The sequence below is a fragment of the Janibacter massiliensis genome, from assembly GCF_900289115.1.
GTDB lineage: Bacteria > Actinomycetota > Actinomycetes > Actinomycetales > Dermatophilaceae > Janibacter_A > Janibacter_A massiliensis.
In genome coordinates, this window is sequence record NZ_LT985196.1 from 698,273 (window position 1) to 755,943 (window position 57,671).

The 57,671-nt window shown below is 72.6% G+C and carries 48 protein-coding genes (1 of these 48 cut by a window edge); 34 read left to right on the forward strand and 14 right to left on the reverse strand.

Going from position 1 to position 57,671, the window contains the following annotated elements:
- Nucleotides 1–16: 16 nt before the first annotated feature.
- The 4 genes from DAA34_RS03485 to DAA34_RS03500 all read right to left on the reverse strand — a co-directional run bounded on the left by DAA34_RS03485 (nucleotide 17) and on the right by DAA34_RS03500 (nucleotide 5,596).
- A complete protein-coding gene (locus DAA34_RS03485) occupies nucleotides 17–1,057 on the reverse strand; it encodes a protein kinase family protein (protein ID WP_106817631.1) in 1,041 nt (346 codons plus the stop codon).
- Nucleotides 1,058–1,128: 71 nt separating this feature from the next.
- Nucleotides 1,129–2,934 carry a murein biosynthesis integral membrane protein MurJ gene (murJ, locus tag DAA34_RS03490; RefSeq protein WP_106817632.1) on the reverse strand — a complete coding sequence of 602 codons (1,806 nt, stop codon included), beginning with the start codon at nucleotides 2,932–2,934 and terminating at the stop codon, nucleotides 1,129–1,131.
- Nucleotides 2,931–5,078: a DUF6049 family protein gene (locus tag DAA34_RS03495; protein ID WP_158707583.1), complete on the reverse strand. Its 2,148-nt coding sequence runs from the start codon at nucleotides 5,076–5,078 to the stop codon at nucleotides 2,931–2,933. Before DAA34_RS03495 ends, murJ begins: the two co-directional genes overlap by 4 nt.
- A gap of 38 nt (nucleotides 5,079–5,116) precedes the next feature.
- On the reverse strand, nucleotides 5,117–5,596 hold the full coding sequence (locus DAA34_RS03500) for an NUDIX hydrolase (RefSeq protein ID WP_106817634.1): 480 nt from the start codon (nucleotides 5,594–5,596) through the stop codon (nucleotides 5,117–5,119).
- A 114-nt stretch (nucleotides 5,597–5,710) separates the two neighbouring features.
- Here DAA34_RS03500 and DAA34_RS03505 point away from each other — a divergent pair, with 114 nt between their 5' ends.
- Nucleotides 5,711–6,004: a hypothetical protein gene (locus DAA34_RS03505; protein ID WP_106817635.1), complete on the forward strand. Its 294-nt coding sequence runs from the start codon at nucleotides 5,711–5,713 to the stop codon at nucleotides 6,002–6,004.
- A gap of 113 nt (nucleotides 6,005–6,117) precedes the next feature.
- On the opposite strand, the gene DAA34_RS03510 is transcribed toward DAA34_RS03505, so the two are convergent.
- From DAA34_RS03510 to DAA34_RS03520, 3 genes are all read right to left on the reverse strand, one after another.
- Nucleotides 6,118–8,235 carry an ABC transporter permease family protein gene (locus tag DAA34_RS03510; protein WP_158707584.1) on the reverse strand — a complete coding sequence of 706 codons (2,118 nt, stop codon included), beginning with the start codon at nucleotides 8,233–8,235 and terminating at the stop codon, nucleotides 6,118–6,120.
- 338 nt (nucleotides 8,236–8,573) lie between these two features.
- Nucleotides 8,574–9,254 (reverse strand): ABC transporter ATP-binding protein, encoded by a 681-nt coding sequence (locus DAA34_RS03515; protein WP_234354091.1) that lies wholly within the window; start codon nucleotides 9,252–9,254, stop codon nucleotides 8,574–8,576.
- Between the two features lie 63 nt (nucleotides 9,255–9,317).
- Nucleotides 9,318–9,506 (reverse strand): hypothetical protein, encoded by a 189-nt coding sequence (locus DAA34_RS03520; protein WP_106817637.1) that lies wholly within the window; start codon nucleotides 9,504–9,506, stop codon nucleotides 9,318–9,320.
- Nucleotides 9,507–9,849: 343 nt separating this feature from the next.
- Between DAA34_RS03520 and DAA34_RS03525 the strand changes: the two genes are divergently transcribed.
- Nucleotides 9,850–11,334, forward strand: a complete 1,485-nt coding sequence (locus tag DAA34_RS03525; protein ID WP_106819761.1) for a CCA tRNA nucleotidyltransferase — start codon at nucleotides 9,850–9,852, stop codon at nucleotides 11,332–11,334.
- A 27-nt stretch (nucleotides 11,335–11,361) separates the two neighbouring features.
- The gene (locus tag DAA34_RS12250; RefSeq protein ID WP_234354092.1) at nucleotides 11,362–12,951 is read left to right on the forward strand and encodes a serine/threonine-protein kinase; all 1,590 of its coding nucleotides are present in this window, start codon (nucleotides 11,362–11,364) and stop codon (nucleotides 12,949–12,951) included.
- 16 nt (nucleotides 12,952–12,967) lie between these two features.
- Here the strand turns inward: DAA34_RS12250 and DAA34_RS03535 are convergent, their stop codons facing one another.
- On the reverse strand, nucleotides 12,968–13,777 hold the full coding sequence (locus DAA34_RS03535) for an alpha/beta fold hydrolase (RefSeq protein ID WP_106817638.1): 810 nt from the start codon (nucleotides 13,775–13,777) through the stop codon (nucleotides 12,968–12,970).
- A gap of 173 nt (nucleotides 13,778–13,950) precedes the next feature.
- On the opposite strand from DAA34_RS03535, the gene DAA34_RS03540 reads away from it, so the two are divergent.
- The 13 genes from DAA34_RS03540 to DAA34_RS03605 all read left to right on the forward strand — a co-directional run bounded on the left by DAA34_RS03540 (nucleotide 13,951) and on the right by DAA34_RS03605 (nucleotide 32,142).
- Nucleotides 13,951–15,120 carry a WXG100 family type VII secretion target gene (locus tag DAA34_RS03540; RefSeq protein WP_158707585.1) on the forward strand — a complete coding sequence of 390 codons (1,170 nt, stop codon included), beginning with the start codon at nucleotides 13,951–13,953 and terminating at the stop codon, nucleotides 15,118–15,120.
- Nucleotides 15,121–15,276: 156 nt separating this feature from the next.
- Nucleotides 15,277–15,765 (forward strand): hypothetical protein, encoded by a 489-nt coding sequence (locus tag DAA34_RS03545; RefSeq protein WP_106817640.1) that lies wholly within the window; start codon nucleotides 15,277–15,279, stop codon nucleotides 15,763–15,765.
- The gene (locus DAA34_RS03550; protein ID WP_106817641.1) at nucleotides 15,762–16,235 is read left to right on the forward strand and encodes a hypothetical protein; all 474 of its coding nucleotides are present in this window, start codon (nucleotides 15,762–15,764) and stop codon (nucleotides 16,233–16,235) included. Before DAA34_RS03545 ends, DAA34_RS03550 begins: the two co-directional genes overlap by 4 nt.
- Before the next feature lie 32 nt (nucleotides 16,236–16,267).
- A complete protein-coding gene (locus DAA34_RS03555; RefSeq protein WP_106817642.1) occupies nucleotides 16,268–17,101 on the forward strand; it encodes a PP2C family protein-serine/threonine phosphatase in 834 nt (277 codons plus the stop codon).
- A 1,580-nt stretch (nucleotides 17,102–18,681) separates the two neighbouring features.
- Entirely contained in the window at nucleotides 18,682–19,386 is a 705-nt protein-coding gene (locus DAA34_RS03565) for an FHA domain-containing protein (RefSeq protein ID WP_106817644.1), read from the forward strand.
- Nucleotides 19,383–20,714: a hypothetical protein gene (locus tag DAA34_RS03570; protein ID WP_106817645.1), complete on the forward strand. Its 1,332-nt coding sequence runs from the start codon at nucleotides 19,383–19,385 to the stop codon at nucleotides 20,712–20,714. The genes DAA34_RS03565 and DAA34_RS03570 overlap by 4 nt, the downstream gene beginning before the upstream one ends.
- Nucleotides 20,711–21,676, forward strand: coding sequence for an AAA family ATPase (locus DAA34_RS03575; protein WP_106817646.1), 966 nt, complete (start codon nucleotides 20,711–20,713; stop codon nucleotides 21,674–21,676). Before DAA34_RS03570 ends, DAA34_RS03575 begins: the two co-directional genes overlap by 4 nt.
- Before the next feature lie 2 nt (nucleotides 21,677–21,678).
- Nucleotides 21,679–23,121 (forward strand): DUF58 domain-containing protein, encoded by a 1,443-nt coding sequence (locus DAA34_RS03580; protein WP_106817647.1) that lies wholly within the window; start codon nucleotides 21,679–21,681, stop codon nucleotides 23,119–23,121.
- Entirely contained in the window at nucleotides 23,118–25,625 is a 2,508-nt protein-coding gene (locus DAA34_RS03585) for a transglutaminase domain-containing protein (RefSeq protein WP_106817648.1), read from the forward strand. The genes DAA34_RS03580 and DAA34_RS03585 overlap by 4 nt, the downstream gene beginning before the upstream one ends.
- Nucleotides 25,622–30,022: an FtsK/SpoIIIE domain-containing protein gene (locus DAA34_RS03590; protein WP_106817649.1), complete on the forward strand. Its 4,401-nt coding sequence runs from the start codon at nucleotides 25,622–25,624 to the stop codon at nucleotides 30,020–30,022. The genes DAA34_RS03585 and DAA34_RS03590 overlap by 4 nt, the downstream gene beginning before the upstream one ends.
- A 190-nt stretch (nucleotides 30,023–30,212) precedes the next feature.
- Nucleotides 30,213–30,491: a WXG100 family type VII secretion target gene (locus tag DAA34_RS03595; RefSeq protein ID WP_106817650.1), complete on the forward strand. Its 279-nt coding sequence runs from the start codon at nucleotides 30,213–30,215 to the stop codon at nucleotides 30,489–30,491.
- Nucleotides 30,492–30,556: 65 nt separating this feature from the next.
- The gene (locus DAA34_RS03600; protein ID WP_158707586.1) at nucleotides 30,557–30,835 is read left to right on the forward strand and encodes a WXG100 family type VII secretion target; all 279 of its coding nucleotides are present in this window, start codon (nucleotides 30,557–30,559) and stop codon (nucleotides 30,833–30,835) included.
- A gap of 143 nt (nucleotides 30,836–30,978) precedes the next feature.
- Entirely contained in the window at nucleotides 30,979–32,142 is a 1,164-nt protein-coding gene (locus tag DAA34_RS03605) for a substrate-binding domain-containing protein (protein ID WP_158707587.1), read from the forward strand.
- A 13-nt stretch (nucleotides 32,143–32,155) separates the two neighbouring features.
- Here the strand turns inward: DAA34_RS03605 and DAA34_RS03610 are convergent, their stop codons facing one another.
- Nucleotides 32,156–33,247 carry an inositol-3-phosphate synthase gene (locus tag DAA34_RS03610; RefSeq protein ID WP_106817653.1) on the reverse strand — a complete coding sequence of 364 codons (1,092 nt, stop codon included), beginning with the start codon at nucleotides 33,245–33,247 and terminating at the stop codon, nucleotides 32,156–32,158.
- A gap of 200 nt (nucleotides 33,248–33,447) precedes the next feature.
- Here DAA34_RS03610 and DAA34_RS03615 point away from each other — a divergent pair, with 200 nt between their 5' ends.
- On the forward strand, nucleotides 33,448–34,008 hold the full coding sequence (locus tag DAA34_RS03615) for a SigE family RNA polymerase sigma factor (protein WP_158707588.1): 561 nt from the start codon (nucleotides 33,448–33,450) through the stop codon (nucleotides 34,006–34,008).
- Nucleotides 34,009–34,180: 172 nt separating this feature from the next.
- On the opposite strand, the gene DAA34_RS03620 is transcribed toward DAA34_RS03615, so the two are convergent.
- The gene (locus tag DAA34_RS03620) at nucleotides 34,181–34,786 is read right to left on the reverse strand and encodes a hypothetical protein (RefSeq protein WP_158707589.1); all 606 of its coding nucleotides are present in this window, start codon (nucleotides 34,784–34,786) and stop codon (nucleotides 34,181–34,183) included.
- On the opposite strand from DAA34_RS03620, the gene DAA34_RS03625 reads away from it, so the two are divergent.
- From DAA34_RS03625 to DAA34_RS03660, 8 genes are all read left to right on the forward strand, one after another.
- Nucleotides 34,770–35,066 carry a hypothetical protein gene (locus DAA34_RS03625; protein WP_158707590.1) on the forward strand — a complete coding sequence of 99 codons (297 nt, stop codon included), beginning with the start codon at nucleotides 34,770–34,772 and terminating at the stop codon, nucleotides 35,064–35,066. The genes DAA34_RS03620 and DAA34_RS03625 overlap by 17 nt on opposite strands.
- Nucleotides 35,067–35,166: 100 nt before the next feature.
- Nucleotides 35,167–37,557: a transglycosylase domain-containing protein gene (locus tag DAA34_RS03630; protein WP_106817657.1), complete on the forward strand. Its 2,391-nt coding sequence runs from the start codon at nucleotides 35,167–35,169 to the stop codon at nucleotides 37,555–37,557.
- Between the two features lies 1 nt (nucleotide 37,558).
- Nucleotides 37,559–38,980 (forward strand): hypothetical protein, encoded by a 1,422-nt coding sequence (locus DAA34_RS03635; RefSeq protein ID WP_106817658.1) that lies wholly within the window; start codon nucleotides 37,559–37,561, stop codon nucleotides 38,978–38,980.
- Nucleotides 38,981–39,011: 31 nt separating this feature from the next.
- Nucleotides 39,012–39,299 carry a 30S ribosomal protein S6 gene (rpsF, locus tag DAA34_RS03640; protein WP_106817659.1) on the forward strand — a complete coding sequence of 96 codons (288 nt, stop codon included), beginning with the start codon at nucleotides 39,012–39,014 and terminating at the stop codon, nucleotides 39,297–39,299.
- 11 nt (nucleotides 39,300–39,310) lie between these two features.
- Nucleotides 39,311–39,907, forward strand: a complete 597-nt coding sequence (locus DAA34_RS03645) for a single-stranded DNA-binding protein (protein ID WP_106817660.1) — start codon at nucleotides 39,311–39,313, stop codon at nucleotides 39,905–39,907.
- 159 nt (nucleotides 39,908–40,066) lie between these two features.
- The gene (gene rpsR / locus DAA34_RS03650) at nucleotides 40,067–40,303 is read left to right on the forward strand and encodes a 30S ribosomal protein S18 (RefSeq protein ID WP_106817661.1); all 237 of its coding nucleotides are present in this window, start codon (nucleotides 40,067–40,069) and stop codon (nucleotides 40,301–40,303) included.
- Between the two features lie 30 nt (nucleotides 40,304–40,333).
- Nucleotides 40,334–40,780, forward strand: coding sequence for a 50S ribosomal protein L9 (rplI, locus tag DAA34_RS03655; protein WP_106817662.1), 447 nt, complete (start codon nucleotides 40,334–40,336; stop codon nucleotides 40,778–40,780).
- A gap of 174 nt (nucleotides 40,781–40,954) precedes the next feature.
- On the forward strand, nucleotides 40,955–42,505 hold the full coding sequence (locus DAA34_RS03660) for a gamma-glutamyltransferase (RefSeq protein WP_106817663.1): 1,551 nt from the start codon (nucleotides 40,955–40,957) through the stop codon (nucleotides 42,503–42,505).
- A 9-nt stretch (nucleotides 42,506–42,514) separates the two neighbouring features.
- Here DAA34_RS03660 and DAA34_RS03665 read toward each other — a convergent pair whose 3' ends face one another.
- From DAA34_RS03665 to DAA34_RS03680, 4 genes are all read right to left on the reverse strand, one after another.
- Nucleotides 42,515–45,598 (reverse strand): DUF3427 domain-containing protein, encoded by a 3,084-nt coding sequence (locus tag DAA34_RS03665; RefSeq protein ID WP_158707591.1) that lies wholly within the window; start codon nucleotides 45,596–45,598, stop codon nucleotides 42,515–42,517.
- A complete protein-coding gene (locus tag DAA34_RS03670) occupies nucleotides 45,591–46,019 on the reverse strand; it encodes a (deoxy)nucleoside triphosphate pyrophosphohydrolase (protein WP_106817665.1) in 429 nt (142 codons plus the stop codon). The genes DAA34_RS03665 and DAA34_RS03670 overlap by 8 nt, the downstream gene beginning before the upstream one ends.
- Before the next feature lie 125 nt (nucleotides 46,020–46,144).
- Nucleotides 46,145–47,524 (reverse strand): MATE family efflux transporter, encoded by a 1,380-nt coding sequence (locus DAA34_RS03675; RefSeq protein ID WP_234354093.1) that lies wholly within the window; start codon nucleotides 47,522–47,524, stop codon nucleotides 46,145–46,147.
- The gene (locus DAA34_RS03680) at nucleotides 47,521–48,411 is read right to left on the reverse strand and encodes a PucR family transcriptional regulator (RefSeq protein ID WP_106817666.1); all 891 of its coding nucleotides are present in this window, start codon (nucleotides 48,409–48,411) and stop codon (nucleotides 47,521–47,523) included. Before DAA34_RS03680 ends, DAA34_RS03675 begins: the two co-directional genes overlap by 4 nt.
- Before the next feature lie 143 nt (nucleotides 48,412–48,554).
- Here DAA34_RS03680 and DAA34_RS03685 point away from each other — a divergent pair, with 143 nt between their 5' ends.
- From DAA34_RS03685 to DAA34_RS03725, 9 genes are all read left to right on the forward strand, one after another.
- The gene (locus DAA34_RS03685; protein ID WP_106817667.1) at nucleotides 48,555–49,613 is read left to right on the forward strand and encodes an AAA family ATPase; all 1,059 of its coding nucleotides are present in this window, start codon (nucleotides 48,555–48,557) and stop codon (nucleotides 49,611–49,613) included.
- A 12-nt stretch (nucleotides 49,614–49,625) separates the two neighbouring features.
- On the forward strand, nucleotides 49,626–50,495 hold the full coding sequence (locus DAA34_RS03690; RefSeq protein ID WP_106817668.1) for a DUF58 domain-containing protein: 870 nt from the start codon (nucleotides 49,626–49,628) through the stop codon (nucleotides 50,493–50,495).
- A complete protein-coding gene (locus DAA34_RS12080; RefSeq protein ID WP_158707592.1) occupies nucleotides 50,488–51,033 on the forward strand; it encodes a hypothetical protein in 546 nt (181 codons plus the stop codon). Before DAA34_RS03690 ends, DAA34_RS12080 begins: the two co-directional genes overlap by 8 nt.
- Complete coding sequence (locus DAA34_RS03695; RefSeq protein ID WP_158707593.1) at nucleotides 51,030–52,004, forward strand: VWA domain-containing protein; 975 nt, start codon at nucleotides 51,030–51,032, stop codon at nucleotides 52,002–52,004. The genes DAA34_RS12080 and DAA34_RS03695 overlap by 4 nt, the downstream gene beginning before the upstream one ends.
- Nucleotides 52,001–53,008: a VWA domain-containing protein gene (locus DAA34_RS03700; protein ID WP_158707594.1), complete on the forward strand. Its 1,008-nt coding sequence runs from the start codon at nucleotides 52,001–52,003 to the stop codon at nucleotides 53,006–53,008. The genes DAA34_RS03695 and DAA34_RS03700 overlap by 4 nt, the downstream gene beginning before the upstream one ends.
- Nucleotides 53,008–53,754 carry a hypothetical protein gene (locus DAA34_RS03705; protein WP_106817671.1) on the forward strand — a complete coding sequence of 249 codons (747 nt, stop codon included), beginning with the start codon at nucleotides 53,008–53,010 and terminating at the stop codon, nucleotides 53,752–53,754. Before DAA34_RS03700 ends, DAA34_RS03705 begins: the two co-directional genes overlap by 1 nt.
- A gap of 380 nt (nucleotides 53,755–54,134) precedes the next feature.
- Nucleotides 54,135–55,499 (forward strand): replicative DNA helicase, encoded by a 1,365-nt coding sequence (gene dnaB, locus DAA34_RS03715; protein WP_407657034.1) that lies wholly within the window; start codon nucleotides 54,135–54,137, stop codon nucleotides 55,497–55,499.
- Between the two features lie 728 nt (nucleotides 55,500–56,227).
- Nucleotides 56,228–56,716: a type I restriction-modification system subunit M N-terminal domain-containing protein gene (locus DAA34_RS03720; protein ID WP_158707595.1), complete on the forward strand. Its 489-nt coding sequence runs from the start codon at nucleotides 56,228–56,230 to the stop codon at nucleotides 56,714–56,716.
- A 168-nt stretch (nucleotides 56,717–56,884) separates the two neighbouring features.
- On the forward strand, nucleotides 56,885–57,671 hold the 5' portion of the coding sequence (locus DAA34_RS03725; protein WP_106819765.1) for an AAA family ATPase. Its footprint extends 197 nt past the window's final position; the window shows 787 of its 984 coding nt (coding positions 1–787); it begins with the start codon at nucleotides 56,885–56,887; its stop codon lies beyond the right edge, outside the window.

Genomic DNA, 57,671 nt, shown 5'->3' on the forward strand with positions numbered 1-57,671 from the left:
CATTGTTTATTGTACGTTATTTTGTTTTATGAGTTCTAGTACCTACTATAGCATCACCTGATTTTTTTCCGGACACTATGGAATTCATAGAGGCGGGGGGGGGGGGTTGGTCTTGGTCGCTCGGCCCGGGGGAGAGGCGCCCGGCCGCCGTCGTGCCCGGAGCCGCCTCCGGGGCCGTCGACCCGCCGGTGGCGGGCGCGGCGGCGGTCGAGAGCCTCGAGCTGGTCCGCTGCACGGGGATGGGCGACCACGGAGCGATCTGGGCGGCGTAGTCCCCGGGGGAGACGGGACCGGCGTCCTCGCTCAGCGTCAGGCGGCACAGCGCGTCGAGGTCCCCCGGCACTCCGCCGACGACCTCCGACGGGCGCGCGAGGTCCCCGGCGAGCGTCATCGCCCGCGGCAGGCCCGCGGTGTCGCCGGAGAGGGGCCAGGCACCCGTGAGACCCGCGTACGCGAGGGCGACGACCCCGACGGCGTCGCGGCGCTCCCCGTCGTCGCCGTCGTCCGCCCCGGCGAGCGCGGCGTCCGTGCCCAGGCCGGAGACCTTCACGGCCCCCTGGGGGGAGAGCAGGACGCAGGCGGGGGTGAGCCGGCGGTGGTGCAACCCCCGACCGGTCCCCGCGTCGAGCCCCGCGGCCACCTCACCGGTGATCCGGCGGACCTCCTCGGCCGGCAGCGGACCCTCGGAGAGCACGTCGGCGAGGGTGCGGGCGCCGGAGCTGTCCTCCTCGACGACCCAGGCCCACCGCTCGTCCTGGCCGATGTCGTAGATGCGCACGAGGCGCGGGTTGTCGACGACCGCGCAGCGGCGAGCGGCGTCGAGCACGTCGGCGGCGCGGGCGGCGTCGTCCCGAGGGACGAGCAAGAGCGTGACGTCGCGGTCGAAGGTCGTGTCGTGGCCGACCCAGCGGGTGCCGCTCTCGCGCGTGGAGAGGGGTCGACGCAGCTCGTAGCGTCCGGCGATGAGGGTGCCCGGGCCAACCCCGTCCACGTGCAGCTCCTGGGTGTCGACGACATGCGGTCGGCACCGGCCGGTCTGGCCGGTCGGCGCTCGCAAGCGGCCATCCTAGGTGCAGGTCCCTGACAGCCGCCCGTGCGCGGCGTCCCCCCGCGCGCCCTCAGCCCGGCTCAGCCGCGGCGCAGGGGGAGGCGGCGGCCCACCGCCCCCAGGACCCGACCGACCGGTGCGACCGCCGACCAGGCGTCGGTGACCCCGAGCAGGCGGGCGACGGCCCACGTGAGCAGGAGCATCGCGATCCCCACGCCGCCGCCGACGAGCGTGCCAGGCAGGAGCGTGTCGCCGACGAGCATCGTCAGGGTCGTCGCGAACGCCCAGCCGATGACCCCCGCGAGGGCGGCGGCGACGACGAGGCGGAGGAGGTCCCCGAGCACCGGGCGCAGCCCCAGCGGGCCGAGGGCGCGCCGGAGGAGGGTGAACCCGACGAGGGCCGCGGCGAGGTTGCCGACGGACTGCCCGATGCCGACCCAGGTGGCGACCTCCCCGACGGGTCGGGTGCCGCCGTAGACCGTGAACGCGATGGACAGCCCCGTGACGAGCAGCTGGAGCGCGAACGGCGTGCGACCGTCCTCGAGCGCGTAGAAGACCCGCTGGACGAGGTAGAGCCAGCCGTACGGGACGAGGCCCGCGATCATCGCGACGAACACCCCGACGAGGGCGTCGGTCTCGTTGCGCGGGTTGAGGGGGAAGACCGCCTGGGTGATGAGCGGGGCGAGGACGATGCTCGCCGCGGTCACCGGCACCAGCAGCAGCGCGGGCGTGCGGATGCCCGCGCGCAGGTCGGCCCGCACGGACTCGGTGTCCTCGTCCGCGGCCGCCGTCGACATCCGGGTGAAGAGGGCGGTGACGAGCGAGACCGTGACGAGGGAGTGGGGGAGCATGAAGATGAGGAAGACGAACGAGTAGCCCGCCAGACCCGCGGTGTCCGGCAGCCCCGTGCGGGTCGCGCGCTCGGTCGCGGCCGTGAGGACGCGCGTGGTGACGGTGAAGCCGCCCTGCGCGACGACGAGCGCGAGGAAGGTCCACATCGCCATCCGCGAGGCGCCGCGCAGGCCGCTGCCGCGGATCCCCCACGACGGTCGGAAGGCGAACCCCGCGCGGCGCAGCGACGGGACGAGGACGAGCGCCTGGAGGACGATCGAGAGGGTCGCCGTCCCGCCGAGGACGGCGATCATCGTCGGCGACCACTGGTCGACGGGCGCGTGGAACGGCTGGTCCGTGAGATAGAACCACGCGAGCCCGGCGAGGGCGACGACGTTGGCGAGGGCGGGTGCCCACATGAACGCCCCGAACCGCCCGGCGGCGTTGAGGACCTGCCCGAGCAGCGTGTACATCCCGTAGAAGAACACCTGCGGGACGCAGATGAAGGCGAAGGTCGTCGCGAGGGCGGTCGCACCGCTGGGCCAGCCGGGGTCGACGTACAGCGCGACGAGCAGCGGCGAGGCCGCGGTGAGCACGACGGTCGCGCCGGCGAGGATCGTCAGGCCGAGGGTCAGGAGGCGGTTGACGTAGGCGGTGCCGCCGTCCTCGGCCTTCATCGCCCGGGCGATCTGCGGGACGATGACGGCGTTGAGGATCCCGCCCGCGAGCAGCAGGTGGATGATGTTCGGCAGCGTGTTCGCGACGTTCCACGCGTCGGCCGCGAGGACGCCGGTCGCTCCGACGACGGCGGCGGTGAGGGTGTTCCGCGCGACGCCGAGGACCCGGGAGGCGAGGGTCCCTGCCGCCATGACGACGCTCGAGCGGGCGATGTCGCCGTCGCTGAGGCCTCGGTCCCCGCGCTCCCGTGCGACCGCGTCCTCCTCGGTGGTCGGGAGGGGTTCGTCCGCCGCCGGCACCTGCGCCCAGCCGCCCGGATCGGCGGGGGCGCCCAGCAGGGAGCCGACACCCTCGTGGTCGTCGAGCTCGTCGCTCACGCGGATTCTCCCTGGGGGTCGGTCGGGTCGGTGCAGTCGGAGGTGGGGTCCGGCGTTGCGCCGGTCGTCGCCGCCCGGCGGGCGCGGTTGCGGGTCCGCCACGTGCCGAGGACGAGCAGCAGTCCCGCCGCCCCGCCGATCGCCCAGTAGATCCAGCTCCCGGTCGGGCGCAGGTACAGCCGCAGGCTCGCCGGTTGCGAGATGGCCGCGCCGTCGGGGGTCTGCGCCTGGACCCGGACGGGGACGTTGCCGGAGGCGAGGGCGGTCGCGCGGACGGTGACGGTCCGGCGTGCGCGCGGCCCGATGGAGATCGGCTCGGGCGGGGTGATCCGCAGCCGCCGGTCGCCGGGCTCGAGGACGATGCGGACCCCCTCGAGCCGGACGTCGAGCGTGTTGACGATCGTCACCTGGAGGCGGCCGTTGTCGGCGAAGAAGTTCACCTCTCCCGAGGAGATGCTGACCGCGCCCCGCGAGCCCCGCGCCTGGCGCTGGAGGGTGCCGATGGCGGAGAGCCACTCCCGGGGCGCCGTGCGGTACCGGGTGGAGGCGAGCTGGCGGGCCGCCTCCCGGACGTCCGCCCGATAGGACGAGCCGTCGCCGCGGACCTCGGCGATCGCCTCGAGGTCGGTGAGGAGCTGCTCGATCCGCGCCGACCGTGCGCCCGTGAGGACGGTGCTCCCCCCGATCGACGGGGCCGCCGTGCCGGAGGCGGTCGCTGCTGCGTCCGCGTCGGTGGCGGGCAGGGCGAGCGCGCCCGCCCCGTCGGCCGGGCGGCTCGCGGTGGAGAAGCTCGCCGGGGCGAGCCAGGGCGCGGCATCGCGGGCCGCGAGGGCGCTCGGCAGCCGGGAGTCACCGGCACCGCCGCGAGGCAGGGCGAGGACGACGCTCCGGTCCGTCCCGGCCGCCTCGGCGACGAGCGCGGCGCTGTCGGCGATGGCAGCCATCCGGCGGTCGGCCGAGGCCCACCCTGCGGGGTCGAGGACGAGGGCCCGGTCGTCCTGCACGGCGATCACCGCATCGTCCTCCCCCTCGACACGGTGGGCCGAGGTCGGCGTCAGCCCGGAGGCCGGGAGCGCGGACCCGGCGACGAGCTGTACCGGGTCCTCGTCGTCGAAGATCCCCCGCAGCGCGCTCGTCCTCTCCTGCGAGGTGAGCCCGTCGGCGGGCCACGCGACGTCGGCCCGGGCGCGGGGGTGCCGGCCGGCGACGCGAACGGCGGTGGCGTGCTGGCGGTCGACGAGCTCGCGGCCGGACTCGGACTGGGTACCGGCGACGACGTCGGCATCGCCCATCGGCAGGACGATCGACTCGTCCCGGGACATGAGGGCGCCCAGCGTGCGGGCCACCGCTTGACGCAGCCGTCGCTCGGCGGCGTCGGCGGTGCCCGCGCCGCGCGCGGCCCGGGCGGGGGTCAGCAGCGTGGGGTCGATCGCCCAGACGACGTCACGCCCGCGCCCGGCCTCGATCGCGCGGGCGATGCTCGAGCGGGGGCCGATCGCGGCGCGCCACGCCTCGAGCCGGGCCTGCCCGCGCGGACCGAAGAGGGTGGCGTCGGGCGGGAGGGTCAGCGGCACGAGCACGGCCTGCCGGAGGGGGACGTACTCCTTGGCGCGCTGGAAGCCGAGGAAGGTGTGGGTCGGCACGATGGCGTCGGACTCGTCGAACTCGGTCGAGGGGTCGTCGGCGAGCTGGAGGCTGACGGGCACCGCCCCCCACGACGACGGGGCGCGCTGCGCGAGCCGCGGGACCGTGACCCGCACCCCGCGGCTCGCACCGGGGCGGATCCGGCCGTCGATGCGGGTCTGGCCGAGGACCGGGCCGGTCGCGAGGTCGGTCGAGCCCGCCCAGGCCCGGACCGCCGCTCGCCCGGTGCCCGGGGTGCCCTGGACGACGGTGAGGACCGGGTCGGTGAGGGTGCGTTCCGAGGAGTTGCGGACGACCACCCGCACGGTGACGCTCTGCGACCCCCGGGCGACGAGCGGGGACACGTCCTGGGTGAGCACGTCGCGGGCGGCCGTGGTGCTCGCCGGCGTTCCCGCGCCGGCGGCACGGGCCGGGGCCATCGCCGCGTCGGCGCGGGTCGCGGCAGGGGGACCGGCGAGGCCGGGCACGGCCGTCGCGAGGGCGAGCACTGCCCCTGTCACGGCTCCGACCACCCGGCGCCGCCGCCTCGCCAGGGACATCAGGCGTCGCCGGACAGCCGCAGCCACGCCTCTCGGGCGATCCGGCGCTCGTTGGGGAACGTGAGGTGGCGGTGCGCCTCGTCGAGCGGCAGCCACGCGACGTCGATCGCCTCGTGGTCGGGGTCGTTCTCGATCGTCAGCTCCCCGCCGGTCGCCTCGAGAAGGTAGTGGTGGACGTACTTGTGGATCCGGCGGTCGTGGGTGGCGAACCAGTAGTCGATCGTGCCCAGCTCGATGAGGACCCGGGCCTCGATGCCGGTCTCCTCCGCGACCTCGCGCGCCGCGGTCTGGGGGAGGGTCTCCCCGTGCTCGATGTGGCCCTTCGGCAGGCACCACTCGACCCGCCCCGCGCGGTTGCGACGGGCGATGACGGCGATCCGCGCGCGGCCCTCGTGCACGTCGACGACGATGCCCCCGGCCGACCTCTCCTCCACGGCCGGCAGGCGCCGACCGGTGCGGGAAGCGGGGAGGCTGCTCATCCCGCAACCTTAGCGTTGATGCCGGTGTGGCTGCTGGGACGAAGCCGGTAGCCGCTAGCGTGACCGACGACGGGGGCCGGTCCAGGGTCTCCGCGGACCGGATCGGCGCACCGGATGACGAGCGAGCAGTCCCGCGCCGTGGCGATCGCCCTGGGTGCCGGCATCCGGCTGTTCGCCGTGATCCTCGCGCTGGCGGCGTGGTTCCTCGCGAGCCTGGCGGGCTGGGCGGATCACCACACGAGCAACGGGGGCCCGGCGTGGCAGCGGGCCGCGGTCTCGTGGGGCGCCGTCGGCGCCCTCGTGCTGGTGCTGGTCTCCCTCGTGCCGACCCGGGTCGCGCGTGTACTCGCGACGGTCGCGCTCGCCATCTCCGTCGTCGCGGTGGTCGGCGCCTTCACCCTGCCCTGACGGGGGTCCGGCGGTCGTCGCTCCGCGCCGAACGTCTCAAGAACCCAAGCACATCTCCACCTCACCCGGCGACACCGCCGGCGTTCCCCATCTGCAGACCGAGAACCACGTCCTCATTCGTCGCGACCGACCACACCGAGTCCCGGCGGGCGGTGACGGTGTGCGGTGCGAGGCTGCCACGTGGGGGGTTGGTGCGCTGCGTTCTGCCCGCTACGTGAGGCTGAGGCTGAGGCTGCGGCAGCGGTGGTGGCGAGGATGCTGGCGGCGACGACGGAGCCGACGACGGGCCAAGGGATGGTGAGCACGAGCATGGCGTTGTCGACGAAGAGGGCGGGTACGGCGACTGCAACGATGGCGCCGAGGATGGCCCATGCAATGGCGGTCAGTAGCGGGTGGCCGATGTAGGCGGCGGCGACCTGACGGGTGTACGCCGCAGGGACGCCGACGGCCCGTAGGCCGGTGGTGATGGGGGCGAGGTCGGCGGAGATGCGGCGGGCGACGACCCAGGCCATCGCGGCGACAGCGAGGGCGAACAGCCAGGAAGCGCCGGTAAGCCAGAGGGGGAACTTGGTCGTGGGTGGCATCCGGGGGGTGAACAGGTAGCCGCTGTCGAATCTCCCCAGTTGGGGTGCGGCCTCGGCACGGTCCACGTCGGCGCGGGTGGGTGCTTCGTACACGAGGTTGGTTCTTGCCGCGTGCAGAGCCTTGTCCGGCAGGTTCCGGTCGAGGGTGATGGCCTCGACGAACGGGGAGAGCGCCGGAGCTATGGGGACGGTCGCCGTGTCCTCGGGGCGCCAGTGGCGCCCGTCGGGATCGAGCGTGAAGGTCGTCGGTCCCGCCTGGGGGAGCAGGACCCCTCCGCGGGTGAGGACGGATCGTTGGTGCTCGTCGAGGGAGTGGCCGAGGAGGCGCTCGACCTCCCCGGCGTCACGAAAGCTGGTCAACGGCCCCATGGGTTCGTTTCGAAAGCCCGGCACGCGGAAGACGACGGGGTCGTGTAGGCCCGAGGCGTGCTCGAAGTCCCGCCGGACACCGGCGGGGACGGTGCTCTCGTCCAGCGGTTGAAGCATGACCCGGTCGGCGGGTAGTTCGGGGACGTAGTGGGCGGCAGCGTAGGCCTTCTGGGAGGCCAGCGTGGTGGCCAGGCTGAGTGCGACGACGCTCGCGGCGCATATGGCGAGGGCGACCGTGGAGACGAGGCCGCCTTGGGCGCGGATCTTTCGGGCGGCGAGGTCGGCCGGGGGACCGAGCCGGGCCAAGAGACCGGTGGTGGCCGTGATCACGTCCGGGGTGAGTGTTGCCCAGGCGAGCGCCACGATGACGACGAGCAGGGATCGCACGACCTCGTCCTGCGCGGATGGCCCGACAAGCAGGATCGCGGCGCAGGACAGTGCGACGGTGAGGGTGCGGCGGAGCGTGGTGAGGACCTTGCCGCCGCGGCGCGCGGTGGCGCGGTTGGTCTGGGCGCGTTCGGGCCGGGTGGTCCACAGCCCGACCACCACCGCGGCGACGGTGGGGATGGCCGCCAGGCGGATCGCCTCGGCCCAGGGGAGGGACACGTTGGGCAGCTCGCGCCCGGTGATCTGGGGCATGAGCGGACGCAGGAGCAGCGCCAGGGCGATACCGACCAGGGCGCCAATCACCGCGCTGGCGGCCGCGCTGACGCCATTGGCGATGGCCGTGGCCGACGCCAGGGCGGAACGGGGGGTGCCGATGGCGCGGAACGTCGGGGCGTGCGTGCGCACCCAACGGCCGCTGAACAGGGCCAGCAGTGCACCGGCCCCGACCAGCAGGAGGGTCGACGGACCCAGGTACAGCAACGGTTGTCTCGTCAGCAGGGTCGACCGGTGGCCGACTGCGAGGTCACTGCGGGTGACGACCTCCGGGTCCTGATCCGGGTCGAAACTGCTCTCGGTGATCGCGGACGCCGTCTCCCTAGGGTCACCGCCGCCGCTCCAGTAGGCGACCGGGTTCGTGGACATCGAGGGGTAACGACCGATGATGGATGCGTCGAGGGATGCCCAGGTGCCCGGGGACGCATACAGGGTGCGCCCCTTCAGGGACTCGGCGGACCGCACGACGCCCACGACGTCGAAGGTGACGACCTCGTTGTCCAGCACGAAACGTTGGCCGGGTGATGCGCCGGTCGCGTCGCTGACGGCCACCTCACCGGCTCTGGTGGGCCACCGGCCCTCGATCAGGGTGTCCCGGGACGGGAACGGGCGATCCACCCATGGCCCCTCCCTGTACCAGACCGCGTTTCCCGCGGTGTCCTCGAACAACCCCTGCAGCCCGATCCACCCGTTGGCATGGCGGTGGGTCAACGCAGCCCGCTCCCGCGTCGTCGGCCCGTGACCGATGTCAACGGGCCGCCACCCCTCCACCGAGGCGTCGGCCTCACCCAAGCTCCAGCCGACCCGTTGGTCCACAGACCGCACGAACGCCGTGCTCGCCGTCCACGTGAACGCCAAGAGCGCCACGACGACCCCGACCAGACCGATGCTGCGGCGCAGGGCCGCGCTCCGACCGAACGCCCGCAGCACCGGTCCGCTGCGTGACAACCTGCCGGTCACCACTGACCCCAGGTCGACGGCTCGGGCACGAAACGCCCATCCTCCATGTGCAGCACCCGATCGGCTGCACCAGCCACACGGGGGTCGTGGGTCACCACCAGCGCCGCCACCCCGTCCGCACACAACTGCCGCACCAGCTCGACGACCGCCCGCGAGGAGTCGGTGTCGAGGTTGCCGGTCGGCTCGTCCGCCAAGAGCACGCGTCGCCCACCGACCATCGCCCGGGCGATCCCGACGCGCTGACGCTGACCGCCGCTCATCCGGTCCGGCACCCGATCCTGCAAACCCTCCAAGCCGACCCGCTCCAGCATCTGCACGGCCTGGGCGCGCGCCTCACCGCGCACCACGCCGGCCATCACCAGCGGGAGCTCGACGTTCTCCACCGCCGTCAGCTCCGGCACCAGGAGATGGTCTTGGAAGACGACCCCCACGTCCTTGAGGCGAAGGGCGGTGCGGTCGCGCTCCGAGCGGCCGACCATCTCCTGCCCGAAGACCTCCACACCGCCCTCCGCGCCGTCGAGGAGGCCCGCGACCACGTGAAGCAAGGTGCTCTTGCCGCACCCACTGGCCCCCATCAGTGCGACGAATTCCCCGGCCGTGACGGTCAGCGACACCCCATCGACCGCGACGAGCCGCATCTCGCCCTCGCCGTAGGACTTCCGCACATCCCGGACCACCAGAGCACCAGAGCCGACACCTGCCACCGTTCCCCCCAATGTTGTTCGACCGACGCAGTCAGATCAGCAGGAGTTGTTCATCCGCCACGACTTCATGTCGTCGTTGTAGGCGGCTCCCACGAACGACACCTCCCTGCGCGCCAGCATGTTGTAGCAGTCACCTCGACCGTCCCGCTCGTCGTACCAGGCGCCGTTGCGCGAGGTGGGGTTCTCCCACGACGACATCGTGTTCGGAGCCGACACGTTGGTCACCGGCTGTCCTGCGGTCTTGGCCGAGATCAGGCCTTGAAATCCAGAGTTGACGTAGGAACATGCCTTCGTCGTGCCGGGACACAGTCGCGGGTTCCCTGCCGTTGCTGGGGATGCTGCAAGCGCGAACGAGGCCCCGATCGCCACAACGGCCAACGTATTGCCAACACGCATGATGTTTCATCCCTTGGTGGATGCCCCGCTTTCGGGGCTGGAACGCAGCCTTCAGGACAGAAATGAACCTCCGGCGTACCCCCCCATGAACAGCAGGCGAACGTGGCGACGGGGCTGGTCTCACTGGTGGTGAGGGACATCGTCCCGGCCACGCCCTACCCTTGTGCGCACGATGACTGACCCCACGACCGGTGCCCCCGCCGTCCCGCCCGAGGTGTACCGCGAGGCCGCCGGACGGCTCGCCCCGGTCCTGCCGGTCCTCACCGATCTCGGCGAGCGCTTCGCCGCGGCGGGTCACGACCTCGCGCTCGTCGGTGGTCCGGTCCGGGACGCCTTCCTCGGTCGGACGAGCAACGACCTCGACCTCACGACGAGCGCCCGGCCCGACGACATCGAGCCGATCCTCGCGGCGTGGGGCGACACGACGTGGGACATGGGGCGCGAGTTCGGGACGATCGGTGCGCAGCGCCACGGCGCGGCCCCGGGCGGCGGGGACCTCGTCGTCGAGGTGACGACCTACCGCGCCGACGCCTACGACGGGCAGACCCGCAAGCCGGTCGTCGCGTTCGGCGACGACCTCGAGGGTGACCTCGTCCGGCGCGACTTCACCGTCAACGCGATGGCGCTGCGGCTGCCGGACCTCACGTTCGTCGACCCGCACGGGGGGCTGCTCGACCTCGCCGCCCGTCGGCTGCGCACCCCCGCACCGCCCGAGGTCTCCTTCGGCGACGACCCCCTGCGGATGATGCGCGCGGCCCGGTTCGCCGCGCAGCTCGGACTCGTCGCGGCGCCCGAGGTCGTCGCCGCGATGACCGAGCGCGCGGGGACGATCGAGATCGTGTCCGCCGAGCGGGTGCGGGACGAGCTCGTCAAGCTCCTCCTGGCCGACACGCCCCGGCCGGGCCTGGGGCTGCTCGTCGACACCGGGCTGGCGCAGCACGTCCTGCCCGAGATCCCGGCCCTGCGGCTGGAGATCGACGAGCACCACCACCACAAGGACGTCTACGAGCACTCGCTCACCGTCCTCGAGCAGGCGATCGACCTCGAGGGCGGCGACGTGCCCGGGCCCGACCTCGTCCTGCGCCTGGCCGCGCTGCTGCACGACATCGGCAAGCCGGCGACCCGCCGCTTCGAGGACGGTGGCCGGGTGTCCTTCCACCACCACGACGTCGTCGGCGCGAAGCTCACGGCGAAGCGGATGCGGGCGCTGCGGTTCGACAAGGAGACGACGAAGGCCGTCGCCCGGCTCGTCGAGCTGCACCTGCGCTTCCACGGCTACGGCGACGGGCAGTGGACCGACTCGGCGGTGCGCCGGTACGTCACCGACGCCGGACCCCTGCTGTCCCGGCTGCACCTGCTCACCCGCGCCGACTGCACGACCCGCAACCGGCGCAAGGCGCAGCGACTGGCCGCGGCGTACGACGACCTCGAGGCCCGGATTGCCGAGCTGCTGGAGAAGGAGGAGCTCGGGAAGGTCCGGCCCGAGCTCGACGGGCACGAGATCGCCGCGACGCTCGGGATCAGCCCCGGACCGGTGCTCGGCCGGGCGTACGCCCACCTGCTCGAGATCCGCCTCGACGAGGGGCCGATCGGCCAGGACGCGGCCCGCGCGCGGCTCCTCGCCTGGTGGGCGAACCAGCCGGAGTCGACCGCCTGACGCGTCGCCGGTCTACGCTCGGTGCACGTGACGACGCCCCTGCCGCCGGACCTGCCGGGCCTGACGCACGTCCGGCTCCTGGGGTCCGGCGGGTTCGCGGACGTGCACCTCTACCAGCAGGAGCTGCCGCGGATGCTCGTCGCGGTGAAGATCCTGCGCGCGAGCGCCGGGGCGAACCTCGCGCAGCAGCTCGTCGACGAGGCGAACACGATGGCCGAGCTCGCCGAGCACCCGTACATCGTGACGATCTTCCGGGCCGGCACGACGGTCGACGGCCGGGCGTACCTCGTCATGGCCTACCTCCCGCAGCCCAACCTCGCCGTGCGGGCGCGCACCCAGCCGCTGTCGGTCGCCGACGCGCTGCGCACCGGCGTCCAGCTCGCCTCCGCGGTCGAGACAGCGCACCGGGCGCGGGTGCTGCACCGCGACATCAAGCCGGCGAACGTCCTCATGTCGTCGTACGGCACCCCCGCGCTCGCCGACTTCGGCATCGCCGGCCGTGCCGAGACCCTCGGCTCCGAGGAGGAGATCGGCCTCTCCATCGCCTGGGCGCCCCCGGAGGTCCTCCACGGGCTCAGCCACGGCTCCGTCGCCGCCGACGTCTACTCGCTCACCGCGACGATCTGGTACCTGCTCACCGGCCGCACCCCCTTCGAGCAGGTCGGCGGCGACAACTCCGAGGACGCGCTCGTGGCCCGGACGACGCACGAGCCGGCACCCCGGACGGGCCGCGCGGACGTCCCCGAGTCCCTCGAGCGGCTGCTCCAGCACGGCATGGCGAAGGACCCGGCGCGCCGACCGCGCTCGGCCCTCGCGCTCGCGACCGACCTCCAGGCGATCGAGCAGGAGCTGCGCCTGCGGCGGACCGACGTCGTCCTCCTCGACCGGGGGGTCGACGAGCATCCCCACACCGCGACGGGGGCCCCGACGCGGGTGCGCTCGGTCCCGGCGTCGGGCGCGACGACCGACCCGAGCCCCGCGCCGGCCCGGGAGGCCGAGGCGACGCCCGCCCGCCGCCGCTCGTGGTGGCCCGCCGCGCTGGCTGGCGCGCTCGCCGCGGGCCTCCTCGTCGGCGGCGGGGTCGTCGCCGGTCGACGGGTCTTCGACGACGGCAACGCCAGCGCGAGCGCCCCGCCCTCGTCCGACGCCTCCTCGCCCACGGCCGGCGGGACGTCGACGGGGTCGACGGGCGACCCCTCCGCGTCCACCTCCGCCACGGGCGCGGCGCCGACCGCCGCGCCGACCGCCTCGACGACCGGCGCCGCGACGATCGACCGGTGCGTTGTCGGGACCTGGCGAACGACGCGCCACGAGGAGCCGGCGCTCGGGATCACCTCGCTCGATCGCACCCTGCGGTTCACCGAGGACGGGCACCTGACGATCACGTACGACCAGGCCCGGGCCGGCGGCGCGGGGATGGTCTTCGACGGCACGGTCGAGTACCGGGTGACGACCTCGAACGGGACGATGTCGTTCGAGCTGCTGCGCAACGGCCTCACCCTCGACCCGCCGAACCCCATGGCCCAGCCCGGCACCGGCAGCGTCCGGTACACGTGCTCGGAGAGCACCTTCACCCAGTCCGTGCCGGGCTTCACCTCGGACTACGAGCGGGTCTGACCCGCTGCGCCGAGCCTCACCCGTTCAGGCGCGCGAGGGCGTCCTCGACCCGGGCGATCGTGCTGATCCCCCCGCCGGGGACGGCCTCGAGCCGGGCCCCGGGGATCCGGTCGGCGAGCCACCGCGCGTGCGCCACGGGCACGAACGTGTCGTGCTCGCCGTGGACGAGGCGGACGGGGGTCGTGATCGCGGCGAGGTCGAACCCCCACGGCGCGACGAGCGCGAGGTCGTCCCCGACGACGCCCTCGGTGCCCGAGGGGTCGGCGACCTTCTGCTGCCACTCCCACCACGGTCCACGCATCGCTTGGATGTCCTTGAGGTGGAACATCGTGATGTCGAACTCGTGGGGCTGGTCCAGGAACGTCACGAGCGCCTCCCGGCCCTCCATCGCGGCGCGGGTCTCGCCCGTCGGCAACGGTCCGGCGCCGGCGAACCAGTCGAGGCCCTCGGCGTCCAGCGGCGCGGGGGTGGACAGCGCGGTGACCCCGGCGACCCGCTGCGGGGCTACCGCCGCGAGCGCGAGGCCGTGGATGGCCCCGGCGCCCAGGCCCACGACGTCGACCCGCTCGACCTCCAGCGCGTCGAGGACGGCGACGGTGTCGGCGACGGCCTCGGCGATGGTCCGCACGGGGGCAGGCTCGGAGCCGCCGTAGCCCGGCCGGTCGAACGACATCAGGCGCAGGCCGTGGGTCGTGGCGAGCCGGGGCAGCGGCGCGGCCAGGTCGCCCCGGGTCCCGGCGCCCGGGAGCCACAGCACGGGACGGCCGTCTCGCGCGCCGCTCTCGTGGGCGCGGATGCGCCGCCCGTCCGTCGTCGTGATGTCCATGGTCCCCTCCGCGTCGGTGTCGGTCTCGGCCCCGAGTCTGCCCTGCTCTAGGGGCACCGCCGAGGGGGAGTGCTCCCCATCGCCCGCGGCGGGGGACGGTCCTAGTGTCGTGCGCAACGACCGACGACTGACCCGCGCGTCAGCCGTGACGACGAACCGACAGGGGCATGACGATGGCACTCACCCATGGCATGGACGTGCAGCGGGTGCGCACGATCGCACCGAAGCTCGTGGCCGTCGCCGGGAAGTGCGGCGACGTCGCGAGCGACGGCACCGCGGCGGTCGAGGCGCTCGGCCAGGTGTGGCAGGGCTCGGACCGCGAGGCCTTCGCGGTCCGGTGGGGGCAGGCGGTGAAGAGTCTCCAGGCGGCCCAGGAGGGCCTGTCTCGCTTCGCCGAGGTCCTCCAGCGCAACGCCGAGGCGCAGGACCAGACGAGCCAGGGCGGCTCCGGCGGGCCCGGCGGCGGCGCGGGGTGGGGCAACGGCTCCGGCAACGGCAGCGGCTCCGGCGGCGGTTCGGGCTCTCAGCTGGACCCCAAGGAGCAGATCTGGGGCAAGTGGGAGCACAAGCGCAAGCCCAACCACCAGATCAAGGAGGAGGGCCACCGCTACCGCGACGGCCGGTACGGCAAGTGGTCCGAGACGCACAAGGACTCCGAGGCGTGGAAGCAGGCTCGCAAGGCCGGCAGCGCGCTCGAGACGGCCCCGATCTGGTCGCAGCTGGGCGAGCAGAAGGACGACGCCCGGGTCTTCGACCTCGCCCACGGCGGCGACGACAAGAACGGCTACCAGGTCGAGGCGCTCTCCGCGCGCTACGCGGCCAAGGGCGAGTACGGCATCAGCGGCGACAAGGGCGTCTTCGCGCAGGGCGAGTTCGTCGCCGGCGCCTATGCGGCCCGCGCGGCCGGACAGTTCCAGACGGCCGACGGCTGGGCCGGCAAGGGCCAGGCCTACGTCGGCGCCGAGGGCAAGGTCGACGGTGCGGCGAACATCGGCCCCGGGGGCGCGAACGTCAGGTACGGCATGGAGGGCTTCGCCGGCGGCAAGGTGGAGGGTGAGGTCCAGAAGGATTTCGGTGCGGCCACGGTCGGCGCCGGCGGCTCGCTGTCCTACGGCGTGGGAGCCCACATGAAGGTCGACGGCGGGTTCGGGTGGGACCGCATGGGCGGCTCCATCGACGTCGGCGCGACGCTCGGTCTCGGCTTCTCGGTCAAGGTCCAGGCCGAGATCGACCCGGTCGACACGATGAACTCCATCGGATCGGCCTTCGGCAACGACGACCTGGGCGAGGACGTCCGGCGCGGTGCCGAGGCGGTCGGGGACTTCCTCAACCCCTTCGACTGACGACTCCGCCGACCGACCTCGGGGCGCGCCTGCCCCCGCACGCTGCAACAATGACCGCGACCGCCCGACGACCGGCGCGGCCGACAGGATTCGACGGGGGCCGGATCGGTGCCCGCGGACCCGCGGCTCCGCTGGCGAACCCGTGAGGAGTCCCTCGTGCCCCAGGTGACCTACCCCAGCCGCGTCGTCCCCGGACCGCCTCCGCTCCGGATGGAGCTGCCGGACGGCTGGGAGCAGGTGTGGGTGCCCGAGACGCTCGTCGCGATCGTCGAGAAGGACACGGGCGCGGGGCACTTCCTGGCGAACGTCACCGTCCGCTTCTTCCAGCGGGTCGGCGCCTTCACGGGGCCGGACGCCGTCGACGAGCTGCGGGGCTGGCTCGCCGACAAGGAGGACCCGCAGTTCGAGGGCGACAAGGGGGTCGAGGTCGACGGGCGGATGTGGCACGGCGCGCACCTGGCCTTCCGCGACCCGAACGTCGGGACCATCGGGCAGGTCCACTTCTTCACGACCGCCGCGGAGAACGACGTCGTCGACGTCCTGCACTTCACCGGCTCCTGCGGCGGCGACCGGGCGCAGGAGGACATGCCGACCATCCGCCGGATCCTGGAGTCGATCCGGCTCGAGACCGGCGCCGGAGCATGACCCGCGTCGGCTACCCGAGCGATCTCTTCCCCGGGCCGCTCGGGGCGAGCCTGGACCTGCCCGACGGCTGGGCGCCGGTCCCCGTCGCGTCCGCGGCCATGGCGTGCCGCAAGCTCGACAGCGCCCACAGCTTCGCGCCGAACATCATCGTCCGCACGTCCTCGCGAGGGATCGACCACTCGCTGCGCACGGCGATCGCCGAGCTCGCCGCGTTCGTCGACACCCAGCCGCAGGGCGTCGTGGACCCGACCTTCGACGTCGAGCTCGGCGGGCAGGCGTGGGTCGGGGTGACCGTCTCCTGGGCCGATCCCGAGTTCGGTCGCATCGTCCAGACCCACCTGTTCGTCGCCGAGTCCCGTGGCGGTCGCGTCGACCTCCTCCAGGTCACCGGGTCGGTCGGGGGCAGCGCCGCGCGCGAGGAGTACGCGGAGATCAAGGCCGTGATGTCGACCGTCGAGGTGATCCGTTGACGACCACGGCGTCCGAGGGAGATGGTCCTCCCATGCGACTGAGCGTGGGGGCGGCGACGGACGTCGGCCGCGTGCGGGAGATCAACGAGGACAGCGCGCTCGCGCAGGGCGCCATCTTCCTCGTGGCCGACGGCATGGGCGGTCACGCCGCGGGCGAGGTCGCGAGCGGGATCGTCGTCGACACGATGCGCGAGCTCGCCGATCGTGAGGAGCTGCTCTCCGACGAGATCGTCGACCACCTCGCGCGGGCCAACGACGCGATCCACGAGGAGGTCGCCGCCGACCCGGCGAAGGCCGGGATGGGCACGACCGCCGCGGGCCTGGCCGTCGTCACGGTCGGCGGGACGGACCACTGGGCCGTCTTCAACGTCGGCGACTCTCGGGTCTACCGCTACCTCGACGGTGGGCTCACGTGCCTCACGGTCGACCACTCGGAGGTCCGTGAGCTCATGGATGCCGGCGTGATCACGGCGCAGGAAGCGCGGACCCACCCCATGCGCAACGTCGTCACCCGCTCGCTCGGCACCGCGGGGCGTCCGCAGGTCGACGTCTGGGTCTTCCCGCCGTTCGCGACGGAGCGTTTCGTCATCTGCTCCGACGGCCTGTCGAACGAGCTCGAGGACGACGAGATCGCCGAGGTCCTCGCGGAGCACCCCGGGGCGCAGGCCGCGGCCGAGGCGCTCGTGCGGGCCGCGGTCGAGGCCGGCGGCCGGGACAACGTCACGGTGGTCGTCGTCGACCTCGAGGGCGTGAACGACGACCCGGACGCCGACACGGTCCCCCGGAGCGCGGTCGGTTCGGGCGAGGACGAGCACGAGGGGTCGGGGACCGACTGGTCGACCCCGACGGAAGAGGTTCGAGGATGACCGCCACCCTGCCGCAGCTGCCCGACCTCCCCGGCTGGAGCCCCATCGAGGCCGCCGGTGTCCTCGGGCTGCTGCACGCCGACGACGCGGTGCGCGACGCCGCCGTCGCCGCCGCCGACGGGATCGAGGACGCCGACGAGGTGCTCGACGCGATCCTCGACGAGCTGAGCGCGTCCGGCGTGCGGCGGATGCCGGACGTCGCGCTCGTCACCGACGGCGGGCGGGTCGTCGTCCGGGGGGAGGGCCGGGTGGTCCTCGAGCGGGACGGGCAGGAGCACGTGGTCGAGCCGGGCGGTCGTGGCCCGTGGACCGACGAGGACCTCGGAGCGGGGATGCGGCTCGTCGCCGTCAACGGTGTGCCCCTGGCGGGGTCCACCGGCCCGGTCGAGATCGCCGGCTGGCCGGAGCCGTCGGTGTTCACCGCCGGGCTGCCCACCGCGCCCGACGACGTCGCCGCGACGTCGACGCCCCAGGACCCGGGCGCGCAGGAGCTCGCCCCCGCACAGGAGGGCGCACCCCAGGACCCGGGCGCGCAGGAGGCACCCCAGGAGCAGGGCGCCCCCCAGGAGCAGGCGGAGCCGGTCGGCGAGGACGTCCCGCCCCCGCCGCCCGCGCAGGTGCCGCTCGACGGCTCCNGGGTGCTGCGGCGCCTGCGCCCCGTCACCCCCCAGCACCTCCAGCAGCCGCCAGCGGCACCCACCGCCGGGGCGCAGGCGCCGCAGCACCCCGGCGCGCACCGGCGTCCGGCCCCGACCTCGGGGCAGGACGACCCGGCGATGGCACCGGCCCGGCGCCGGCCGGTCCAGCCCCTCGTCGCCGGTGCCTCGGTCGCCGCGACGGCCGCGGAGGAGCCGACGGTCGCCCGCGCCACGGGTGGTCGGACGATCCAGCCGGCCGCCCCGGCGACGATCGCCCGGGATGTCACCGGTGGCCGACGACCGGTCGCCCCGCAGGACCCGGCGGTCGTGCGGGCGGTCGGCCGGGCGGTCGGCCGGGCGGACGAGAGGACCGGTCCGCCGCGACCGGCCTCGCTCGTCGTCAGCGCTGAGGTCGGCGAGAGCGACGCGGAGGACAGCACGGTGCGGGTGGACCGGCGCCGGCTCGAGGCGACGGCCTCGTCGACGCAGCAGCGCTCCGGCATCGAGGTGCCGGTCGTCCCGGCCGTCATCGCGACGATCGTCGGACTCCTGGTCCTCGCCGGGCTCGGCTGGGTCGTCACCCGGGACCCCGGCGGGCCCGAGGCCGTCGCGACGGAGACGGACGTCCAGCCCGCTCAGGGCCTGACGAAACCCTCCCTCGAGGCCGTCGCGGTCGACGGCGGCGTGAAGTTCGTGTGGACGTACCCCAACCCCCGATCCGACGACGTCATCCTCTTCCGCAGCGGGCGCAGCTGCGACGACCTCGGCGTCGCCTACGAGAACGAGGTCACGGGCAGCTCCCTCACCCAGGGGGTGATGCCCACCCGCCGGTCGTGCGCGCAGGTGGCCGTCCGGCGAGGGGACGTGACGTCGACGTACTCCGAACCGGCGCAGGAGAACGCCCGGTGAGGCCGAGATGAGCGACAGGGGGAAGGGGATCGCATGACGGCAGTGGTCGAGTTCTGCGGGGAACGTTTCGAGGCGCGCGAGGACGCGCCGCTGACGATCGGGCGGGAGGCCGACGTCGAGATCGACGACAACCCGTTCCTCCACCGGATCTTCCTCCAGGTCGTCCACGAGGGCGGGCTGTGGTGGCTGGCGAACGTCGGGTCGACGCTCACGGCGACGGTCGCGGACCCCAAGGGCCTCTTCCAGGCCCACCTCGCCCCCGGGGCCCGGGTGCCGCTCGCCCTCGACCGCCTCACCGTGTGGTTCACGGCAGGCCCGACGACGTACGACCTCGAGATCAGCGTCGACGCCCCGGCCTTCACCGCGAGCGACACCGAGTCCGTCGCCCCCGACTCCGGGGAGATGACGGTCGGGCGCGTGTCCCTCACCCCCGACCAGAAGCTGCTCATCGTCGCGCTGTGCGAGGACTTCCTGCGGCGCAGCACCGCCGGGCAGGGCCAGATCCCGTCCTCGGCCGTCGCCGCGGAGCGCCTGGGGTGGACGGTGACGAAGTTCAACCGCAAGCTCGACAACGTCTGCCAGAAGCTCGCCGACAACGGCACCCGCGGCCTGCACGGCGGGCCCGGAAAGCTCGCGAGCAACCGCAAGGCCAAGCTCGTCGAGCACGCTCTCGCGACGCGGATCGTCACCGAGGCCGACCTCGCCCTCCTCGACGACGCCCCGGCCCCCCGTCCATGAGCGGGTCCGATCAGGAGGACACCTTCGCCCCGGCCAAGCGCCTCCTGCGCCGGGTGACGAGCGTGATCACCGTCGTCGCGCTCGCGCTCGTCGGGTGGTTCGCGGTCCGCTCGGCCGGCACCCCCGTCCACGACGCCGCGCTCGGCTCGGGCGCCGTGTGGGTCAGCTCCGACGAGCACGGCTGGGCGCGCGTCGACACCGCCTCCTACCGGATGAACAAGGTCGTCCCGCTCGGGGACGTGACGCAGGTCGTGGGCACCGTCGACGTCGCGCAGGACGGCTCGGCCGCCATCGCCTGGGCCGGGTCCCGCGCGCCGGCGATCATCCTCGACGCCCGCACGGGCAACGCGGTCCCGACGGACGTCGTCGTGCCGGCCCCCGCGGACAAGACCGGTGAGCCCCTGTCGTTCAAGCCCGCGCCGCTCGTCCTGCGCGCCGGCTCGATCGCCCTCGTCGACCCGCGCACCGGCGACCTCCGCATCACCCGGTACGACGAGCGGGTCGGTCCGCAGAAGGACGATCTCGCGCCGCTGCTGGCCCGGTCGGCACCCGTCCAGCGGATCGGCGGCACCGCCGCGGTGACCGTCGGCACCGACGGGGTCGTCCACGCCGTCTCGGGGGACACCGGCAAGGTCGTCTCGTACGCGCCGTCCGGGGACCGCTTCGTCCCGGCGGGCGAGGTGACGCTGCCGATCACCGCCAGGGCCGTCGACATCACCGCGCTCGGCCCGCGATGGGTCGTCCTCGACGCCTCGGGCGCGCGGCTGTTCGCCCAGGGCAACCCCGAGCCGTTCGACGCCGGCATCGACAAGGCCGACCGCAGCGTCCTGCTCGCCGCCCTCCAGGAGCCCGGCCCCGCGGCACCGCGCGTCGGCATCCTCGGCCGTGGTGAGGCGCGGCTGTCGGAGGTCGCCGAGCCGGACGACGACGAGGACAACGGCGGCGTCGTCCTGCCGGTCGAGAACAGCGGGTCGGGCCTGGCGAAGTCGACCCTGACCCGCCCGGTCGTCCAGGGTCGCTGCCTGCGCGCGGCCTGGCTGCTGGGGAAGGTCTACTACGGGGTCAACTGCGGCGACCAGGCGCAGATCCCCGCGGTGACGCTCGACCCGAAGGGCAACACCGGCGGTTCCCGGCCCTCCGGCGTGCGCTTCCGGCTCAACCGCAGCAGGATCGTCCTCGACCTCGTCACGACGGGCGAGGTGTGGAGCATCGAGGGCGATCCCGTGGCGATCACCGACTGGACCCGCGCCGCCGAGAGGCAGCGCGCGGTCGCCCCCCCAGCGACCCGCACCTCCAGCCCCACCCGAACAGGAAGGACCGCGTCATGACGGTCTCCCAGGACCAGGCCAACTGGTTCAGCCAGGCCTTCGACCAGATGACCGGCAACATCGCGCGTGTCGTCGTCGGCAAGCACCACGTCGTCCGGCTCGTCCTCACCGCGATGCTCGCCGAGGGCCACGTGCTCCTCGAGGACGTCCCCGGGACGGGCAAGACCCAGCTGGCCCGGGCGCTCGCGGCGACGGTGAGCGGGACCCACAACCGGATCCAGTTCACCCCGGACCTCCTCCCCAGCGACATCACGGGCGTGTCGGTGTTCGACCCGCAGAAGCGGGCGTTCGAGTTCCACGCCGGCCCGGTGTTCAGCACGATCGTCGTCGCCGACGAGATCAACCGTGCCTCGCCCAAGACGCAGGCCGCGCTGCTCGAGGTCATGGAGGAGGGGCGCGTCACGCTCGACGGGAAGACCCACGAGCTGGGGCGGCCGTTCATGGTCATCGCGACGCAGAACCCGGTCGAGCAGGCCGGGACGTACGCCCTGCCCGAGGCCCAGCTCGACCGCTTCCTCCTGCGGACCGCCCTCGGCTACCCCGACCACGAGGCGATGGTGCAGATCCTCGCCGAGTCGGGCACGCGCGACCGGTCGGCCGGGCTGCGCCCCGTCATCACGAGCACGGTCGTCGCGGAGATGGCGCGCCTGGCCGACGGCGTCCACGTCGACCCGGCGATCCTCGCGTGGGTCTCGCGCCTGTCGGAGGAGTCGCGCCGCAACGTCAACGTCCGGCTCGGCATCTCCGTGCGCGGCTGCCTCGCCCTCGTCCGCTGCGCCCGCACGTGGGCGCTGTCCCAGGGCCGCAACCACGTCGTGCCCGACGACATCAAGGCGCTCGCGCAGCCCGTGCTCGGGCATCGCGTCCTCCTCACCGCGGAGGCCGAGTTCGCGGGGACGACGGTCGAGCGGGTCGTCGACCAGATCTTCGCCGAGGTCGCGCCGCCCGCGGAGCGCCGCTGACCATGGCCCTCTTCCGCCGCAACGCGCAGGCGCCCTCGCCGACGGACCGGACCGCCCCGGGCCGCCGCGGGCGCGCTGCGGTGCCCGAGGACCGCGGCCGCTCGAAGGAGTCGGCCCGCCTCGAGCACATGGCGGAGATGGCGCGCAACCCGCGCGCGAAGCGACCGCGCCGGACGGTGACGATCCCGACCGTCCCCGAGGAGGTGCTCGCCCGGCAGCGCACCCGGGCGCGCGGGGCCCTCGACCGCTCCCTCACGTGGCAGCGCGCGTTCCTCGCCGCCACCGGCCCGTTCGGCCGGCTGCTGACGTGGGTCTCCCCGCTCGGCTGGACCCTGCTGGCACTGGGTCTGCTCGTGTGGGTCGTCGGGGCGTGGATGAGCTGGGTCGAGCTCGTGGCGATGGGGATCACCTTCGTCGTCCTCGTCGTGCTCGCGGTCCTCGTCGCCCTCGGCCGGACCTCGATCGCCGTGCGCACCGAGGTCGACCGGCTGCGCGTCACGGCGGGCGAGCCGGTCGCCGGGCGGGTCGTCGTCACCAACCGCTCGTCCCGCCGGCTGCTGCCGATCCTCCTCCGGCTGCCCGTCGACGAGGAGATCGAGGAGGTCGGCCTGCCGAGCATCCCCGGCCGGGGCGAGGCGGTCGAGGAGTTCGACCTGCCGACCCACCGACGGGGCGTCGTGCGGATCGGTCGGGTGACGACGCTCCAGGGCGACCCGCTCGGTCTGCTGCGCCGCACCCAGCGGTGGACCGAGCCGGTCGAGGTCGTCGTCCACCCCGTGACCGTCGGGCTCGAGCCGGGTCACCACGGCATCGTCCGCGACCTCGAGGGGCAGGAGACCCCCGACGTCTCGGCGAGCGACCTGGCGTTCCACACGCTGCGCGACTACACGCCCGGCGACGAGCGGCGGCACATCCACTGGCGGTCGAGCGCGAAGCACGACCGCCTCCTCGTCCGACAGTTCAACGACACCCGCCGCAGCCACGTCGCGGTCCTGCTCGACACCGATCCCGCAGCCTTCGCCGACCGCGACGCGCTCGAGGCCGCCGTCTCCACCGCGGCGTCGATCGCGGTGCGTGCCGTCCGGGACGGGCAGGAGGCGACCGTCGTCGGTGGGGGCCAGCTCGCGACCCGGACGACCGCCCCCGTCATCCTCGACGCGCTCGCCCGTCTCGAGATCGGCACCGGCGACGTCTACGGCTCGGCCGAGCGGGCCCGTGCCCTGGCCGGCGACGCGAGCACCGCCGTCCTCGTCACGGGCCCCCGCCGGCCGTTCATCGAGGCGCAGCGGGCGCTCGGCCGGTTCGGGACGGAGGTCGCACGGATCGTCATCGTCCTCGACCCGGAGGCTCGGACGACGATGCGCCGGGCCGGGCCCCTCACCGTCCTCACCGTGCCCTCGCTCGAGGCCCTGCGCGGCGCCCTCGTCCGGACGGTCGCGGCATGAGCCCCCGGCGCGAGGTCGGCCGCGGGGTGGCGCCCCAGCGCGCGACCGCGGTCCAGGGGTCCGGGCTCGAGACGGTGCTGCCCGCGCCGGTCCAGGCTCCCCGGCCGCAGATGGTGCGCGACGAGACGTCGATGAAGGAGCGGGCCGTCGGCTTCCGCGACCGCATCAAGGTCCGGACGCACGACCGCACCGACGGCCTCTTCACGATCCTCGTCATGACGATCTGCCTCGCGGGCCTGGGGACCGGGCTGTTCGGCTGGCGGTGGATCGTCGCCGCGCTCGCCGGGACGATCGTCGGGCTCCTCCTGGCCCACCTCACCGCCGCGCTGCGACTGCCGCTGGCGGCCGTCGCCCTCCTCGCCCTCGTCCTGTACACGCTGCTCGGCGGCCCGCTCGCGATCCGCGAGGGGCTGGCCCTGCACGTCTTCCCCAAGCCCGCGACGCTGAAGATGCTCCTGGTCGGGCTCGTGGGGGTGTGGAAGGACTGGCTGACGATGCTCCCGCCGGTCGACGCGCGGGGCCGGATGCTCGTCGTCCCGTGGTTCCTCGGGCTTGTCGGGACCCTCGTCGTCCACGGCACGGCCCGTCGCGTCGCCCGACCCGTCGCGGCGCTCCTGCCCGGCGTCGGGCTGCTCGTCGTCGTCCTCTGGCTCGGCACCCTCACCCCGGCCGCGGCGCTCGCGCAGGGGGCCGTGCTCGCAGCCCTCCTCGCGGCGTGGGCCTCCATCCGCGCCGGTCGCGGGCGGGCGGCGCTGCTGGACGGAGCGGGCGCGGCGAGCCGGGTCGCGACGGCGCTCGTGATGCTCCTGCTCGCCGCGACCGCCGGCTGGCTGGCCGCCCCCCGCACGCTCGCGCCGGGGGCGCAGCGCGAGGTCGCGCGCTCGCACGTCGTGCCGCCCTACGACGTCATCCGCTACCCCTCGCCGCTGTCGGGCCTAGAGCGCTACTCGATGATGGACGCCTCGCGCCGACCGACGGACGGCTCCCTCGCGGGGACCGAGCTCTTCGGCATCACCGGGGTCCCGGCCGACCATCCCGTCCGCCTGGCCACCCTCGACACCTGGGACGGCGTCGCCTGGGGCGCCGCGGACCGCACCGCGGGCGGCTCGCTCGACCCGAACGCGTCGTTCCAGCAGGTCGGCACCCGCATCGGCGGGGCCCCCGTCATCTCGCCCGCGAAGGTCCAGGTGGCTGTCGCCGCCGATGCCCCGGCGAGCGTGTGGGTGCCGACGACCGGCACCGTCCGTGGCGTGCGCTTCCTCGGCGGTCGGCAGGACCAGCTGCGCGCCAGGGCCTGGTTGAGCAACGACACCGGCACCCTCGTCGTGCCCGCGGGGCTCCAGCCCGGCGACGTCTACGAGCTCGACGTCACCGGGTCGCCGACCCCGCGCACCGACCTCACGGGCACCCTCGACGTCGCCAGCGGCAGCGTGCCGATCGACGCCTCGGCGAGCGTCGTCGACGAGCGGGTCCTGGCGTGGGCGGGCACCGAGGGCACCGCATGGCAGCGGCTGGGCAAGGTCGCCGCGGGGATGAAGCGCGACGGGGCGTGGACCGATGCCGTCGGCGCCCACGACGCGGGCCGGATCCGGCGGTTCCTCGCCACGAAGCAGCTGCGCGGCTCCGACGAGCAGTACGCGACGACCTTCGCGCTCGCCGCGAACCGGCTGGGGATCCCGGCCCGGGTCGTCGTCGGGGCGCTGCCGGGCTCGGGCAAGGACCTGCACATGCGGACGGAGGGCGGGCGCCAGCGGGGCTCGGCCCCCGGTGGTCAGGTGACCGTCCGCGGCGCCGACGTGCGCGCCTGGGTCGAGGTCCGGGTGGTCGACGGGTCGTGGGTGCCGATCCTGCCGCAGGCGTTCCCCCCGCCGCGCTCGCAGCGCCCCGGCGGGCCGGCGGAGGCGTGGCAGGCGAAGGGGTCCGACGCCCGCCTGGAGCAGCAGCGGCAGGCCCCGCCACCGCCCGCCGCGGTCGCCCCCGTCCGCTGGGACGACCCGTCGACGTGGCCGCCCGCGGTGCGCCTCGTCGCGCTGCTGATCGCGCTGCCCCTGCTCGTGACGCTCCTGTGGCTGCTCGTCGTGCCCGCCGCCCGCCTGCTGCGACGTCTCGTCGTCGGGCGCACCGGCCCCTCGCGGGCACGCGCCGCCCGCGCGTGGCGGCTGCTCGTCATCGAGGCACGCGCGCTCGGCATCGACGTCCCCCCCAACGGCACGCGGCCCGAGCAGGCGGCGGCGACCGGGGTTCCCGGGGCGGTCGACCTCGCCCGCGCGGTCGACGACCAGGTGTTCGGCACGCAGGAGGCGCCCCCGGCGCACGTCGCGGCGCTCGCCGGCCGGGTGCGCCAGCTCACCGGCCAGGTGCGGGGGACCGCACCCCTCGGGCGACGCCTGCGCGGTGACCTCGATCCGACCCCGCTGCTCGCCCCCACCTGGGGATCGACCACCCGGCGCCGACGCCGTCCCAGCACCTCCGTTCCCCCGACGAAGAAGGCGACCACCTCGTGAAGCTCACGTTCACCCTGCGGGGCCAGGACGGCAAGGACACCGACCTCGCCGCGACGGTCGACGGCCGGACGACGGTCGGCCAGCTGGCCGAGTACCTCGTCCTCACCGACCCGCACCGGCCGAAGGACGCGCCGCCACCGCAGTCGGACCTGGGCACGTACACCCTGGCGCTCGTCGAGGAGGACCACCGCGCCGTCGATCCGGACACGCTCCTGGGTGAGTCGGGGCTGCGCTCCGGCGTCCACCTCTCGCTCACGCGCCGCACGCAGGGGTACGCCGACCGGGCGAAGGTCGTCGCGACGATCATCGTCGTCGACGGCCCGGACGAGGGCAGGGAGTACGACCTGCGGCCGGGCACGACGATCATCGGCCGCGGGGCCGAGTGCGACCTCCAGCTCGCCGACGCCTCGGCCTCCCGTCGGCACGCGAAGATCGTCGTCACCGACATCATCGAGGTGACCGACCTGGGCTCCTCGAACGGCATCGTCGTCAGCGACGAGGCCGTCGACAACGCGATCCTGCGCGACGGGGACACCTTCCGGGTCGGCGAGACGACGTTCAAGGTCCGTGCCGGGTCGATGGCGGCGGGCGTCACCCGCGTCGACGGCGGCACGGTCGCCTTCTCCCGCTCGCCGAGGATCAACCTCATCTACCCGGGCCGGGAGTTCGCCGTGCCCGAGCTGCCCGAGCGGGGCAAGCGCCAGCCGATCCCGTTCGCCATGATGATGATGCCGATGTTCATGGGCATCACGATGTTCGCGGTGACGCGCTCGCCCTACTCGCTCATCTTCGTCTTCATGATGCCGATGATGCTGCTGGCCTCGAACTTCGAGTCCCGCCGCCGGGTGCGGCTGGAGTACGCCGAGGCGATGCGTGACTTCCGCGAGGACCTCGGCTTCCTCGTCGAGGACATCGAGGAGGAGCTCGACCGCGAGCACGACGTCCGACGCGCGGAGCTGCCGAGCGTCGAGGAGTTCCTCCGCGCGCTCGACCGGCACACGCCCCTGCTGTGGACGCGTCGGCCGAACGAGCCGGGCTTCATGGAGTGGCGCCTGGGTCTGGGCACGATGCCCTCGCGCTCGACGATCGCCCTCCCGCAGCTGGGCCGCTCCCGCGCCGAGGCGTGGCTCGAGCTGTCCCGCTCCATGCAGGGTCTGGGCGTCGTGGCCGACGTCCCGGTGCCGGCGACCCCCCTGCAGCACGGGGCCGTCGGGGTCGCCGGCGGCCGCGCGGAGGCCCTGGCGATGGCGCGCTCGCTCGTCATCCAGACGGCGGTCGGCCACTCGCCCGCCGAGGTCATGGTCTGCGCGTTCGCCTCGACCCGCACCGCGCTCGACTGGGACTGGCTCAAGTGGCTGCCCCACACGAGCAGCCAGCACTCCCCGATCGAGGTGCACCACACCGCCAGCAGCGCCCCCGGCTGCTCGAGCCTCATGGAGCAGCTCGAGGACCGGGCGCGGGGGATGTCGGCGAAGAAGGCCGACCAGATGGGCGGCGAGCCGACGATCCTCGTCGTCGTCGAGAACGACGCGCCCATCGAGCGCGCCCGGCTGGTGCAGCTCGCGGAGACGACCGCCCGCACCCGGATCGTCGTGCTGTGGATCGCGCCGGTGACCGAGCAGCTCCCCGCGGCCTGCCGGACCTTCATGCACGTCGGCCCCGACGGCACGGCCCGCGTCGGCTGGGTCGGGGACAGCGTCGTCGTCGGGCAGGTCAAGGCCGACCTCCTCTCGCACCAGGACGCCGTCCGCGCCGCGCGCGGCCTGGCCCCGCTCGTCGACTCCAGCGCCGTCAACGTCGACGACTCCGACATCCCTCGGTCGGTCTCGCTCCTCACGCTCACCGGTCCCGAGCTCGCGCAGAGCGAGACGGCCGTCATCGAGCGCTGGGGCGAGAACCGCTCGATCCTCACCGGGCCGTACGCCCCTAAGGACCCGATCCGCAAGAAGGCGAGCCTGCGTGCCGTCATCGGCCAGTCGGCCGCGGGGACGTACTCGGTCGACCTGCGCACCGACGGCCCGCACGCCCTCGTCGGTGGCACGACCGGCGCCGGCAAGTCCGAGCTCCTCCAGGCGTGGATCCTCGGCATGGCCGTGGCCCACTCCCCGCAGCGGATCACCTTCCTGCTCGTGGACTACAAGGGTGGTTCGGCGTTCCGCGACTGCGTCAACCTGCCGCACACCGTCGGCATGGTCACCGACCTCAACACCCACCTCGTCCGCCGAGCGCTCGCGTCGCTGTCGGCCGAGCTGCGCTACCGAGAGCACCTGCTGGCGCGGTTCAAGGCGAAGGACCTCGTCGAGCTCGAGAAGCGCGGCGAGGTCGAGGCGCCGCCGAGCCTCATCATCATCGTCGACGAGTTCGCGGCGCTCGTGCAGGAGGTCCCGGACTTCGTCGACGGTGTCGTCAACATCGCCCAGCGTGGCCGATCGCTCGGCATCCACCTCATCCTCGCGACGCAGCGACCGGCCGGTGTCATCAAGGGCAACCTGCGCGCCAACACCAACCTCCGCATGGCGCTGCGCATGGCCGACGAGGACGACTCCAGCGACGTCCTCGGCACGAAGGACGCCGCCTACTTCGACCCGGCGATCCCCGGTCGCGCGATGGCCAAGTCCGGCCCGGGCCGGCTCGTGCCCTTCCAGACCGGGTACGCCGGTGGGTGGACGTCGGACGAGCCGCCGCCGCCGGACCTCATCGTCGAGACCCTCTCGTTCGGTGCCTCGCAGAAGTGGGAGCTGCCCCCCGAGCTCATCCCCAAGGCCAAGGACGAGACCGAGCTCGGGCCGAACGACATCCAGCGGGTCGTCACGTGCATCAACGCCGCGCGCGAGACGGCGCAGATGGAGCTGCCGCGCAAGCCGTGGCTGCCGGAGATGGAGGAGTGCTACGACCTCGCCCGGCTGCCCACGCAGCGGCGCGACGACGAGCTCGTCTTCGGCGTCTCGGACGACCCGGACGAGCAGGCCCAGCCGACGATCTCGTTCCGGCCCGACCAGGAGGGCAACCTCGCCGTCTTCGGCGCCTCCGGCTCGGGCAAGAGCGCGTTCCTGCGGACGATCGCCCTGTGCGCCGGCTTCACCGTCCGCGGTGGTCCCTGCCAGGTGTACGGCCTCGACTTCGGCAACCGCGGTCTGGCGATGCTCGAGGACCTGCCCTACGTCGGCTCGATCATCCCCGGCGTCGACGAGGAGCGCGTCAAGCGGCTCATCACGATGATCCGGGAGACGATCGACGAGCGCGCCGTGCGCTACTCGAAGGTCAACGCCTCGACGATCACCGCGTACCGGCAGCTCACGGGCAACACCGACGAGCCGCGCATCTTCGTCCTGCTCGACGGCCTCACGGCGTTCCGCACCGCCTACGAGCAGTCCGGCGCCCTCATGAAGTGGCTGGACAAGTTCATCGGGCTGCTGTCCGACGGCCGGCCCGTCGGCGTGCACTTCATCCTCTCGGTGGACACCCGCAACGGCCTGCCGGTCTCGATGGGCAGCTCGGTGCAGTCGCGGCTCGTGCTGCGCATGGCCACGGAGGACGACTACGCCTACCTCGGCGTCCCGCGGGACGTCCTCACCGCCGACAGCGCGCCCGGCCGCGGCCTCTTCAAGGGGCGCGAGGTCCAGGTCGCCGTCCTCGGCGGCACGCAGGACGCCTCGGAGCAGTCCCGCGCGGTCCAGGCCTTCGCCGCCGCCGGGCGCCGCTCCGGCGTCCCGCAGGCCAAGGAGATCGCGAGCCTGCCCGAGAAGGTCGGCCTCCCGCAGCTGCCGATCGAGGAGGGCGGGCGGCCCGTCGTCGCGATCGAGTCGGAGAGCCTCCAGCCGTGGGGCTTCGACCCGGCCGGATCGTTCATCGTCTGCGGGCCGCCCGGGTCCGGCCGGACGACGGCGGTGCGCTCGCTGCTGGCGTCCCTGCGCCGGTGGAAGTCGGACACGTCCTTCTACCTCGTCACCCCGCGGCGCAACTCCGAGCTGCTCTCGCTGCCGTACTGGACGAGGACGGCCGTCAAGGACGACGCGATCAAGGAGCTGTGCACCGAGCTCGACGGCCTGGTCGAGGCCGAGCACCAAGGGCTCGTCGTCCTCGTCCTCGAGAAGCTCGACGACCTCAACGCACCGCCGAACCAGGCACCGCTGTCGGCGACCGTCAAGCGTCTGGCGGACAACGACCACTTCGTCATCGCCGAGGGCGATCCCGCGGCCTTCGGCTCGAACATCGGCATCACGGGACCGATCAAGGCCAGCCGCAGCGGCATCTGCCTGCAGCCGGACGGCATGGAGGCGATGACGATCTTCAAGGGCAACTTCCCCACGATCCCGAAGGGGATCCTGCCCGAGGGGCGCGGGGTGCTCGTCCGCCGGGGCAAGGGCGCTCTCATGCAGGTCGCGATGCCCGACTGAGGCGTCCGGATCCGTTGTCCCGCAACGGGTTCGACGACACAACTGAACATCGTCAGGGGGTGGGGAGTCCTCCCCATTCACAACCGGGCGGGCCGTCCGTACTGTTCAGATCAGTCGGACGGGACACCGCACCAGCGGGAAACGGCCCGGCCGCACAGGGAACACACCAACACAACGGAGGGAAAGCACCATGGGTGGATTCATCGGCATGAACATCGAGGTCGTCCGCGGCCTGTTCCAGAAGTGGATGGAGCTCGTCCAGAAGCTCGCCGACATCATCACCGAGGGGACGGCGCAGACGCAGGAGGCCAACGACGCCTGGAACGGTAAGGACTCCGAGCAGTGGCTCGACGAGTGGACGAACACCCACCTGCCGGCCCTGAAGCAGATCCAGGAGGCCATGCAGGCCCTCGGTGACGCGCTCAACGCCAACATCGACCAGCAGCAGCAGACGTCCGACAGCCTCTGATCCGGCTGACGTCACCTCACACAGACACCGCACAGCACACACACGAGCACTGAGGAGAAGACATCATGGGTGGAAACCTGACCGAGGGTATGGACACCGGCCGCGTCAAGGACGTTGCGGGTCGCCTCAAGCAGACCGCTGCGAAGATCGGCGAGGTCAACAGCGAGGGCGCGTCGACGACCGGCGAGCTCGCCTCGAACTGGCTGGGCCAGGACATGCAGTCGTGGAGCGACAGCTGGAACGACGTCTCCAAGACGCTCCAGCAGGCGCAGACGGCCATGGAGCAGTTCGCGCAGAAGGCCGAGTCGAACGCCGAGCTGCAGGAGCAGACCTCGCAGGGCTGAGCCCCGCGGGAGCTTCGGCTCCACCGCCGAAGGCGGGTGTCCCCCAGGGGGCGCCCGCCTTCGGGCGTCCCGGGACAGCCGTCCGGCGGGTCGGCCCGGCCCCCGGCGCGCGCCCAGCCGGGGGCGTTAGCCTCGATCGACCGGTGACCAGCGGACGAGGGGGGCAGGGAGTGCGGCGAGGGAGTGCGGGCAGCGCCCACGCGGCGCTGCGCCGGGCCGTGGGGATGGCGGCGTGCCTGCCGTTCGTCGCGGCCGCGGCCGTCGGCTGCCAGTCCGGCGGGTCGAGCGGCCCCGACAGCTCCTCGACCACCACGCCCGCCACCGACGACCTCGAGGGGTCGATCACCGTCGCGGGCACCGCGGCGCAGGTCGGGCACTACGAGGCGTGGCACGCCGAGTTCGAGGCCCGCCCCCCCGCCGCCCGGGTCGCCTTCGAGCCGGTCTCGCGGGACGAGGCGATCCGACGCTTCGCCGACGGGCGGGCCGAGATCGTCGCCACCGATCGTCCGCTCACCGCGCGGGAGCGGCGCCGGGCGGCGACGGCGTGCGCCACGGGCGGGCTCGTCGAGGTGCCCGTGACCGTCCAGCCCGTCCACCTCATCACGAGCGTGCCGACGCGCCGTCGGGTCGCCCTCTCGCCGGAGACCGTCGCCGCCATCGCCTCGGGGCGGACGACCCGCTGGGACGCCGCCCAGGTGCGGGCCGACAACCCCGGCACCCGGATGCCGGCGACGCCGATCGTCGCCACGTACCGCAGCGACCCCAACCCGCTGTCGGCGTCGATGAGCGAGCTGCTGCGCCGCGCCGACCCGGTCGGGTGGCCGTACTCGGCCGGCGCGGGGTGGCCGGTCGGGGTCGGCCGGGGAGCCAAGGGGAACGTCGGCGTCCGGCAGTCCGTCTTCCGCTACCCCGGTTCCCTCGGCTGGGTGAGCGACCGGGGCTCGGCGCACGTCGACCGCGTCGACCTGCGGATCGACGGCCGAGCCGTCCCACCGTCCGCCGCCGCGTCGCTGCGCTCGCTCGCCGTCACCCGCTCGGGCGGGCTCGTCACCGCGCGCCCACGGGTCGGCCACCCGCCCGCCGGGTCCTACCCCTTCGTCGTCGTCGGGCACCAGGCGACGTGCGCGGCCCCCGAGGCGCCGGGCACGGCGACGGTGGCGCGGGCGTGGCTGGGGTACGTCCTCACCTCCGCCGGGCAGCGGGCCGTGGTCCGGGAGACCGGGAGCGTGGCCCTGCCGTCACGGGTGCGGACGCCGGCGCGGGCGGCCGTGGGCACGATCCGGGAGCCGGTGACGCCGACCCGCTGACCGAGCCCGGGCGTCAGCGGGGCTCGTCGCCGCGGATGAACGCCTCGAGGCGGGCGCGACCCTCGTCGTCCGGGCGCTGCTGCGGCGGGGACTTCATGAGGTAGGCCGAGGCCGACAGGACGGGCCCGCCGATGCCGCGGTCCTTGGCGATCTTCGCCGCGCGGATCGCGTCGATGATGATGCCGGCGCTGTTCGGGGAGTCCCACACCTCGAGCTTGTACTCGAGGTTGAGCGGGGCGTCGCCGAACGCGCGGCCCTCGAGCCGGACGTAGGCCCACTTGCGGTCGTCGAGCCACGCGACGTAGTCCGACGGTCCGATGTGGACGTTGCGGTCGTGGACCTTGCCCGACAGCGGGCCCTCGAGGTTGCTCGTGACGGCCTGGGTCTTGCTCACCTTCTTCGACTCCAGGCGCTCGCGCTCGAGCATGTTCTTGAAGTCCATGTTGCCGCCGACGTTGAGCTGGTAGGTCCGGTCGAGGACGACGCCACGGTCCTCGAACAGCTTGGCCATGACGCGGTGGGTGATCGTCGCGCCGACCTGGGACTTGATGTCGTCGCCGACGATCGGGACGCCCGCGGCCTCGAACTTCGCCGCCCACTCCGGGTCGCTCGCGATGAACACGGGCAGGGCGTTGACGAAGGCGACGCCGGCGTCGATCGCACACTGCGCGTAGAACTTGTCCGCCTCATCCGAGCCGACCGGCAGGTAGGAGACGAGCACGTCGACCTGCGCGTCCTTGAGCGCCGCGACCACGTCGACGGGCTCGGCGGCCGACTCGTCGATCGTCTCGCGGTAGTACTTCCCGAGGCCGTCGAGCGTCGGGCCCCGCAGGACCTCGACGCCGGTCGTCGGGACGTCGCAGATCTTCATCGTGTTGTTCTCGGAGGCGGTGATCGCCTCGGCGAGGTCCTTGCCGACCTTCTTGTCGTCGACGTCGAACGCCGCGACGAACTGGACGTCCTTGACGTGGTACTCGCCGAACGTCACGTGCATGAGCCCGGGGACCGTGGAGGTCGGGTCCGCGTCCTTGTAGTACTCGACACCCTGGACCAGGGAGCTGGCGCAGTTGCCGACACCGACGATGGCGACGCGGACGGGGTTCATGGATGTTCTCCTGCGGATCGGGACGACGGATCGGCCCCTGCGGGCCTCCGGGATGTAACGCCCCATTGTGCCGCCCCATTCCGGGCGGGCCGCCGCTCGTCGACCGCCCGCCGTCGGCACCCTCCGCTAGCGTGTCGGGCGTGCCCGCCGATCCTCCACCCGGTGCAGCGGACGGGCAGTCCTGCAGCGTCGATGAGGACGTGACCGCTGCGACGCTCGAGGCCCCCGGGGTGCTCACCCTCCCCGTCGGGGGCCGGGTCGCCGTCCCCGCTCGTCCCGCCACGGTCGAGGAGCTCATCGCCGAGCACGGCGAGGCACTCATGCGGTTCGCCTACGTCGTCACGGGCTCCCACACCGACGCCGAGGACCTGTTCCAGGACACCTTCACCGACGTCCACCGCAAGTGGGACCGGGTCGCGCGCTCGGACCACCCGTACGCCTACGTCCGCACGATGATGCTCAACCGGTTCACCTCGTCACGACGACGCCGGTGGCACGGCGAGCAGCCCACGGACCCGAGCGAGCACGTCATGGCGGCGCAGGTGGTCGAGGACGGCACCGGTCGGATCGACAGCGACGACGCCCTGTGGCGCCTGCTCGCGACGCTCCCGACCCGGATGCGCACGGTCCTCGTCCTGCGCTACTTCGAGGACATGGACGACGCCGCGATCGCGCAGACGCTGGGCCTGGCGGTGAGCTCGGTCCGGTCGACGGCCAGCCGCGCACTCGCCGTCCTGCGGGAGCGGGAGGGGGCGCGATGACCGAGGACATCGAGGCCCGCCTGCGCCGCACGCTGAACGCCCGGGCCGGCCGCGTCGAGTTCGACGCCGCGCGGTGGACCGCGACGATCACGGGCGCGGCTGCCGGTGCCGCCGCCTCGGGTGCTGCCACGGAGACCGCAGCCGCTCTGACGGGGACCACGGCCCCCGGTCGTCACGCATCGGGCGGTGGCATCGGGGCCGCACCCGGTCCGGTCGTCGCGGCGGGCATCGGCGCGGTCGCCCTGGCTGCCGTGGCCGTGGGCGGCGCCGTCGTCATGACCCGCGGCGGTGCGGCCCCGACCCCCACCGTCTCGCCGGCGGCGTCCGACGGCCCGTCGGACCCGGGTCCGTCCGCCGGCCCGGGCGCCGGCGCGTCCTCGTCGGACTCGGCGTCGTCCTCGGGACCGGCGGCCTCGTCGACGTCCCGCTCGTCGTCGTCCTCGACCTCGCCCGAGGTGTCGCGGACCACCGACCCCGCGATCGTCCCGGGTCTGCCCGCCGTCCCGCCCCTGGCCGGCGGTCCCACCTCGACGACCCCGCCGGAGCAGCCCCCGGCAGCCGGCTCCTCGACGAGCACGCCCTCCACGACGAGCACGAGTTCCCCCAGGAGCACGACGTCGACGACGAGCACGCCCACCGTGACGTCGACGACCCCGACCACCACGACGACGACGAGCACGCCCACCGTGACCTCGACGGGCCCGACCGCGACCCCCACGTCCCCGACCACCTCGACGACGAGCGCACCCTCGCCCACCGTCGTGCTGACGGCGATCAAGGGCGCCCGACAGACCTACACCGGCAGCAGGACGGGCACGTGCAGGACCGGCGAGTCGTGCCCGGAGCTCGTCGTCGTCGCGACGGGTCTGCCGGCCGGACCGGCCGAGATCCACGTCTCCGTGCGGATCGAGGGGCGCACCGTCAACGGCAAGGTCACCATCACCTCGACGGGACCGGAGACCGCGGAGCACCCCACGGGGATCCTCGTCTCCGAGCGCGCCGAGTCGCTCACGGTCTCCGTCCCCGGACACGGCACCTCGGGCGTCCTTCCCTGGTAGGCCTCCCGGGCGACGTACGGGGACGTCCCAGCGGCCGCGGGCATACTGGGGCGCTGGGCCGTGCCCCGCGGTCCGTGATCGACCCCTGGAAGTGACGCTGATGACCGACCGCCGACCTGCGCAGCCCGTGGCCCGCAGTCGCGCCGAGCTGCGCGCCATGCGCGAGCGCGCGCGCCGTTCCCGCACGAGCGGCCGTCGGGGCCGCTGGGCCCGGCGGGCCCTGCTCGGCGTCTTCGCCCTCGTCCTCGTTACGATCGGCGGCGTCGCCGTCGCGTACACGCTGACGGACATCCCCGCGCCGAACGACGCGGCCCTCTCGCAGACCTCGGTCCTCTACTACAGCGACGGCAAGACCGAGCTCGACCGCATCTCGACGGTCAACCGCGAGTCCGTGCCCCTGTCGAAGGTGCCGAAGAAGGTCCAGCAGTCCTTCCTCGCCGCGGAGGACCGCGACTTCTACGAGAACGACGGGGTCTCGCCCAAGGGCATCGGCCGGGCGGTCTGGGTCGGCCTGCAGGGCGGGGAGCAGCAGGGCGGGTCGACGATCACCCAGCAGTACGTGAAGAACTACTTCCTCTCGCAGGACCGGACCCTCTCCCGGAAGGCCCGAGAGATCCTCATCTCGATCAAGATCGACGACGAGATGTCGAAGGATCAGATCCTCGAGGACTACCTCAACACGATCTACTTCGGCCGCGGCGCCGACGGGATCCAGACGGCCTCGCAGGCGTACTTCGGCAAGGACGTCTCGAAGCTCACGCCGGCCGAGGGGGCGCTCCTGGCCTCCGTCATCCGGGCGCCGTCCCTCTACGACCCCAGCCTCGGCCCGACGCAGCGCAAGAACGCCACGGAGCGCGTCGACTACGTCCTCGACGGCATGGTCGAGAAGGGCTGGATGACCGAGGCCGAGCGGGACCGGACGAGATTCCCCGCGGTGAAGCAGCCCAAGGTCAAGCGCGGCCGGTCCGACGACCTCGGGTTCATCACCCAGGCGGTCCGGTCGGAGCTGTCGACGACGCTCAAGCTGTCGGACAAGGAGATCGACCGCGGCGGCCTGAAGATCGTCACGACGATCGACAAGCCCGCCCAGGACGCGGCGCGGCAGGCGATCAAGGGCGAGATGCCCGCCGGCGCGAAGGACCTGCACGTGGGGCTCGTGGCGATCCAGCCCGGCGACGGTGCGGTCCGCGCGATGTACGGCGGGCCGAAGTTCGGCTCCGGCAAGGGCGCCCGCTTCGCGAGCACGACGACGCACGACACGATGCAGGCGGGCTCGACGTTCAAGGTGTTCACGCTCCTGGGCGCGCTGGACGAGCGCAAGCCGCTGTGGACGAGCTATCCGGGCTACAGCCCGGCCTACCTGCCCCAGTTCAAGAGCAAGGCCAACCCGACCGGAGCGGTGACGAACTTCGGTGGGCACCAGTACGGGCAGCTCAACCTCACCGAGGCGACCGCGCAGTCGTGCAACACGTGCTACGCGCGCCTCAACCTCGACGTCGGGCCGAAGAAGACCGCACAGATGGCCAAGGAGTCCGGCGTGCGCGGGTGGAACGGGACGAAGGAGGCCCCGCTGAGCACGGTCGGGACGAACACCTTCGGCACGGACTCGGTCAAGGTCATCGACATGGCGAACGCCTACGCGACGATCGGGGCCGAGGGGCGCCGCTCGGACCCGTACTTCATCGCCTCGGTCGACGGCGGCGAGAGCTTCGACTACCACTACGAGGCCAAGCCGAACGTCCGCCGCGCCTACGACGACGCCGTCGCCCGCGACGCGATCCAGGCGATGAACGCGGTGACGACGCGGGGCACGGCGGCGAAGATCGCGGTCTCGGGGCTCGACCGGCCCGTCGCCGGCAAGACCGGGACGACCTCGGACAACTACGCGGCGTGGTTCGCCGGGTTCACCCCGAACCAGCTCGCGACCGCCGTCGGGATCTATCGCGGCAACGGCCAGATGGTCGACGCGAAGGGTCGCCCGATCCTGAAGAACCAGATGAACAACATTCCCGGCGTCGGGGAGGTGACGGGTGGCTCGGTCCCGGTCGACATCTGGACGGCGTTCATGACGAAGGCCCTCGAGGGCCGCGACGTCGCGCAGCTGCCCGAGCCGGGCAACATCCAGCCCGTCCAGGAGTCCACGTCGGTCGCGCCGACCAGCCAGGCCCCGGCCCCTGCACCCGCACCGGCGCCGACCCAGGCCCCGGCGCCCGCGCCGACGCAGGCCCCGGCGCCCGCGCCGACGACGGAGGCTCCGCAGCCGACGTCGACCTCGACGTCCACGTCGTCCTCGAGCACGACGCCCCCGAGCCCGACGTCGACGACCCAGCCGACGAACCCCGCCGGGAAGCCGAAGGGCAAGCCGAGCCCGACGTCGTCGACGAACGCACCGACGACCTCGACCACGGCGACGCCGCAGGTCGGGGCGAGGCAACCCGAGGCCGCGTCGCTCGCCCGGGGCCTGCTCGGCGTCCTGCGCTGGGCCGCCTGAGGTGGAGGCCCCGCCCGACCCCCGGGACGTCGCGCCGCCCTCGGCGACCGGCTTCCTCGGCGGGCCGCTCGGGCGGTACGCGGCGCCGGGGGAGCGGTCGTGGCGACGGCTGGCCCCGGTCGTCGTCGCCAGTGCGGTCCTGCCGTTCGTCGGCGCGTGGCTGCGGCAGGGGCACTGCGTGCAGCAGGGGTGGAGCGGGGACGACCAGTTCTGGCGGCAGTGCTTCTCCGACCTGCCGGCGCAGTACCAGATCGCCGGGCTCTCTCGCGGCCTGCCGGGGTGGGCCGGTGCGGACCTCCAGCCGGAGGGCACCCCGCCTCTCGTCGGTCTCCTCATGGCGGCGATCGGGGGGATCGTCCCGGCGGGTGACCCCGTGACGAGCAGCCGCTGGTACCTCGCGGTGTGGGCGGTCGTCCTCGTGGCGTGCGCGATGGTCACCGTGTGGTGCGTCGCCGCGATCTACCCCCGCCACCTCGACCTCGCGAGCCGGCTCGCCCTCAGCCCCGTCGTCATCACCGCGGGCCTGCTCACGGGCGACGGCGTGCTCGTCATGCTCGTCGCCCTGGCGATGTACGCGTGGGTGCGGGGCTGGTGGATCGGTGCCGGGGTGCTCCTGGGGTTGGGCTGCCTGGGTCGGCCGTGGGTCGTCGCGGTCGTGGTGGCGCTGCTCCTGTGGGGCTGGCGCCGGCGACGGCTGAGCGGGGCGGTCGCGACCGCCGGGGTCGCGGTGGCGACCGCGGGACTGCTCGCGGCGCTCGTCTCGCTCGTCAACGGCAACGCCGTGGGCCGGCCGCTGCGAGAGTGGTGGAGCGCCCAGCCGTCGTACGGCTCGCTGTGGTTCCTCCCGCAGGGCGTCAAGCCCGAGTGGGCCCTCGGCGCCCCGGCCACGCAGGTGATCCTCGTCCTGGTGTGGGTGCTCGCCCTCGGGCTGGGCGTCCTCCTCGTGCGGACGGCGTGGCACACCCCCACCTGGCCGCAGACCGCGCTCGTCGTCGCGGGCACCGTCACCGTCCTCGCGCCGGTCTACCCGGTCCAGGCGAGCCTGTGGGTGCTGCTCCTCGCCGCGCTGTCGGGTGTGCGCTGGCGTGACCTGCTCGTGTGGGCCGCGGTCGAGATCGGGCACGCGAGCCTGCTGTGGCTGTACATCGCCGCTCCGTCCAACCCGGAGAAGGGGCTGCCGGTCCAGTGGTACGCCCTGGCCGTCGTCCTCCGGATCGTCACGAACCTCTGGATCGTCACCCAGCCGCTGTCCCTCGCGGGGACCCCGCAGCCCGGGGACGAGCGGCGGGCCGAGGGGGCTGTGGACGAGCGGGAGAGGCTGTCCGCGCACTCGGCTACCATGGAGGTTCCCGCGTCCACCCCGGCACTCGCCGGCGCCGGTCGCGGGACGCAGCACAACCCTCCTGTCACGGAAGGACCGTGACCGCCAAGACCGAAGGAGGCGGGTTATCAGCATGCGCACGTACGAGCTCATGGTCATCTTCGACCCCGAGATCGACGACCGGAACACCGGGCCGGTGCTCGAGAAGTTCCTCACCGTCGTGACGAAGGACGGCGGCACCGTCGACAACGTCGACCTCTGGGGCCGTCGTCGTCTCGCCTACGAGATCGACAAGAAGCCCGAGGGCGTCTACGCCGTCGCGACCATCACCTGCGAGCCGGCGACGAGCAAGGAGCTCGACCGTCAGCTCAACCTCAACGAGCAGGTCCTGCGGACCAAGCTCCTCCGAGCCGACGCCTGAGACGAGGACCCATGGCTGGCGAGACCCCCATCACCGTTGTCGGCAACCTCACCGGTGACCCGGAGCTGCGCTTCACGCCGACCGGGGCTGCCGTCGCGAACTTCACCGTCGCGAGCACCCCGCGGACCTTCGACCGCAGCACCAACGAGTTCAAGGACGGCGAGACGCTGTTCATGCGCTGCTCGGTGTGGCGGGAGGCGGCCGAGAACGTCGCCGAGTCGCTCCAGCGCGGAGCCCGGGTGATCGTCACCGGTCGCCTCGTCTCCCGCTCGTGGGACGACAAGGAGACGGGCCAGAAGCGCACCGTCATGGAGATGCAGGTCGACGAGGTCGGTCCCTCGCTCCGCTACGCCACCGCGAAGGTCAACAAGACCCAGCGGGGCGGCGGTCAGGGCGGTGGCTTCGGCGGTCCGCAGGGCGGTGGCTCCGGTGGTTTCGGCGGCCAGCAGGGCGGCAGCCAGGCCGACCCGTGGGCGACCGGCGGTCAGCCCGGCGGCGGCTCCGGTGGTTTCGGCGGCCAGGGCGGCCAGGGCGGCCAGGGCGGCGGCCAGCAGGGTGGCGGCGGCTGGGGCGGCGGAGCGCCGTCCTACGACGAGCCCCCCTTCTGATCGAGCACCGCTGATCCAGCTGCGCTGATCGACCTCGCTCGCACCTCGTCGGGCCCGTCCCGACCTCTCGCCGCGGCCCCTCCCGGGCGCCCGGCACTCCACGTTCAACCCCATCCCGAGGACCAACCTCGGGCTCTCGTCCGATAGGAGAGCACCACGATGGCCAAGCCCGTCGTTCGCAAGCCGAAGAAGAAGGCCAACCCCCTCAAGGCCGCGAAGATCGAGAAGATCGACTACAAGGACACCGCGCTGCTGCGCAAGTTCATCTCCGACCGCGGCAAGATCCGCGCGCGTCGGGTCACCGGCGTCTCCGTCCAGGAGCAGCGCCTCATCGCGACGGCCGTGAAGAACGCCCGCGAGATGGCCCTGCTGCCGTACTCGAGCAGCTCGCGCTGACCTCGACCGACCTGACATCAAGGAGCTGACATGAAGGTCATCCTCACGCACGAGGTGAGCAACCTCGGCGCCCCCGGTGACGTCGTCGACGTCAAGGACGGCTACGCCCGCAACTTCCTCCTCCGCCGCGGTCTCGCAACGGCGTGGACGAAGGGCGGCCAGAAGCAGGTCGACGCGATCGCGGCCGGTCGCAAGGCCCGCGCCGTGAAGTCGCTCGAGGAGGCCCAGAGCATCAAGGGCAACCTCGAGTCGCTGGCGTTCAAGGTCCCGGCGCACGCCTCGGCCGAGGGTCGCCTGTTCGGCGCCGTCTCGACCAAGGACGTCGCCGACGCGGTGGCTGCCGCCGGTGGTCCGCAGCTGGACCGCCGCACGATCGAGATCCCGCAGCCGGTCAAGCAGCTCGGCCCGGGCAGCGCCACCGTCCGCCTCCACCCCGAGGTCCAGGCGTCGCTGAGCTTCACGGTCGTCCCCGGCTGACCCACCTCGCCTCACCCCTCTTCGCAATTGCGCGCGCAATTGCCATCTGCGCGCCGAATATCGCGCGCAGATGCACCAGATGACGCGCGTCTGCTGCGAGGCGACGTCAGGGCCCCGTCACCGAACCGTCATGGCCGGTGACGGGGCCTTCGCGTGCTGCGGAAGAATCGACGGATGACCCGGATCGCCGTCGCCGCCCCCAACCGCCATGCCGTCGATGCCGCGGCGCGGGCGTGCGCCGCCGGGGGCAACGCCGTCGATTCCGCGCTCGCGGCGATGACCACGGCGGTCGCGACCGAGCCGGGGATGGTCACGCCGCTCGGCGGTGCCTTCGTGTCGGTGTGGCCTGCCGGCGGATACCCGATCGTCATCGACGGGAACGTCGAGATGCCGGGGCGAGGACGGCCGTCGGAGGCGTTCGGCGGGGGCCTGCGCCCGCTGCACATCGAGTACGGCGGCGGGGTCGAGCTCTTCGTCGGGCACGGGTCGGTGGCGACCCCGGGCTCGTTCGCCGCGTTCCAGGAGGCGCACGACCGGTTTGGGGGGATCGGCTGGGCGGAGGTGCTCGCGCCGGCGATCGACGTCCTGCGGTCGGGGTTCGTCGTCGGGCAGGCGTCGGAGACGTACCTCTGCTTCGTCGGTGGGCCGATCTTCGGGTGGGACGCGGAGACCAGGAGGAGCCACCACCGCGCCGACGGGGCGCCGCTGCGGCGCGGTGACGTCGTGCGGCTCCCCGATCTGGCGGCGTCCTACGAGGTCATCGCCCAGGAGGGGGCGGCCGCGCTGTACACCGGGTCGCTCGCGAGGGCGATCGTGGCCGACATGGATGCCCGCGGCGGTCTGCTGTCCGCGGAGGATCTCGCGGCGTACCGGCCGGTGGTGCGGGAGCCGTACCGCGTCACCCTCGGCGACTGGCACGTCGCGACGAACCCGCCGCCGAGCGTCGGCGGGGTGATGCTCGCGCTCATGCTCGGTGATCTCGCGACGCGGGCCGGGCAGGGCTACGACGACGTCATCGACGTCCAGCACCGCGTGCTGTCGTACCGGGCGCAGGTGCACGACCACAGCCGCGACCTCGAGGCGGACGGGCGGCTCGTGCTGCAGACCGCGGCACGAGCCGGGCTCGAGGGGCTGCGGGAGGTGGCGACCGGCGCGGACCAGCCGTCGACGTCGGCGAGCACGGTGCACGTGTCGGTCGTCGACGCCGAGGGCAACGCGTGCGCGATCACCGCGTCGGCCGGGTACGGCTCGGGCGTGACGACGCCTGGGACCGGGCTGGTGCACAACAACGCACTGGGGGAGATCGAGCTCAACCGCCTGGGCATCCACGCGCTGCCCCCGGGGACTCGGCTGGCGTCGAACATGGCGCCGAGCGTCGCGCGGACCGCGGACGGGCGGGTGCTGTCGATCGGGTCGCCGGGCGCGGACCGGATCACGACCGCGCTCATGCAGGTCATCAACCAGGGGTGCCTGCACGGGCTGGACCTGCAGTCGGCGATCGACCGGCCGCGGGTGCACGTGTCGATCGTCGACGGCCAGGGGGTCGTCGAGTTCGAGGAGGACCCGGAGGTCATCGCGGCGGTGCAGCGCTCGCCCCTGCCGTCGCGCGGGCACGGGGAGCGGTCGATGTTCTTCGGTGGGGTGGGTGCGGCGTACCGGCGCGAGGACGGCGTGCTCGAGGCCGCCGGCGATCCGAGGCGCGAGGCAGCGACCGGCGTGTTCTGACGGGCGGGGTCAGATCTTCGCCACGGTCGGGTGGAAGTAGTCGTACAGGGTGCTCGACACCGGTTCGTCAAATCGGAGGATCATGCGGACGACGGGAAGTTCATTACCCTTGTCGTCGGACATCGTCGTTTGCTCGGCATCCGCGACGCGGGCCTGGCCGAGGTAATAGAAACCAACGCCTTCAGCGTCATCCTTCTTGACGAAGACATCGAGGTCGACTGCACCGCCCCTGATCCTCTGCACGTCGGCGCTCTCCAGCGTCCGGCGGCTTTTCGAGAACCATTGCATGGTGTGGCGATCGATAAGGCGATCCTCGTATGCCGTACTCGCCGCGATGTCTCCCGCCTTGTGCAGAGTCACGAAGATGGGGCATTTCGCAGTCTCGTCGTCGACCCTGTAACCGTAGATCGTCGAGGTGTAACTGCGGGGCCACGTGAGAATTCGAGCAACCTCTTTGCGTGAGTACTGGCGTTCCGGCGTGAAGGCGCGGTCTGCCGCGTAAGTTGTGGCGACGAGGTGCTGCGCGGTCCGGACGAGATCGTTCACCGCGAGGCGGAATTCCGGATGGTGGGTGTACGACTCCCAGAACTCGGGCTGCAACGCGACCACGTCACCCTCGACACGGGCGATGCCGCCGTCGTATTTGCGCCGATCTGCCTCGGAGTGGCGCTCGGTAGTGAAGGTGTCGACCGTGCTCCGGAGGGTGCGATCCGGATCCTCTGCGTACAACCCAGCCAGCTCGCGGCCGAGATCGGGTAGCGCCATTCGCCCCGACCGCAGGAGCGCGGCAAGGGCGATGGCTTCGTGCGGTCGTTTGGCCGAGAGCACTTCGTGCGAGAGGTGGGTGAGATAGGTCGACTCCACCGGGGAGAACGGGGAGGGCTGACGAAGGAAGCTGCGTGCGAGCTCCGGGTAGTTCTGCCGGGTCGTGGCCAAGAGCACGGGATCGGCCGAATCAAAACGGACGAAATCCCACAGCTCGGGCACGTGACCAACGCGGTGGTACATGTCGATGACCGCCGCCTTGAGCCGCGCAGTGCTTGTTAGTTGTGCCTGCGCGATGGATCGGAAGACCCGCTCCTCGGCGATGCGGTCGAACTGCACGGACGACAATCCCGCGATCGCGCCGCGCTCTTCAGCGACTGCGAGGTTCTTTCGTAGCGATTCCTTGTTTAGAGAATTATCTCCGAATAGGGCGATCGGGATCATGAAGTTGTTGGTGTAATTGCCGATAAAGTCGATGACGACAAGGTATTCCTTGCCGGGGGCCTTACGCAGGCCCCGACCCAGTTGCTGGACGAAAACGATAGGCGACTGGGTGTTCCGCAGGAGGATCACCTGGTTCACGGACGGAATATCGACGCCCTCGTTGAACACGTCCACGGTGACGATGTAATCGAGTTCACCTGATTCGAGTCGGGCAATGCATGCATTGCGATACTCGATCGGGTCGCCCCCGGTGAGGCAGACGGTCCGTACGGGGGCTCCGTTGATGGTAGCTTCGTTCAACGCCTCCGATAGTTCTATGGCCTCTTGGCGGCGGGAGCAGAAGATCAGTCCCGTCGTGCGGATCCCATGCTGTCCGTAGGTCTCGATGGCTCCAATAATGTGGCGAACCCGTTCGGGAGAGGTGAGGAGATCCAGGCGGGTCTCCTCCGTGGTCGTCGTCCCATCCTCGAACTCGATGTCGGTCACGCCGTAGTAGTGAAAAGGCACGAGCATGTCCGCCTCAAGTGCCTCCTTGAGTCGGATCTCATACGGAACGGTGTAATCGAACAACTCGAACACGTTGAAGGCGTCAGGGCGCTCGGGTGTAGCGGTCATGCCGAGCAGGAACCGGGGCGTGAAGTACGACATGATCGACTGATGTGATCGGGCGCCCGCTCGGTGGACTTCGTCGACGACGATGTAGTCGAACGCGTCGCGGTCGAACCGCTCGATCCAGCGGTCACGGGACAAAGTCTGAACCGTTGCGAAGAGGTATCGGGAAAATATCTCCTTGGAGGACCCGCTCAGCTTGCCGTAATCAGTTCGAGGCCCGCCTAGGACCCGGTGGAACTCGTCGATCGTGCGGTCGAGGATCTGCTCGCGGTGGACGACGAACAGGAGGCGGCGCGGGCGCTGAGATCTAGCGTCCAAGGCGGACAGGATTGTCTTCCCGGTGCCGGTGGCGGAGATGATCAGGGCTCGTTTGGCGCCCATCGACCGGACCTCGGCAATCGCCTCGAGGGCCGCACGTTGCATCCGGTTCGGCAGGATCGCCGGCGGGCCCGTCACGGCCGCCTCTTCCGAGCCGTGGGGTGGAGGCGCCGCGGGGGCGTCGGCTGGTCGTTCCGGGAGCGGAACCACCGGAACCGCCTCGATCACGGTCGGGGTGGCCGGCGTATGCGCGATCAACGGGCCGTTGCTGGTCGGTGACGCGTCGACACCTGGCGCGCTCAGCGGCTCTTCTGGTGACTGCGGCGGTGGGCCTGGCAGCGCGGCCCGGCGCGGGCGCGCGCCCGGGGGGACGTATGACGCGGTGTACCTCTCCACCCATGACGCGGTAATCGGTGCGGAGTCCGCGACCTGCTCAGCGAGGAGCGCGTCGAGTTGGCGTGCGAGGTCGCCGTCGTTCGAGGACGAGACCAGGAGGTTCCACTCGTGGTTACGCAGTAAGGCGTTCGCCGTGAGGTTGGCGCTACCGACCATCGCCGAGACGGTGTGCTCGTGCTGGAAGATGTAGCCCTTGGGATGGAAGGCGGCGGCCGAGTGGATCCGCACGTCGACCCCGCGGTTGCTCAGGTCGAGCAGCTCGGCGAAGGCGTGCGGCGAGTTGAAGGCGAGATAGTCCGACGTAATGATCCGGCCCTGGCCCCGAAACTCGAGCAGATCGGTCTTGATCATGGCTAGCGCGCTCGGCGAGACGAAAGCAACGGAGAACGTGAAGCCGTCGCACCGGCGCAATTCGTCGCGGAGGGTGCGGAGCACGGTGGTGTCGCCACCGTTGAGGACGACCCGTGGGTGGTGAATCCTCGGCGCGCTGGCCTCACTGGTTACGTAGCCGTACTGGACGTCGAGCGCGAGGTCCCGCGACCAAACGAAGTCAGTCATCGCCGAGGTCGGCCGTGACGATCCGCACCGCAGGTACATCCGCGGGCGCCCACTCGAGGTGCGCGAGATCCTTGGGCCGTTGCCACCTGACCTCAGTGTGCTCGGTCAGGGTGGGCGTCCCTGCCGCGAGAGTGCAGTAGAAGGACGTGAGGGACACGAGCCCGAACTCGTATTGGTGGTCGGTGGTGGTAATCCGTCGGCCCACGGTAATCGCGCACTCGAGCTCTTCGTTGATTTCCCGAGCCAAAGCAACTTCGGGCTGCTCGCCCTCCTCGATCTTTCCGCCCGGGAACTCCCACAACCCAGCCAGCGGGCCGTGGCTCCCCCGGCGAGCACATAGGACATGCCCCTCGTGGACGATCACGGCGGCGACGACCCGGATGTGGCGTGCGACCGGAGCGTCGGTCTCGGTCCCAGACATGGCGCCAGGCTAGGGGATGGGTTTGCCGGTCCCCCCGTGGCAGCTCGCGCCGGAGAAACTGCGTTGTGGAGGAGTCACAACTGCGGCGTCCCACTCGTCGTCGTGCGTGACTGGGGGATCGGTGCTCACCGGGTCGCGCCGGTGACCGCCCAGGCGTCGTCCCGCACCCGGTGCCGCAGGAGCAACCCGCGCACGAGCATGAACCCGGTGAACCCGACCCACAGCAGCGCCGTCACCGCCGCCGCACCGCTCAGCCCCCAGGCGTCCCCGGACACCGACCGCCCGACCAGCAGCACGAGCCCGACGACCGGCAGGTACGCCAGCAGCTGCACCACCGACGCGACCGCCAGCCAGCGCCCGTCCCCGGCACCGATGAGCACCCCGTCGATGACGAACACGTACCCGCTCAGCGGCTGCGTCACCGCCACGACGACGAGCGCCGCCGCGATCGCCGAGCGCACCGCCGGGTCGGGCGTGAACATCGCCGGCAGCACCGGCGCCAGCGCGAGCACCGCCACCCCGAGCACCACCCCGCCCCACACGCCCCAGCGCACCATGAGGCCCGTCGCCGCCCGCGTCGCCCGGACGTCCCCCGCGCCGAGCGCGCGCCCGGTCAGCGCCTGCGCCGCGATCGCCAGCGCGTCGAGCGCGAACGTCAGCGTCGACCAGATCGTCGCCGTGACCTGATGGGCCGCCAGCGGCACGTCGCCGAACCGCGCTGCCACCCACACGGTGAGCAGCAGCACCGCCCGCAGCGCGACGGTCCGCACGAGCAGCGGCACCCCGCCGCCGAACGCCCGCACGACCGCCCCGAGGTCCGGCCGCAGCCCCGCCCCGGCAGCGGCCGCCCGGCGCGCCACGACGACCAGCAGCGCGATCGCCATTCCCCACTGCGCGAGGACGGTCGCCCACGCCGATCCGGGCACGCCCCACCCGAGCCCACGGACGAACCACACGCACAGCACCGCGTTTCCCGTGAAACCAAGCGTCGCGACGAGCATCGGCGTCCGGGTGTCCTGCAGCCCGCGCAGCACCCCCGTCGCGGCGAGGACGAGGAACATCGCCGGCACCCCCATCGCACTGATCCGCAGGTAGGTCCCGGCCACGCCGGTCACCGCACCGCTCGCGCCGAACGCCCCCGCGAACGCCGGCGCCCCCAGCGCGAGCACCCCCGCGACGACCGCGCCGATCCCGGCGGCGAGCCACACCCCCGCCAAGCCCGCGGCCAGCGCCCCGGCGGTCGACCCCGCCCCGACCTGCCGGGCGACCGAGCCCGTCGTGCCGTACGCGAGGAAGACGAAGAGGTTGACGGCGGTGAGCAGCACCGCGCTCGCGACCCCGAGTGCCGCCAGCGGCACGGTCCCCAGGTGCCCGACGACGGCCGAGTCGACGAGGAGGAACAGCGGTTCCGCCACCAGCGCCACGAACGCCGGCACGGCGAGCCCGAGCACCTCCCGCGGCCCGATCGAGATCGCCTCCGCAGGCCCATGAACCGCCCCGCTCACGCCTCGCCCTCCGACCCCGGCACCGGCGCCGCGTCCGCCTCGAGCGCGAGCAGCATCTCCAGCCGCGCCTGGGGGTCGTCGAGCTCCGCCCCGAGCACCGACCGCAGCTGCCCGAGCCGGTACCCCACCGTCTGCGGATGGATGAACAGCTCGGCCGCCACCGGGCCGCGCTGACCCCAGTGCCGCAGCCACGACCGCAACGTCTCGAGCAGCCGGTCCCGCTGCGCCGGCCGCAGCTCGTCGAGCGCCGCGAGCCGCCGGCGCCGGATCTCGGCCACCGCGACCGGGTCGGCCGTGAGCGCGAGCGCCGCGAGGTGGTCCTCCGCCCGCACGGGCGCCGCGGTCGCCACCGCCAGCGGCAGCACCCGCTCGGCCAGCCGGACCGACGAGGCCACAACGTCTCTCGCCACCGACGGCCCGATCGTCGCCGCCCCCTCGACGACCTCCGCCAGCCACTCCTCGTCCTCCGCCGCGACGAGCGCGAGAACGTTCCCGGCCCGCCGAAGCACCAGCCCGCGCTCGCCGAGCCGTCCGGCCATGGACCCCGGGACGAGCACCGCCCGGTACGCCGCCGCCAGCTCGATCCCCGCCGCCCGCGCGGCCGCGGTGACCGCCGGCCGGTCCGCCCCGTCGACGAGCAGCTCCGCCAGGTGCTCCCGCCGCCGCGCCGCCTCCTGGGCCTGCTCGACCGTCGCCGCGACGAGGGCGGCGACCTCGGCGCGGAGGACCCTGGCCGCCTCGTGGGCGGCCGCGCCCTCGGCCGCCATCGACGCCGCGACGAGACCGACGACCCGGTCGACCTCGCCCCCGACCTCGTCGCCGGGCCCTCGCGGTTCGCTCGCCGACGCACCCGCCGTCGATCCGGCGTCCTGACCGTCGGGACCCATCCGTCCTCCCTCGTCGGTGCGCGCTCTCGGTCAGCTGCACCGTAGATGCCGGATCGAGGCTCCCTTGGATGGACCCCGGGGGCACGGGCACCCCGATCTTTGCAAGGATGCCGCCGACCGGTCTTTCCATTCGGGGGAGTGAGATGAACCAGCCGCGCGACCACCGTGAGCCGACCCCGCCGCCGGGCCCGGTCGCCGGACCGTCGGCGACGCCGAGCGGCGCCCCCGTCCCGAAGGTCGACCCCCGGGCGGCGCGGGCCGCGGTCGAGGCCGTCCAGCGGGCCGTCGGCCGCACGGTCGTCGGTCAGGAACGGCTGCGGGAGACCCTGCTGCTGGGCCTGGTCACCGGCGGTCACGTCCTCCTGGAGTCGGTGCCGGGCCTGGCGAAGACGACCGCCGCGCACGCGCTCGCCTCGGCGATCGGCGGCTCGTTCAACCGCATCCAGTGCACCCCCGACCTGCTGCCGAGCGACATCGTCGGCACCCAGATCTACGACGCGGCGCGCGGCGAGTTCGTCACCCGGCTCGGCCCGGTCCACGCCAACGTCGTCCTGCTCGACGAGATCAACCGCTCGAGCGCGAAGACCCAGAGCGCGATGCTCGAGGCGATGCAGGAGCGGCAGACGTCCATCGGCGGGGCGATCCACAAGGTGCCCCAGCCGTTCCTCGTCCTGGCGACGCAGAACCCCATCGAGCAGGAGGGCACCTACCGGCTGCCCGAGGCCCAGCTCGACCGGTTCATGGTCAAGGACGTCCTCGACTACCCGACGCCGGACCAAGAGGCGGAGATCATCCGCCGGCTCGACGCCGGGGTCTTCGAGGAGGCCGTCCGCGCGGTCATCAGCCTCGACGACGTCCGCACCCTCCAGCGCAGCGCCGCCGCCGTCCACCTCGAACGGTCGATCGTCGGCTACATCACCCACCTCGTCGCCGCCACCCGGGATCCGCGCCGCTGGCTGCCGCCGGAACTGGCCCGCTACGTCGAGGTCGGGGCGAGCCCGCGCGCCTCGATCGCCTTCGCCCGGGCTGCCCGGGCCGCCGCCCTCATCCGGGGCCGTGACCACGTCATCCCCGAGGACGTGCGGCACCTGGCGCACCGGGTGCTGCGGCACCGGATCGTCCTGTCGTACGAGGCGACGGCCGACGAGGTCCCGGTCGAGCGGATCATCGACGGCTTCGTCGGCGCCCTGCGCACCCCCTGACCCGGGCGCGCCATGCCCTCGCTCGTCCGCAAGGTCCGCACGTCGCTGTCGATCCACGCCCGGCGCGCGACGATCGGGCTGCTCGACGGCGGGTACGCCTCGATCCACACCGGCCGCAGCCACGACTTCGACGACCTGCGCGAGTACGTCGCCGGTGACGACGTCCGGGACATCGACTGGAAGGCGAGCGCCCGGCACGGTGCGCCGCTGGTCAAGCGGTACGTCGCCGAGCGCCGGCACGTCATCCGGTGCGTCGTCCCCACGGGTCGGGAGATGGCCGCGAGCACGCCCGGCGGCGAGCGCAAGGCCGACCTCGCCGTCCTCGTGTGCGGCATCCTCGGCTCGCTCGCCCTCGGCCACGGCGACGAGGTCGCGCTCGTCTCCGGTCGCGGGGGCCGGGTCACCGGCTCACGGGCCCTGGCCACCGAGTCGCACCTCGAGCTGCTCCTGCGGCGGATCGACGCCGACCCGACCCCGGCCGCTCCGCCCGGGGACGTCGTCGCGCTGCTGGAGCACGTCGCCCGCCACGAGCGGACCCGTTCGATCGTCCTCGTCGTCGCCGACGATGGGGTCGAGGCCGACCGGGTCGACCCCGTCCTGCGGCGCGTGCGCGTCCGGCACGAGGTCCTCTGGATGACGGTCGCCGACGTCGACCCCTCGGGCGGCCGCACGGTCCGGGACGTCGCGCGCGGCACCCTCCTGCCGGACGTCGGCTCGGTCGACCCGGGGCTCGTCGCCCTGTTCGAGGCGAGCGAGACCGAGCGCACGCACCGTCTCGAGCAGTGCCTGCGCCGGCTCGGCGTCTCCAGCGCGCGGGTGACCTGCGAGGACGACGTCGTCCTCGCAGTCCTCGACCTCCTCGCGAGGCACGCCCGTGGCTGACCCGACCGCCGCCGTCCCGACCGCCGCCGTCCCGGCCGTGACCGTCCTGCGCCCCGTCGTCCTCGAGGGCGAGCTCGTCCCGACCGTCGGCTACTCGATCCTCTGGCCGCTGCTGGGCTTCCTCCTCCTCGTGGGGATCGCCGCCTGGTTCGCGCTGACACTCCTGCTCACCCGGCGCCGCTCCGTCGTCGCGCCGGTCCCGGTCGTGCGGCCGAGCGTCGTCGAGGCCGCCCGAGCCCGGTGCCTGGCGGAGATCGCCGAGGTCCGCGCCGCGGTCGAGCGAGGCGAGACCAGCCCGCGCCGCGCGCACCACCAGCTCTCGCGGAGCGTCCGGTCGTTCGTGTCGACGGCCAGCGGCCTGCACGCCGAGCGGATGACGCTCGAGGACCTGCGCGCCGTGGCCCCGCCCCACCTGGTCGATCTCGTCGAGCGGTTCTACCCGGCGCAGTTCGGCACGGGGGAGCCGTCGCGGACGACGGACGCGGCGCTCGGATCGGCGGACGCCGCGACGCAGCTGGTGCGGGGGTGGCGCGCGTGAGTCTCGTGTGGTGGCCGCTGACGCTGCTCGTCCTCCTCGTCGCGATCGCCGGGGTGGCGGTCCTGTGGTGGCGCGAGCGTGGCCGATCCGACGGGGACGCCGTCCTGGCGGCCCACACCGACCGGCTCACCCGTCTGCCCCGCTACCGCGCCGCGCTCGCGCGGCTGCGCCTGCGGCTCATCGCGCTCGGCGCCGTGCTCGCCCTCGTCCTGGTCGTCGGGGCGTGGACCGCGGGCCGACCCAGCCGGGAGAGCTCGACCACGCCCGAGGCCCGCACCCGTGACATCGTCCTGTGCCTCGACGTCTCCGGCTCGATGACCGAGGTCGACAAGGCCGTCGTCGAGCGCTTCTCGACGATCGTCGACGGGTTCGAGGGCGAGCGGATCGCGCTCGTGTTCTTCGACGGCCGCGCGGTGACCGCGTTCCCGCTCACGGACGACTACGAGTTCGTCGTCGAGCGTCTCGACGAGGCCGCGGCGGGCTTCGACGGGCTGAGTCGGGGCGGGACCGACCCCGCCGCCGGGACCTACGCGGAGGGCGGCTCCTCGCTCATCGGCGACGGCCTCGCCTCGTGCGTCCTCGCGTTCGACCGCAAGGGCGAGAAGCGCTCCCGCTCGGTCGTCCTCGCGACCGACAACATGGTCAACGGTCCGCAGGTCTACACCGTGCCGGAGGCCGCCGCGCTCGCGAAGGAGTCCGACATCCGGGTGTACGCGCTCAATCCCAACCCGTTCCCCGGCACGGAGGGCGCCGAGCTCGAGCAGGCGGCGGCACGCACGGGCGGGAAGGCGTTCGCGCTCGAGGACGAGGGCGCCGTGGACGGGGTCGTCGACGACGTCGAGCGGACGGAGGCCGCGAAGACCCCGAAGGCTCCCGCCGTCACCCGCGACGACCGGCCGCGCTGGCCGCTGCTCCTGCTGTCGCTCCTGCTCGGCGGGTATGCGCTCGCTGCCTGGTGGTGGCGCCGATGAGGTTCTCCCCGGTCCTGGGCTGGCTCCTGACGACCCCGCTCGTGCTCCTCCTGCTCGGGCTCGCCGCGCTCGTCGCGCTCGCGCCTCGAGGGCGTGGGGTCGGCCGGGCCGCCGGAGCGCGCCGCGGCGGCGCGCTCGCGCTCGTCGCGCTCGCGCTGCTGTCCCCGGGGGTCGGCAACGGGTCGGCGGCCGCAGGCCAGCGCGAGCTCGACGTCATCTTCGTCGTCGACACGACGAGCTCGGCCGCCGCCCGCGACTACGACGGCGGGAAGGAGCGGCTCGAGGGGTACCGCGCCGACACCGCGGCGATCGCCCAGGAGCTGTCCGGCGCGAAGTACGCGCTCATCACCTTCGACTCCCGCGGCCGGCTGACGATGCCGCTCACCGACGACGCGGCCGCGCTCGCGAGCGCGATGGAGATCCTCGACACCGAGTCGACGTTCAGGGCGAAGGGGTCCTCGATCACGGTCGCCCGGGACGCCCTGCGGGAGACGCTGGAGCGCGCCGAGGAGAAGGACCCCGGGCGGGCGCACGTCGTCTTCTACCTCGGTGACGGCGAGCAGACGAACGGTGCGGCGCCGGAACCCCTGGACGTGCCGAAGGATCTCGTCGACGGCGGGGCCGTGCTCGGCTACGGGACCGCCGACGGCGGGCCGATGCGCCGCAACGACGCCTTTCCCGGCCTCGAGAAGGACGGCGAGCCGACCGAGGACATCCAGTACCGGGGGCAGCCGGCGCGTTCGAGCATCGACGAGGGGGCGCTCCGGGGGGTCGCGGACCAGCTCGGGGTGCCGTACGTCAACCGGAACTCCGGCGGCTCGATCGCGCCGGCCCTCGAGGGTGTCGACCGCGGGGGGATCGCCGGGACCGAGGGCGGCGTGCCGGTCGGCTTCCCGCTGTACTGGCTGCTCGTCCTCGGCGCGCTCGGGCTGCTGGCATGGGACGCCGCGGCGATCGTCCGGGGGCTCGCGCGGCTGTCGGCACCGACGAGGGAGGGGGCGTGATGGGTGCGGTGCGACCGGAGGATCCGCGTGACCGGGCGCGTCGGCTGGCCCTGCGCCGGCGGCTGCTGCTGTGGGGCGCCCTGCCGGTCCTGCTCGTGGGGATCCTCGCCCTGCGCTGGCTGAGCCTGCCGTTCGTCGCCGCGGGCGCCACGAGCGGGTTCGACGAGGGCGACGCCGAGCGGGTCGTCGGACGGTCACGACTGCTCGCCCCGATCAACGTCGTCGAGCGGTGGAAGGCCCCGTACGACCTCGGCACGGGGTACGCGATGCGCGGGGAGGACGACCGGGCCCGGCCGCAGCTGGAGAAGGCGCTGCGGCGGGTCGACGGGGCGCCGGAGGAGTGCGCGGTGCGCGCGAACCTTGTGCTCGTCGTCGAGCGGCAGGGCGCCAAGGCCGAGGAGGCCGGGGACACGGCGACCTCGAAGGCGCGCAAGGACGAGGTCGTCGCGATCGTCGACGCGGCGCCGCCGGAGTGCCTGCAGGGCGGCAGGGACGGTCAGGGCGGCAAGGCGAGCAAGCAGCTGTCCGACGCGAGGAAGCGGGCCGGCGAGGGCGGCGAGGGCGAGGGTGGGAAGCCCCGCAACCAGCCGGGGGACCAGCCGGGCGAGGCCGACACCCCGAGCCAGGACCAGGAGTCGAAGCTGCGGGAGAAGAACGCTGGCGGCGGTCGGGAGGCGTCCACGCGCCGCCGGTTCGACGAGCAGGTGAACGACGACCCGCAGGGCTACGTCGAGAAGCCCTGGTGAGGGTGGCGCCCGAACGCCCGCGAGAGCGCCGAGCGGTTCACCCGGAGGGGTTGACGGACGAGGCGGACGATGCCCCACCGGCGTGGCGGCTGTGGATGACCGAGGGGGCCCAACTTTTTTCGATCCACATCCCGTGGATCCCATTTCCGCAGGTCAGCGCCATGCCGATACGGCTGTGACCCGAGATTCCACAGAACTGTCCACCTCCTGTGCACTGCGCTCCGCGTGTCGTCCACAGCCTGTCCACGGGGGCGTCCACCGCCTCGTTTGGGGTTGTCGGACCCCGGTGCGACAGTGGGCGCCACGCCCCGTCCGACGGGGTCGCCCGCCCCTCGACCGGGGCCGGTTCCGCAGCGACGAGCAGGGGATGATCGGTGTCGATCGACGAGCTGGAGACCCAGTACGGCGCCCCCTCGGCCTCGGGTCCGGACGACCTCCTCCCGCCGCAGGACGTCAACGCCGAGCGCTCGGTCATCGGCTCGATGCTCATGAGCAAGGACGCGATCGCCGACGTCGCCGAGCAGGTGCGGGGGGAGGACTTCTACCGTCCCGCGCACGAGACGATCTTCGACGCGGTCATCGACCTCTACGGGCGCGGGGAGCCGGCCGACGCCATCACCGTCGCCGACGAGCTGACCAAGCGCGGTGACCTCCAGCGCATCGGCGGCCAGGCGTACCTGCACGAGCTCGTGCAGTCGGTGCCGACGGCGGCGAACGCGGGGTTCTACGCGCAGATCGTCGCGGAGCGGGCCGTCCTGCGTCGGCTCGTCGACGCGGGCACGAAGATCGTCCAGATGGGCCGGGGGGCCGGCGAGGGCAACGTCGAGGACATCGTCAACCGCGCCCAGGCGGAGGTGTACAAGGTCGCCGACCAGCGCGGCAGCGAGGACTACGTGCCGCTGGCGAGCACGCTCGAGGAGACGTTCACCGAGATCGAGGTCGCCGCCGGCCGGACCGACGAGATGATCGGCGTGCCGACGGGCTTCATCGAGCTCGACAGCCTCACGCACGGTCTCCACCCGGGCCAGATGATCGTCGTCGCGGCGCGTCCGGCGGTCGGCAAGTCGACGCTCGGGGTCGACATCGCGCGGGCGGCCGCGATCAAGCACGGTCAGCCCGCGGCGATCTTCAGCCTCGAGATGAGCCGCACCGAGATCACGATGCGCATCCTCGCCGCGGAGGCCTCGATCCAGCTGCAGAACCTGCGCAAGGGCACGTTGTCGGAGGACGACTGGAAGAAGCTCGCCCGGTACATGGGGACGCTGTCCGAGGCGCCGCTGTTCATCGACGACAGCCCGAACATGTCGCTCATGGAGATCCGGGCGAAGGCGCGCCGGCTGAGCCAGCAGCACGGTCTCAAGCTCGTCATCATCGACTACCTGCAGCTGATGAGCTCCGGCAAGAAGGTCGAGTCCCGCCAGCAGGAGGTTGCCGAGTTCTCCCGGGCGCTCAAGCTCCTGGCGAAGGAGCTCGAGGTGCCGGTCATCGCGATCAGCCAGCTCAACCGTGGACCCGAGCAGCGCACCGACAAGCGGCCGCAGATGTCGGACCTGCGCGAGTCGGGATCCATCGAGCAGGACGCGGACGTCGTCATCCTCCTGCACCGGGACCGGGACAACCCCGAGCGCGAGGGCGAGGCGGACGTCATCGTCGCCAAGCACCGCAACGGCCCGACGAAGGACATCGTCCTGGCATGGCAGGGCCACTACTCCCGCTTCGGGAACATGGCCAAGGACGGCTTCTGATCCGCGCATGGCGGGCGGCGGGGAAAGTGGCGCTGTTGTCGAGATGCAGCCAATCTTGCGCAGCGACCGTCCGTATGTAACATTCCCGCTGCTTATCAATGAGCGGTGGAAAGCAAAGATCTGGTTATGAATGGTCAGGCCCCGGAGCGTCGCGCAACCGCGTGGCCTACCCCGAGAGCCCGGCAGCTGTCAGTGGTGGCTGTCAGGATGGGCCCGCCCGCAGCGACGGGTCCATGTCCACAAGAAGAAGCGGGACGAGCGCTTGCAACGCTCGCCCCGCCGGAGGTCATCCAGACAACCTCGATGTAGCAGTCGCCAAGTCTAGAGGCCTCCCAGACCGGGCCCAACTTGGGTCGAGAAGGAGGTGGCGATGTCACCGCATCGCTGTCGCGTCAAACTGGTGGGTCGAGCCTGCGAGCACGACCTCTGTGTCACCCTGCAGCGAGGGGTCCCGCCGGACCTGCGCTGTGAGGACTCGGCTCCTAGGGGCTACGGCCCTGGGGGTGGCTCATCCTGCGGCTGCCGGACTCCGGAGGGGTTCGACGAGTTGATCGCCCGCGAGCTGAGAGACAACCTTCAGGAGAGCCGCCGCCGAGGCTTCGTGCTGATCCGGGCGGCCTGACCTTCGGTCTTGCCCGCGCCTCGCACGGCGCGGGCAAGACCGCTCCACCGAGAGGCTGGCGTGATGGGCAAGGATGGGGCCACGCACCACGAGAGGACACTTCACCTTGCCGTCGAAGCCGGGCGCCAACTTCATCTGGTCCATCGCCAACCTGCTGCGCGGGCCGTACAAGCCCAAGGAGTACGGCGACGTCGTCCTGCCCATGACGATCCTGCGCCGGCTGGATTGCGTCCTGGCCGCGACCAAGGACGCCGTGCTTTCCGAGCAGAAGCGCTCCGGTGACCGGACGGCCAAGGACCTGCTGGACGTCAAGCTGCGTAAGGCCGCGAAGTACTCGTTCTACAACACCTCGCCATACACGCTCCCGTCGTTGACCGGCGACAGCGCCAACATCAAGGCCAACCTGCTCTCCTACGTCGACGGTTTCAGCGACAACGTCCGCGACGTCTTCACCCGGTTCGGGTTCGAGGAGCAGGTGCAGCGGCTCGAGGAGGCCAATGCCCTCTACCTGGTGGTTCAGGAGTCCCACCGGCCGTCGCCCACCACTCGAGAACACGGTGTCCGGGGTCGGCCCCCGGGCGATCGTCGATATTGAGCGCCACCAGAGTAGGAAGCGCAGGAACCAACCACCCAGCCCACCGCCGGAGTGTCGGCGTGCGATGAGATGCTGGCACCATCGACGAACGACCCGCCGGAGCACGCGTGGGACTGGCAGGATGTGTCGTCTGCGAAGATGGGTGCAGCGGCGAGAAGGGATCGGACTATGGCGCGCAGCGACCTGCTCCTAGCGCTCGTCCAGTCTGGTGCTGGAGGGGACGAGCTCGCGTTTCGCCGTGCCGCCGAGGCTCTCATCGCAGAAGAGAACGCGAAGAAGCACGGCATTCTCGCCTCTCAGCTCGCAGACGCACTGACCCGGCGGAAGAATCCCGGATCGTCAGTCTCACCCCTCTCACGTCCGCAAGAGTCAGCTGGTCTGTACTACGAGACTGAGCCAACGCGCCGGATGACCGAACTTGTGCTACCCACCGCCGTTCGCCAAGCAACAACTGACCTCATCGAAGAGCACCACCGCCGAGACCTGCTTCGTAGCCACGGGATCGAACCGCGCCACCGCATCCTGCTCGAAGGACCGCCTGGTAGTGGCAAGACCACCCTCGCCGAGACCATTGCCACTGAGATCGCAGTCCCGCTACTGACCGTGCGCTACGAGGCACTGATCGGCTCGTTCCTCGGTGAGACAGCCAGCCGTCTGGACGTGCTCTTCTCTGCCGTCCGGATCCGTCCCTGCGTGCTCTTCTTCGACGAGTTCGACGCCGTCGCCAAGGAGCGCGGAGACACACACGAGACCGGTGAGATCAAGCGAGTCGTCAGTTCTCTACTAGTGCAGATCGACCGGCTCCCCAGCCACGTCATCGTCATCGCTGCTACGAACCACGCCGAGCTCCTAGACCGCGCGGTCTGGCGACGGATGCAGATCCGGCTCTCCCTGCCGAAGGCCACCCGCGCAGGCAAGATCGAACTGCTGCGGTCCTGGTCGGCCCGCACCGGAG

Excerpts from the sequence above, each read along its gene's own strand:
- DAA34_RS03575 (WP_106817646.1), top strand. The coding sequence starts at position 20,711 with ATGACGGTCTCCCAGGACCAGGCCAACTGGTTCAGCCAGGCCTTCGAC.
- rplI (WP_106817662.1), top strand. The coding sequence starts at position 40,334 with ATGAAGGTCATCCTCACGCACGAGGTGAGCAACCTCGGCGCCCCCGGT.
- DAA34_RS03550 (WP_106817641.1), top strand. The coding sequence starts at position 15,762 with ATGACCCGCGTCGGCTACCCGAGCGATCTCTTCCCCGGGCCGCTCGGG.
- DAA34_RS03505 (WP_106817635.1), top strand. The coding sequence starts at position 5,711 with ATGACGAGCGAGCAGTCCCGCGCCGTGGCGATCGCCCTGGGTGCCGGC.
- DAA34_RS03565 (WP_106817644.1), top strand. The coding sequence starts at position 18,682 with ATGACGGCAGTGGTCGAGTTCTGCGGGGAACGTTTCGAGGCGCGCGAG.
- DAA34_RS03585 (WP_106817648.1), top strand. The coding sequence starts at position 23,118 with ATGAGCCCCCGGCGCGAGGTCGGCCGCGGGGTGGCGCCCCAGCGCGCG.
- DAA34_RS03705 (WP_106817671.1), top strand. The coding sequence starts at position 53,008 with ATGGGTGCGGTGCGACCGGAGGATCCGCGTGACCGGGCGCGTCGGCTG.
- DAA34_RS03680 (WP_106817666.1), bottom strand. The coding sequence starts at position 48,411 with ATGGGTCCCGACGGTCAGGACGCCGGATCGACGGCGGGTGCGTCGGCG.
- DAA34_RS03540 (WP_158707585.1), top strand. The coding sequence starts at position 13,951 with ATGGCACTCACCCATGGCATGGACGTGCAGCGGGTGCGCACGATCGCA.
- DAA34_RS03660 (WP_106817663.1), top strand. The coding sequence starts at position 40,955 with ATGACCCGGATCGCCGTCGCCGCCCCCAACCGCCATGCCGTCGATGCC.
- DAA34_RS03700 (WP_158707594.1), top strand. The coding sequence starts at position 52,001 with ATGAGGTTCTCCCCGGTCCTGGGCTGGCTCCTGACGACCCCGCTCGTG.
- DAA34_RS03580 (WP_106817647.1), top strand. The coding sequence starts at position 21,679 with ATGGCCCTCTTCCGCCGCAACGCGCAGGCGCCCTCGCCGACGGACCGG.
- DAA34_RS03670 (WP_106817665.1), bottom strand. The coding sequence starts at position 46,019 with ATGTCTGGGACCGAGACCGACGCTCCGGTCGCACGCCACATCCGGGTC.
- DAA34_RS03610 (WP_106817653.1), bottom strand. The coding sequence starts at position 33,247 with ATGAACCCCGTCCGCGTCGCCATCGTCGGTGTCGGCAACTGCGCCAGC.
- DAA34_RS03525 (WP_106819761.1), top strand. The coding sequence starts at position 9,850 with ATGACTGACCCCACGACCGGTGCCCCCGCCGTCCCGCCCGAGGTGTAC.
- DAA34_RS03685 (WP_106817667.1), top strand. The coding sequence starts at position 48,555 with ATGAACCAGCCGCGCGACCACCGTGAGCCGACCCCGCCGCCGGGCCCG.
- DAA34_RS03535 (WP_106817638.1), bottom strand. The coding sequence starts at position 13,777 with ATGGACATCACGACGACGGACGGGCGGCGCATCCGCGCCCACGAGAGC.
- DAA34_RS03500 (WP_106817634.1), bottom strand. The coding sequence starts at position 5,596 with ATGAGCAGCCTCCCCGCTTCCCGCACCGGTCGGCGCCTGCCGGCCGTG.
- DAA34_RS03645 (WP_106817660.1), top strand. The coding sequence starts at position 39,311 with ATGGCTGGCGAGACCCCCATCACCGTTGTCGGCAACCTCACCGGTGAC.
- rpsR (WP_106817661.1), top strand. The coding sequence starts at position 40,067 with ATGGCCAAGCCCGTCGTTCGCAAGCCGAAGAAGAAGGCCAACCCCCTC.
- DAA34_RS03690 (WP_106817668.1), top strand. The coding sequence starts at position 49,626 with ATGCCCTCGCTCGTCCGCAAGGTCCGCACGTCGCTGTCGATCCACGCC.
- DAA34_RS03665 (WP_158707591.1), bottom strand. The coding sequence starts at position 45,598 with ATGACTGACTTCGTTTGGTCGCGGGACCTCGCGCTCGACGTCCAGTAC.
- DAA34_RS03595 (WP_106817650.1), top strand. The coding sequence starts at position 30,213 with ATGGGTGGATTCATCGGCATGAACATCGAGGTCGTCCGCGGCCTGTTC.
- rpsF (WP_106817659.1), top strand. The coding sequence starts at position 39,012 with ATGCGCACGTACGAGCTCATGGTCATCTTCGACCCCGAGATCGACGAC.
- DAA34_RS03555 (WP_106817642.1), top strand. The coding sequence starts at position 16,268 with ATGCGACTGAGCGTGGGGGCGGCGACGGACGTCGGCCGCGTGCGGGAG.
- DAA34_RS03630 (WP_106817657.1), top strand. The coding sequence starts at position 35,167 with ATGACCGACCGCCGACCTGCGCAGCCCGTGGCCCGCAGTCGCGCCGAG.
- DAA34_RS03600 (WP_158707586.1), top strand. The coding sequence starts at position 30,557 with ATGGGTGGAAACCTGACCGAGGGTATGGACACCGGCCGCGTCAAGGAC.
- DAA34_RS03570 (WP_106817645.1), top strand. The coding sequence starts at position 19,383 with ATGAGCGGGTCCGATCAGGAGGACACCTTCGCCCCGGCCAAGCGCCTC.